Origin of the sequence: Amycolatopsis sp. cmx-4-83 (genome assembly GCF_046548815.1) — a bacterium.
Taxonomy (GTDB): domain Bacteria; phylum Actinomycetota; class Actinomycetes; order Mycobacteriales; family Pseudonocardiaceae; genus Amycolatopsis; species Amycolatopsis pretoriensis_A.
On record NZ_JAEBEF010000011.1, the window covers coordinates 336717 to 392167 of the forward strand.

A 55451-nucleotide genomic window follows, 5' to 3' on the forward strand; every position below is an offset into this window, starting at 1 on the left:
CGCTCGCGCCAAGCGTCGAGCAGCGCGGCCAGTCCCGCCGCGCCGCTGTCGCCCGGCACCGGGGTCAGGTCCCAGATCTCCGACGGGCCCCACAGCGTCGGCCACGAGCCCGCCGGGTGCACGTGGTGGGCGAGCAGGCCGCCCGCCTTGCGGCCGCCGGTGGTCACCAGCAGCGGCTCGCTCACCGCGGGCGGGGCGGCGATCGGCGGCAGCAGCGGGTCGAGCGCGGCGAACCGCGCGTTCTGCTGCTCCTCCAGGGAGCTCACGAGCGGCGCGTGCGGAAGATCGCCGTGCCGGGGAAGAGCTTCCCGCGCAGGGGGCTCCACTGGCCCCACTCCCGCGTGTGCCCGGCCGGCCACTCGGGCTCGACCAGGTCGGTCAGCGCGAACCCGGCCGCGGCCAGCGCCCGGACGTAGTCGCCGAGGGTGTGGTGGTACTCGACGTAGGTGGCGGTGCCCTCGTCGTCGACCTCGACGTACGGCGTCCGGTCGAAGTAGGGCTGGGTGGCGGTGAGCCCCAGCGGGCCCGGGTCGTCCGGGAAGATCCACCGCATCGGGTGAGTCACCGAGAACACCCACGGCGCGCCGGGCCGCAGCACCCGCTGCACCTCGGCGAAGACCGCGTCGACCGAAGCGACGAACGGGATCGCGCCGAAGGCCGAGCAGGCCGCGTCGAAGCTGCCGGTCGCCAGCGGCAGGTACTCGGCGTTGGCCTGCACGAGCGGCACGGCGAGGCCGGTGCGCTCGTTGCCTTCGCGGGCGTGGCGCAGCATGCCGGCGGAGAGGTCGGTCGCCACGGCGTGCGCGCCCTGCTCGGTCAGCCAGCGCGAGCACGCGGCCTGCCCGCAGCCGACCTCCAGCACGCGCTTGCCGCGGACGTCGCCGAGCAGCCGGGCCTCCGCCTCCCGCACGCCCTCCGGGCACCAGACGAAGTCGGCGTCGCCGAGGAAGCCGCCGTGCTCGGCCTGGTAGTCGTCGGCGTCGGCGTCCCACCAGGCGAGGTTGGCCGCCGCGGCCTCCGGCCCGCCGACCTCGCGGTAGGCGACGGCGGCGGTGCCCAGGTGGTGCTCGGCCGCGTCGTGGCGCCCCGGCGCGGGCGGCTCCTCCGGTGGCATGATGGTGGTCTCCGGTCCCTGGGGGTTTGCTTCCGCGAGGACCTTAGCGAGCGGCGGGGACCCTGATTGTGCCGCCCGGCGACCGCCGCGTAGGATAAGTGTTAGCGCAGTGGGTTCGCGCTGCCTTCCGCTCAGCTTCTGGTTGGGACTCGGGTCGCGCACCGTATGCGGGTCATGCCGCGGTCGTTCACTGGTGGACGTTTGCTCGCAGGGTCGTCGCATGCACCCATTCGCGCCGACAACTGCCAACCCTCGATTCCATCCACCGGAGCAACCCGCCTAATGACCACCGACACCGCCACCGCCCCGACCGCCCCCACCGGGGCCCCGCAGGTCGCCATCAACGACATCGGGTCGGAGGAAGACTTCCTCGCGGCTATCGACAAGACGATCAAGTACTTCAACGATGGCGACATCGTCGAAGGCACGATCGTCAAGGTCGACCGCGACGAGGTCCTGCTCGACATCGGCTACAAGACCGAGGGTGTCATCCCCTCGCGTGAGCTCTCCATCAAGCACGATGTCGACCCGGCTGAGGTTGTCACCGTCGGCGATGAGGTCGAAGCCCTGGTCCTCCAGAAGGAGGACAAGGAAGGCCGTCTGATCCTGTCCAAGAAGCGCGCGCAGTACGAGCGCGCCTGGGGCACGATCGAGGAGCTCAAGGAGAAGGACGAGCCCGTCAAGGGCACCGTCATCGAGGTCGTCAAGGGCGGCCTCATCCTGGACATCGGCCTGCGCGGCTTCCTCCCCGCGTCCCTGGTCGAGATGCGCCGCGTCCGCGACCTGCAGCCGTACGTCGGCCGCGAGCTCGAGGCGAAGATCATCGAGCTGGACAAGAACCGCAACAACGTGGTCCTGTCCCGCCGCGCCTACCTCGAGCAGACCCAGTCCGAGGTGCGCAGCGAGTTCCTCAACGCGCTCGCCAAGGGCCAGGTCCGCAAGGGCGTCGTGTCGTCCATCGTCAACTTCGGTGCCTTCGTGGACCTGGGTGGCGTCGACGGCCTGGTGCACGTTTCCGAGCTGTCCTGGAAGCACATCGACCACCCGTCCGAGGTCGTCGAGGTCGGCCAGGAGGTCACGGTCGAGGTCCTGGACGTCGACATGGACCGCGAGCGCGTCTCGCTGTCGCTGAAGGCGACCCAGGAAGACCCGTGGCGCCAGTTCGCCCGCACCCACGCGATCGGCCAGATCGTGCCGGGCAAGGTCACCAAGCTGGTTCCGTTCGGTGCGTTCGTGCGCGTCGAAGAGGGCATCGAGGGTCTGGTCCACATCTCCGAGCTGGCCGAGCGCCACGTGGAGATCCCGGAGCAGGTCGTCCAGGTCAACGGCGACGTCATGGTCAAGGTCATCGACATCGACCTCGAGCGCCGTCGCATCTCGCTGTCGCTGAAGCAGGCGAACGAGGGTGTCACGCCGGACACCGAGTTCGACCCGACCCAGTACGGCATGGCCGCCGAGTACGACGCCGAGGGCAACTACATCTACCCCGAAGGCTTCGACCCGGACACCCAGGAGTGGCAGGAAGGCTTCGACAAGCAGCGTGAGGAGTGGGAGCGCCAGTACGCCGAGGCGCACACTCGTTACGAGGCCCACATGAAGCAGGTCGTCAAGGCCGTCGAGGCCGACGCCGAGGCCGCCGCGGACGCCGCGACCGGCATCGAGGGTGGCGCGGAAAGCTACACCTCGGGTTCGGCTCCGGCCGACACGAAGAGCAGCGGTGGCACCCTCGCCTCCGACGAGCAGCTCGCGGCGCTCCGCGAGAAGCTCTCCGGCGGTGCGTGAGCACTAGCTCTCCGAGCTGAACGACGGAACCCCCGGTCCACTTCGGACCGGGGGTTCCGTCGTTTCCGGAGCCTGGGTTTCAGCGGCGCAGCGGTTCAGCGGTTCAGCGCAGGCCGAGGCCGCGCATCATCGCGGAGACGCCCTGGCGGTACACCGCTTCGTTGGCCTCTTCGGTCGGCGGGATGAACCAGTCCGTCAGCGGGGTCCGCGAAGCCAGCATCAGCTCCGAGCCCACGAGCCCGTGCATCGCGGTCCACAGCTGGTACGCGGCGGCCTGGGCGTCCGTTCCCGGCGGGGAGACCCGCTGGACGCGCTCGATGAACATCCGGAACGTCGTCCGCAGCACGGCCGAGCGCAGCGCCGGGTCCGGGTCGAAGCCGGGGACCGGGCGCTCGAACATCAGCGCGTAGCGGGCCGGGCTCTCTCGGGCGAAGTGCCGGTACTCGAGCGCCAGGTGCAGCAGGTCCGCCAGACCGTCCGAGCTCGACGGCGGCAGGGTTTCGAGCATCTCCCGCAGCGAGTCGAAAGTGCGCTCGTACAGGGCGTCGAGCAGACCCGAGCGGCCGCCGAAGCGGGCGTACACGGAGATCGTCGACGCGCCGGCGGCCTCGGCGACCCCGCGCACGGTCAGGCTCGGGACACCCCGGTTCACCAGCACCGAGAGCGCCGCGTCGAGAAAGCGCTCTCGGCTGCCCTGGTCGGCCGGGCGCATCGGCAAGTGCCTGGTGGCCATCGGCGCACCCCCTTCACGGCAGCCCGGCGCGGACGGCGTCCGGGCGGCCCACCCGCAGCAGAAGATACGATATCCGGCGCGTCTTGGGAATGCGTCCGATGTCCGGAATTGCGGTATTCCCGTCCGCTGGACGCAGGTCCGAGCACCGCGCGGGCAGGCATCGTCGGTGTCATGACCCTTGAAGTCCCTGACACTGCCCTCGCCCGCGAAGCCGCCGAGTACGTCCGCGACACCGCCGGACCGCTGCTGTACGACCACTCGGCTCGCGTCTACCTCTTCGGCGCCCTGCAAGGCCGGCGGCGCGGCATCGAGTTCGACGACGAGCTGCTCTACGTCGCCGCGCTGTTCCACGACCTCGGCCTCGTCGACGGCCACCGCACCGACCGCCGCTTCGAGCTCGACGGCGCCGACGAGGCCCGCGGCTTCCTGCTCACCCACGGCGCCGACCCCGACCGCGCGCGGATCGCGTGGACGGCCATCGCCCTGCACACCACCCCGGGCATCCCGGAGCACATGGAACCCGAGATCGCCCTGGTGACGGCGGGCGTCGAGTACGACGTCCTCGGCATCGGCTACCACGACCTGCCCGCCGCGGACCGGGCCGCCATCGTGGCGGCGCACCCGCGCCCGGACTTCAAGCGGCGCATCCTCGCGGCGTTCACCGAAGGCATCCGTGACCGGCCCGACACGACCTTCGGCAACGTCAAAGCCGATGTTCTCGCCCGCTTCGTGCCAGGCTTCGTCCGGCAGGACTTCGTGACCACGATCGAAGAATCACCCTGGGAGGACTGACCCGATGCCCGACCCCGGCACGGTAGTCGTCACCGCAACCGGCGACGGCACGTACACACAGCAGATCACCACGGCGACCCACACCCTGCTGGCCGACGAACCGATCGCGGCCGGCGGCGCCGACGCGGGCCCGAACCCGTACGAGCTGCTGCTGGCGTCCCTGGGTTCGTGCACGGCGATCACGCTGCGGATGTACGCCGACCGCAAGGGCATCCCGCTGACCAGGGCGACGATCCGCCTCCGCCACGACCGCATCCACGCCCGCGACTGCGAGCACTGCGAGACCGAGATCGGGTTGCTCAGCCGGATCACGCGGGAGATCGAGCTGGAGGGTGAGCTCGACGACGAGCAGCGCGCGAAGCTGATGGTGATCGCGGACAAGTGCCCGGTGCACCGCACGCTGTCGTCGGAGATCGTGATCGAGACGCACGAAACCGCCCACTGACCGCGCTCGTCCAGGCACGCGGACGGTTTCACCGGTTGCTGCGCGCGGGCCAGTCGGCGAGGTCGGCGGCTGCACGCGGGGTCGGCGGGGACGGTTTCGCCGGTGGCCGCGCGGGGGCGGGGAGCGGCGTGGGCGGGTCGCGGTGGTTGCGCGCGGGCTGGCCGGCGAGGCCGGCGGCTGCACGCGGGGTCGGCGGGGACGGTTTCGCCGGTGGCCGTGCGCGGGCGGGGAGCGGCGTGGGCGGTCGCGGTGGCTCCGCGCGGGCTGGCCGGCGAGGCCGGCGGCTGCACGCGGGGCCGGGCAGCGCGGCCAGTTCGCCGGTGGCCGCGTGGGTCAGGCGGCGCAGGCCGCTGTGGTGGCGGCATGCCGGATCGGGCGATGCCAGCGGACGCGTGCCGATCGGGTGGTCATGGCGGCCGCGTGCGGCGCGGGTGGTCGCGGCGGCCGTGCGTGGGTCCCGTGGTGCGAGCGGTCGCGCGTGGGTCAGGCGGCGAGGCCGGCGGCTGCGTGCGGGGTCGGGCGGCGCGGACGGTTTCGCCGGCGGGTGCCCGCGAGGTCAGGCGGCGCGGACGGTCGCCGTAGCCGCGCGTGGCACGACGGCGGGGACCCAGATGCGCTCCAAGGCGGCGGCGCGGGCCTTGCGGCGGAGGCCGGCAAAGCTGTGCTTGGCCGGGACCATCAGGGCGCTCAACCAGGTGCGCCGGTAGTCGGCCAGGGCGTCGGCGACCGGGTGGTGGCGAACGCAGTGCACCAGCCCCGGCGTGCCGAGCCGGTGCTTCCCGACGTGCTTGCTGTTCGCCATCGTTCCTCCGCCGTGGGCGACCCTTGTCGCGCGGACGGTACGCACCGGTGCCGGGCGGGGTGGGTAAGCAACACGGCGTGTCCGGATATCGGTTGAGTCACGCGTCACGATCGGCTTGCGGATCGCCCGTCCGTCCGGATGGGCTCCGCCGCTCGGCCGGGCACCCAGCTTGAGCAGGCCGGGCTTGGCTAGGGTGATCGGCATGTTGCGTGTGGGGTTGACGGGTGGGATCGGGGCCGGCAAGTCGACCGTGGCGAATCGGCTCGCCGAGCACGGGGCCGTTCTCGTGGACTCGGATCGGATCGCTCGGGAGGTCGTCGAGCCCGGGACCGAGGGGCTGGCGCGGCTGGTCGAGGAGTTCGGGACCGAAATCCTCGCCGCCGACGGGTCGCTCGACCGGCCCGTGCTGGCCGCGAAGGCGTTCGCCGACGACGAGTCGCGGCGGCGGCTGAACGCGATCGTGCACCCCCTCGTCGGCGCGCGCACCGGCGAACTGATGGCGGCCGCGCGGCCGGACTCGATCATCGTCCACGACATCCCGCTGCTCGTCGAAAACGGTCTCGCGACGGCATACCACCTGGTCGTCGTGGTCGACGCGCCGGTCGAGGTGCGGGTGCGGCGGCTCGTCTCGGCACGCGGGATGCCCGAAGACGACGCCCGGGCGCGGATCCGCGCGCAGGCGAGCACCGAGCAGCGCCGCGCCGTCGCCGACGTCTGGCTCGACAACGGCGGCGCCGAAGACGCCGTGCTCGCCGAGGTCGACGCGCTGTGGGCGGACCGGCTGGTGCCGTTCGAGGCCAACGTGCGCCTGCGCCGCCCGCGGCCGCCGATGTCGCCCAAGATCGCCGAGTACGACCTGACCTGGCCGGCGCAGGCCGAGCGCGTGCTCGCCCGCGTTCGCGCCGCGGCGGGGGAGCTCGCCCGCCGCGCCGACCACATCGGCTCGACCGCCGTCCCCGGCCTGCCCGCCAAGGACATCCTCGACCTGCAGCTGACCGTGGCCACCCTGGACGACGCGAACACGCTCCTGGAGTTGCTCTCCGACGCCGGGTTCCCCCGCCTGACCGGCGACTGGTGCGACGACGCCCAGGACGGCACCGGGACGTGGCCCAAGCGCCTGCACGTCGGCGCGGACCCGAAGCGGCCGGTGAACCTGCACGTCCGGTCCACCGAGACCCCCGCGTGGCGGCTCGCGCTGCTCTTCCGCGACTTCCTGCGCGCGAACCCGGACGAGCGCGACGACTACCGCGACGTGAAGCTCCGCCTGGCCGCGGCGCACGCCTCGGACGGCACGGTCGAGGCCTACGCCGACGAGAAACAGGAGTGGGTCAACGGCGTGTTCGCCCGCGCCGAGAAGTGGGCGGCGACCACCGGCTGGACGCCCTAAGCGCGCATGTCCTTGAGCTGCGGCCAGATCTCGGCCCAGCTCGCGGCCCGGCCGGTGAGCAGCCAGACCGGCATGTGCTCGCTCGCGTTGCGCACGCCGAGGCGGTTGCCGGCCTGCCCGACGATCCGCGCGTAGCCGAAGTGCTTCGCGATCTTCGACGGGTCGTAGCCGACGAAGAGCACGTTGCCCGCGCTGTCGTCCGGACGGCCGAAGTACCAGAAGCCCCGGCTCGGGCTGTACGCCTCGGGCAGGCCCTGCTCGGGCCCGTACCGCCCGAGCGCTCCCGCCTGCCAGTAGCCACCGGTGACGACGGCCGTGCCCGGCGGCGCTGTCCGGTACAGCGCGGCGACGTCGTGGGCCAGGTCCGGCCAGCCGATCTCCTCGGCGGCGTACGCGGGCCGCGGCGCGCCCGGGTGGTCGACGAGCCAGTGCGCCGGCCACAGCGGCAGCGTGAACGGCAGGCTGAACAGGGCGGACAGCACGAACACCGGCCAGGTCGGCACCCACCGCCACCACCGCGACGGCGGCCGTGCCTCGAGGTGGACGGCGGCGGCCGCCCACAGCACGCCGAACGTCCCGGCCGCGTAGTAGTACCGCCCGTTCGCGACCAGGAACACCGCGACGACGCCCAGCGCCGTCCAGCCCAGGAACCGGTAGGGCCGCAGCTCCCGGCTCCCGACCAGCACGATGACGCCGTAGAACACGCCCAGCGCGCCGATCACCCAGCCGGCGCCGGCCAGCAGGTTCGGGAGGAAGGTCTCGCGGCCGCCCGCGGCGTCGACCTCCGCGCCGACCGCGTCGCCCATGCCGAGCTGCGGCCAGCCGTTCGCGCGCTGCCACAGCAGGGTCGGCACCAGCGAGACGGCGGCGATCAGCGCCCCCAGCCAGAGCTTCGGGCGGCGCAGCAGCTCGCGCGGCCCGAACACGAGCACCGCCAGCCCCGCCACCAGCCAGAACGCGCCGATGAGCAGCTTGCCGTTGAGCGCCACCGCCGTGACCACGCCGAGCCGGACGAGCAGCGCGTCGTTCCGGGTGCGGACCCAGCGGACCAGCAGCCACAGCACGAGCGTCCACAGCAGCGGGTCGATCGTCGACGTCGCCAGGTAGTGCCCGCTGCCGACGAACTGGCCGCAGATCGCGTACGCCGCCGCGGCGCGGGCCTGCGCCTTGCGCTGCCCGCCGAGCTCGCGCGCGATCAGCGCGGTGACGACGACCCCGGCGGCGGTCGCCAGGATCGCCGGGATGCGGAACACCACCAGTGAACCCGGCGCCAGCGTGTTCATCACCCAGGCCAGGGCGGGCACGAGCGGCGGCTGGTCGGCGTAGCCCCAGGCCAGGTGCTTCGCGGCGGCGAGGAAGTACAGCTCGTCCCCGAAGTAGCCGTAGCGGCCGGCGGTGAGCAGCAGCGCCGTCGCCGTCCCCGCCGCGAGCAGGAGCACCGGGAGCCGGGCGAACGGCGCGAGCTCGGCTTTCGCCTGGTCGGGGGCCGTGGCTACGGCGTCCATCGTGCTCCTGTTCCTCGCGGGCGCCCGGTCTCCCGCACCCTACGTGCGCCGGCCGCGGACCACCGCGCAGGCGCCGCCGCCAGGGACGCGGCTCACAGCCGGACGCCCGCTCCTCGCCGATGACCACCACGTCGCTGCCCCCTTCCGGCCCGGTGCCGATGGGTCAAGGGTCGCGCGGCGGGGCGGACCGGCGCGTCATCACAACGGTCGGGATCGCGTCATCACTTCGGAGGAGGCGGGCTACGGATGCCGTCGCCAGGTCAGCGAGACGTCCTTTGTGGACAGCCAGGCCGAGAGGTCGTAGCCGTGCGCGGCGAGTCCTTCCACCGCCGCGTAGGTCGTCGTGAGGGCGTACTCGGCGTCTTCGGCGGTGACCAGGCCGGCCGCGTGGGCCTCGAGGAGCTCGTCGGAGTCGATCACCCGCAGCGACAGCTTGTCCTTCAGCACGATGTCGACGTAGAGGTCGGTGGCGACCCAGCGCGGGCCGACGCGGCGGACGCGGACGACGTCGAGGTAGAAGTCCTGGTCGCGTTCGTGGCCGGGGGAGAACCAGAAGTCGGTGAAGCGGAGGCCGAGCCCGGGCACCAGCCACGACTCGAGGTAGTGGAACTGCGCGCGGCCCGGCGCCGGGCGCGCGAGGTACAGGCCGAACGGCTCCTCGCGGTACTCGTCGACCTCCCGGCGGATGCCCTTCGGGTCGATGTTCTCGCGCGCGGCGGGGTCGAAGACCTCGACCTTCGGGGGGTGCAGTGCGGCCATGCGGTCATCCTGCCGGGCCGGTCACGAATCGCGCACTCCCGCCGCGCGCGCCACACGTTCGGGCTAAGGTGCGCCGACCGTCCGGAATCGAGGGGGAACTGGGGATGTTCGGGATCATCAGGCCGTGCCGCCACCGGCTGTCCGCCGGCCTGCACGCGGACTGGATGGCGCACCTGTGCGGTCTGTGTCTCACGCTGCGTGACGAACACGGCCAGTTGGCCCGGGTCGTCACCAACTACGACGGGCTGATCATCTCGGCGCTCGTCGAGGCCCAGACCCCGCAGGCGGACCGCCGCCGGGAAGCGGGCCCGTGCCCCCTGCGCGGCATGCGGACGGCTTCGGTGGCCCGCGGCGAAGGCGCCCAGCTCGCGGCGGCGGTGTCCCTCGTCTTGGCGGCGGCGAAGGTCGGCGACCACGTCGAGGACCGTGATGGTGCGTTCGGCAGGCGTCCGGTGGCGTTCGCGGCCCGCCGGGTCGCGGCTCGTTGGGCGGACCAGGGCGGACGGACGGGTGGCCGGGTCGGTTTCGACACTTCGGTGCTGACGGAGGCGGTCGAACGCCAGGGTTCGATCGAGCGGTCTCTCGGGGCCGGCGATTCGCCCCTTCTCGCGACGGAGCCGGCCGAGCTGGCGACGTCGGCGGCGTTCGCCAGGACGGCTGAACTGGCCGGCCGTCCGGGCAACGCGGCCCCGCTGGCGGAGGCGGGGCGGTTGTTCGGGCGAGTGGCGCACCTGCTGGACGCGGTGGAGGACCACGCGACCGACGCGGCGGCGGGAGCGTGGAACCCGTTGCTGGCAACGGGAACCGGGGTGGCTGAGGCGCGGCGGTTGTGCGATGACGCGGTGGTGGGCGTCGAACTGGCGCTGCGGGAGGTGGAGTTCGCCGAGCCGGGGCTCGTGCACGCTTTGCTGGTCCATGAGCTGAGGCAGGCGGTCCGGCGGGCTTTCGGTCATGGTGCCGGACATGGGCACGGCAGCGGTCATGCCGGGACGCCGGAAGGCCGCCGGCTGCCGGGGATCCAGGAACAGCCGGGCGGGCTCGGGTCTGGGGAGGGCTCGGCCGACGGGTGGCTGCTTGCCGGGGAGCCGGGCTCGGCCGAGGGGTGGCGGGGTGCCTGGGGGCCCGGTTCGGCTGAAGGGGCGCAGGTCGCTAGGGAGCCGGGTTCGGACGAGGGGCGGTCGGTCGCTTGGGAGCTGGGCTCGGACGAGGGGCGGTCGGTCGCTTGGGAGCTGGGCTCGGACGAGGGGCGGCCGGTCGCTTGGGAGCCGGATTCGGCCGGGCAGCAGCCGCCGCCCGGGTGGATCGGGCCGGGGCCCACTCCGCAGCAGCATCCGTACCAGCAGCCGCCGACCGGTCCCGCTCCGCACCAGGCTCCGCCGGGGTGGGGCGGTTCCCCGCGGCCGCAAGGGTTTCCGCCGCCGGGGCCGGTGCCTCCGCCGGGTGCTCCCGGTGGCCGCGGGCCGGGTGGTCCAGGAGGCCCTGGCGGTGGTGGTCCGGGTGGGCCTGGCGGTCCCGGTGGCCGCGGCCCAGGAGGTCCCGGTGGGCCTGGAGGTCCTGGTGGGCCAGGAGGCCCGGGTGGGCCAGGAGGCCCGGGTGGACCTGGAGGCCCGGGCGGCCCGGGTGGTCCCGGAGGACCGGACGGCCCCGGCAACCCCGAATCCCTCAACGGCAAGGGCGGCGGCCTCTGGTACCCGAAGTTCGCCGTCCCCCCGAAGAAGCGCAACTTCTTCGTCGGCTGCGCCCTCACGCCCTACATGTGCTGCACCTGCCAATTCTGCTGCCGCGATCCCTTCCCCGGCCCGTGGAGCGGAAAACCGCACACGAGCGGCGGGTGCGACTGTGGCGGTTGTGACGGGTGTTGCGACTGTTGCTCCTGCTGCGACTGCAGCTGAGAGCTTTCGGCGAACTGGCCTCCGGGCCGCCGCTGAGCGTGCACCTGCGTACGGGTCCGGCGGAGGTGTGCGAAGTCGTCGTCCGAACCGCCGGGGTCGGCGCGCCGTTTCCGCCGCTGACCAGCTGAACCGCCTCTTCGAAGGGCACGGCCTGTCGATCCCGCCGCCGCCCTCCCTTCGAGAGGTGGTCCTCGCGCACCGGTCGGGCCCGGCCGCGTCCTCGTCTCCTGCTTCGGCGACGACCCGGCGCGATCCCGCACAGCGCCGTCGCGGGAGGCGAAGTCACCTCCGTGACGGTGTTCCGACCCTCCTGACCAGGGCCGACGGAAATTGTCGGTGGTGCGTCGTACTCTGGTCGACGTGGCTTTCGCAACCGAACACCCCGTGCTCGCCCAGTCCGACTTCCGGCCCGTCTCGGAGATCCCGCGGACCGGCGGCCGGTTCGAGGTGATCAGTGACTACCAGCCCGCCGGTGACCAGCCGGCGGCCATCGACGAGCTCGAACGGCGGGTCAACGCCGGCGAGAAGGACGTCGTGCTCCTGGGTGCCACCGGCACCGGCAAGTCGGCGACGACGGCGTGGCTGATCGAGCGCGTCCAGCGGCCGACGCTGGTCATGGCGCCGAACAAGACCCTCGCCGCCCAGCTGGCGAACGAGCTGCGCGAACTGTTCCCGAACAACGCGGTCGAATACTTCGTCAGCTACTACGACTACTACCAGCCCGAGGCGTACATCGCGCAGACGGACACCTACATCGAAAAAGACTCCTCGATCAACGACGACGTCGAGCGGCTGCGGCACTCCGCGACGATGAACCTGCTGTCGCGGCGGGACGTCATCGTGGTCGCGAGTGTCTCCTGCATCTACGGCCTCGGCACGCCGCAGTCGTACCTCGACCGGTCGTCGAAGCTCGCGATCGGCATGCAGCTGGACCGGGACGTCTTCCTCCGGGCGCTGGTCGACGTCCAGTACACGCGCAACGACATCGCGTTCGCGCGCGGTACGTTCCGCGCCCGGGGCGACACGGTCGAGATCATCCCGGCCTACGAAGAGCTGGCCATCCGCGTCGAGTTCTTCGGTGACGAGGTCGAGAAGCTCTACTACCTGCACCCGCTGACCGGCGACATCGTCAAGGAGGTCGACGAGGTCCGCATCTTCCCGGCCACGCACTACGTCGCCGGGCCGGAGCGGATGGAAAAGGCGATCGCGGGCATCGAGAAGGAGCTCGAGGAGCGCCTCGCGGACCTGGAACGCCAGGGCAAGCTGCTGGAAGCGCAGCGGCTGCGGATGCGCACGACCTACGACATCGAGATGATGCGCCAGGTCGGCTTCTGCTCCGGCATCGAGAACTACTCGCGCCACATCGACGGCCGCGGGGCCGGCACCGCGCCGGCGACGCTGATCGACTACTTCCCGGACGACTTCCTGCTGGTGATCGACGAGTCGCACCAGACGGTCCCGCAGATCGGCGGCATGTACGAAGGCGACATGTCCCGGAAGCGGAACCTGGTCGAGTACGGCTTCCGCCTGCCGAGCGCGGTCGACAACCGGCCGCTGACCTGGGAGGAGTTCTCCGACCGGATCGGGCAGACGGTGTACCTGTCGGCGACGCCGGGGCCGTACGAGATGGGCCAGGCCGGCGGCGAGTTCGTCGAGCAGGTGATCCGGCCGACCGGCCTGGTCGACCCGAAGGTGGTCGTGAAGCCGACCGAGGGCCAGATCGACGACCTGGTGCACGAGATCCGCGAGCGGGCGGAGAAGGACGAGCGCGTCCTGGTCACCACGCTGACGAAGAAGATGTCCGAAGACCTCACCGACTACCTGCTGGAGCTGGGCATCCGGGTGCGCTACCTGCACTCGGAGGTCGACACGCTGCGCCGCGTCGAGCTGCTGCGGCAGCTGCGGGCGGGCGACTTCGACGTGCTGGTCGGCATCAACCTGCTGCGCGAGGGTCTCGACCTGCCCGAGGTGTCGCTGGTGGCGATCCTCGACGCGGACAAGGAAGGCTTCCTCCGGAGCGGGACGTCGCTGATCCAGACGATCGGCCGTGCGGCGCGAAACGTCTCGGGTGAAGTCCACATGTACGCGGACAAGATCACCGACTCGATGCAGCACGCGATCGAGGAGACCGACCGCCGCCGGGCGAAGCAGGTCGCCTACAACGAGGAGCGGGGCGTCGACCCGCAACCGCTGCGGAAGAAGATCGCGGACATCCTCGACCGCGTGTACAGCGAGGCCGAAGACAGCGAACAGGTCTCGGTGGGCGGCTCGGGCCGCAACTCCTCGCGCGGCAAGAAGCCGGAACAGGGCGACCGGGTGCGCAGCTCGGGGATGCTGGTCGACAAGAACGTCTCGGCCATGCCGCGCGCCCAGCTCGCCGACCTGATCCAGCAGATGACGGACCAGATGATGCAGGCGGCCCGCGACCTCCAGTTCGAACTGGCGGCCCGGCTGCGCGACGAGATCTCCGACCTGAAGAAGGAGCTGAGGGGCATGGACGCGGCCGGCATCAAGTAGCCGCGTCGGCCTGAGGGGGGCACCTGGCGATGAACATCAAGGCGGCGGAGCGGCCGGCGGCGGAGGTCGCCCGCCGCCGCTCGGCCCGGTCGGCGTTCGTGCGGTTCTCGCAGACCGGCCTCGAACGGGTGAGGCGGAAACCGTGAACATCGAAGCCGTCGTCGCGTACTGCCTCGCCAAGGCCGGTGCGCAGGAGTCCTACCCCTTCGGTGATCACGTGCTCGTCGCCAAGGTCGGCGGCAAGGGCTTCGCGTTCATCGGGCAGGACGAACCCGGCAGCGTCGCCGTGAAATGCGGTGCCACCCAGGAAGAAGCGGCCGAGATCCGCGCCCGCCACCCGGGCGCGGTGACCGTGATGGACTACCTCGGCCGCTACGGCTGGAACCGCGTCGAGCTCGGTGCCGGGGTGCCGGATGCCGAGCTCGAGGAGCTGATCGACACTTCCTACGACTCCGTCGTCGCGCGGTTGCCGAAGGCGAAACGCCCTTAGGGCGCCGGGGCGTTCTCGTCCGGCTGCAGCAGGCCGAAGACGTTGCCCTCGGTGTCCTTGCAGTAGGCCAGCCACCCGACCCCGGGAACGGGGTTCTTCGGCAGGGCCAGCGACCCGCCGGCGTCGTTGACGTCCCCGAGCGAGGCATCGAGGTCGGTCACGGCGATGGTGTTCACGAACCCGTGAACCGGCGCGGACGCCTCGGGCGCGGGACCTTGGCGGGGGAGGAGCCCGCCGTCGATGCCGTTGCCCTCGCCGGTCGAGATCACCCAGTACGGGGCATCGCCCCACCGTTCGAACTTCCAGCCGAACACGCTGGTGTAGAACGCCACCGCGCGTTCGGGATCACCCGCGTGGATTTCGAAGTGGACGGGACGAGGCATGCCGCCTCCTCGGGCCGGGCCGTCAGGTGCCGTGAGACTACGCCCGGCCCGGCGAATGTCACAGCGGTGGCCGCTCCGTCAGGGTGAGGTCCGCGTCGAACGTCGGGAAGCCCGCCGGGGCGCTGCGTGCCGTCAACGCCGACGTCGGCGGCAGGCCCGCCCAGCGGCGGATCGTCGCCGTCGCCTGCGCGGCCTCGGCCGCGGGCAGCTGGGCGATCTTCGAGCCGTGGTTGCCGCCCTGGACGTAGTAGCGGTACGAGTCCCGGCTGCCCCGGCCCAGCTCGAACGGCTCCGCGCCCCACGGGTCGTTCGAGCCGTACACGAAAAGCAGGCGCGAGCCGTGGGTCTTCACCCAGAAGTCGATGTCCGGCATGGCCAGGTAGTCGAAGCGCGGCAGGCGGATCGACGCCGGGACGAACGTCTTCGGCTGGTCGGCGCCCGGGTAGCGGAGCAGGTCGCGCAGGTAGCTGTCGTACGCCTCGGGGGAGCCGAGCTGGACCGCGGCCTGGTAGTAGTACGGGATGTAGGGCGCCAGGTCCTGGTCGGAGTACGTGTTGAGGCTTTCCACCTTCTCGTACCAGGCGTAGACGTCCGCCGCGGGGGCGCCGGCCGCCGGGATCGTCGCGCAGTCCGCCTGGGTCTGGTACTGCCAGAAGGCGAAGTACGAGTCGATCACCGAGATCTCGAGGGACTTGTCGGCCGAGCCGACGATCGAGAACGTCAACCCGCGCTGCGCCGCGTCCGCCGCGGCGATCGCCCCCAGTTCGTCACGTCGCTTCAGCGCGTCGCGCTGGATCGCCTTCAACGCGTCGCGGCAGCCCGGGTCGTTGCCGGCGCGCGAGAGGAACCGGTTGTAGACGTCGATCGGGTCGATGACGTCGTTGGGTGCGACGTAGGGGACCGTGCCGTCGACGTCGTCGGGGAAGAAGCGCCGGAAGTACGTCGCTGTCATGCCGCCCTTGCTGCCGCCGGTCGCCAGCCACTTGCCCGGGTAGATCGCCTTGAACGCCTGGACCGCGCGGTGCTCGTCCGCGGCGGCCTGCCAGATCGTCAGCTGCTTCGCCCAGTTCTCCGGCTCCGGCCGCGAAGGCGTGAAGTAGCGGTACTCCATCGACAGCTGGTTGCCGTCGACGATCTGCGTCGGCTCGGACCGGTTGGCGGAGCCGCTGACGTTGTAGCCGCTCGTGAAGGCGACCGTCGGGGCGGCGAAGTCGCGGTGCAGCAGCGTGAACCGCTGCTGGAACGTGCCCGCGCCCGGGTGGCGGTGGTCGGCGGGCTGCGTGTACGTCAGCTTGAAGAACCGGAAGCCGGCCGGGGCCGGGTCCTCCGAAGTGATCGTCAGGCCGGGGATCTTCTGCAGCTCGGCCTTGATGTCGGGAGCCGCCGCGGCCGCCGGGGCCAGGCCCGCCAGCGCGAGCAGGACCGCACCTGCGGTGAACAGTCTGCGCATCGAGCACCCTCCCGGCTCACGAACTCTCCGTGGGACCCTCACAGAACCGGCGGAGGTCGGCAATCGGCTGTCCGGGCGCAGATTCGGTCAGGACCCGACTTTCGGCGGGTGCGGCCGGCGCCGGGTCGGCGTCCTCGGCCGTGCGCAGCCGCGGGCACCGTGCGAGTTGTCGGCGTGATCGGCGCCACGTTACCGTCCGAAGCCGTAGGCACCGGCATCGAGCGAGGGGTCCGCCATGAAGGTTTCCGACTGTCCTACGACGCAGGTCGAAGTCCGCATCGAAGCCGCACCGGACGAGGTCTGGTCCTGGCTGCTGGACGTCGACCTGCCGGCCCGGTTCTCCACCGAGTTCCAGGGCGGCGGCTGGGTCGGCGGCTCCGAGCCCGGCCTCGGCGCGCAGTTCCGCGGCCGCAACTCCCACCCGGTCGCCGGGGAGTGGGAGACGGTCTCGACGGTGACCGGTTACGAGCCCGGGCGGCTGTTCGCGTGGGCCGTCATGGACGTGACCAACCCCGCCGCGTCGTGGAAGTTCGAGCTCGTCCCGGACGGCGACGGCACGCTCCTGCGCCAGTGGGCCCAGATCGGCCCCGGCCCGTCCAACCTGACGACCATCATCGGCTCGATGCCCGAGCACGAAGAAGAGATCGTCGCCATGCGGCTGGGCGAGTTGCAGGCCAACATGCAGAAGACCGTCGAGGGCATCAAGGCCCTGGCCGAAACCGGCGTGCGCGCCTAACGCAGCACCCTGTCCACATAGGACTTGACGGCGGCGAGCGCGGCGGGCGACTGCCACAGCCGTTCGACCTCGGGGTCGTCGGAGTGGCGGTACTCGGCGATGCGCTCGTGGAAGGGCTGCCGGATCTGGGCCTTGGTGTGCGCGAACGCCCCGGCCGGCAGCTCACCGAGCCGGCTCGCGACGGCCAGCGCCCGCTCGAGCACCTCGTCCGGCGGCGCCAGCTCGTCGACCAGGCCGGCGGCCAGTGCGTCCCCGCCGCCGCGGGTTTCGCCCGAGTAGGCGAGCGAGGGCAACGGCGCCGTGCCGTAGGCGCAGCGCAGGATTTCCAGCGCGGCCAGCGGGAACGGCACCCCGACCAGCAGCTCGGTCACGCCGATCGTGCCGGAGCCGAGCACGCGGTGGTCGCACGCGGCGGCGAGCACGGCACCGCCGGCGACGGCGTGCCCGTTGAGCGCGGCCACGACCGGCCGCGGGCAGCCGAACACCGCCAGCAGCGCGTCCGACAGCAGCGGCAGGAACTGCGTCACGTACGACGCGCCGCCGTCGTCGATGCGCTTGAGGTCGACGCCCGCGGAGAAGACGCGCCCGGTGCCGGTGAGCACGACCGCGCGGGCCTGTTCGACCTCCTCCAGCCGCAGCACGAGGTCGCGGCACGAGTCCGTGTCGAGGGTGTTGCCGCCGCCGTGGTCGATCCGCAGCACGGCGATGTCGTGGTGGCTCTCCAGCTTGATCGGCACGCGCCCGACCGTACCGGCTTCAGCTCGTGATGTCCTTCCGGGCGAACCGCCGTCCGGCGTAGAGGAAGAACACCGTTCCGTAGATGACCGCCGAGAGCAGGCCGCTCGCCAGGTTCGTCCAGTCGACGTCGGTGGAGATCAGGTCCATCCACGAGAACGCGTAGTGCGTCGGCAGGTAGTTGCGCAGGCCCTCCAGCGCCGTGATCTGGTCCAGGATCTGCGACAGGATCGCCACCAGCACCGCGCCGCCGACCGCGCCCAGTGGGGCGTCCGTCGACACGCTCAGCGCGAGCGCCAGGCCGGCCACCCAGGCCAGCTGCAGGATGATGTACACAGTGGACAGTGCGATGGCCAGCAGGCTGTCGCCGAACGAAACCGCGTCGCCGGTGGGGCTGATCGCGTCGCCCGCGCCGTACCAGAGCACGCCGACGCCCAGTGCCACCAAGGGCAGCAGCACCAGCGCGGACGCCGAGAGCAGCCCGGACACGATCGCCTTCTGCCGCAGCACGCGCTGCCGCGGCACCGGCACCGACAGCAGGTACTTCAGGCTCGACCACGACGCCTCGCTCGCGATCGTGTCGCCGAAGAACAGCGCCACGATCATCGGCAGCAGGAACGTCCCCGACACGAACAGCGCCAGCACCACGAAGTTCGGTGCGGACGCGGTGGCCAGGTCGACGAACCCGCCGCTGCGCCGGTTCGGGTTCGACTGCCCGGCCTCGAACGCGAGGACCAGGATGAACGGCAGGATCGCGACGAACCCGAGCAGGAACTGCGTGCGCCGCCGCTTGAGCTGGCGCCGCAGCTCGACGCCGAGCCGCAGCGTCCGCCGGGCGCTGTAGCCCTCGACGGCGCCGTCCGGCCCGACGCCGGCGTGTTCGGCCGAAGCGACGTCGCTCAGTTCGTCCAGCGCGTGCGGGTCGGTGTGCACCCCGGAATCACTCACGACTCTTCTCCGACCAGTTGCAGGAACGCGTCTTCCAGCCGGCGCCGGGGCCCGGCCTGCTCCACCGCGACGCCGGCGCGCACCAGCGCGGCGACGCCTTCGGCCCGCGGCAGCACGCCGAGGTTCGCGTGCACCAGCTCGCCCTCGACGTCGACGTCGGTGACGCCGCTGAGCGCCTTGAGCGCGGCCGCGGCGGCCGCCGGGTCGTCGACCCGGAACGTCGCCTCGCCACCGGCCGCGGCCAGCTCGCCGACCTCGCCCGAGGCCACCAGCGAACCGCGGTGCATGACCACGACGTGCGTGCAGGTCTGCTCGACCTCGGCCAGCAGGTGGCTGGACACCACCACCGTGCGGCCGGTCGCGGCGTACCGCTTCAGCACCTCGCGCATCTGGTGGATCTGGGGCGGGTCGAGCCCGTTGGTCGGTTCGTCGAGCACCATCAGCTCCGGCAGGCCGAGCATGGCCTGCGCGATCGCGAGCCGCTGCCGCATGCCCTGGCTGTAGGTCCGCACCCGGCGGTCGACGGCCGAGCCGAGCCCGGCGATCTCCAGCGCCTCCGCGAAGTGCGCCTTGTCGGCAGGCCGCCCGGTCGACGCCCAGTACAGCGCCAGGTTCTCCCGGCCGGACAGGTGCGGCAGGAAGCCGGAGCCCTCGACGAACGAGCCGATCCGCGAGAGCACCGGCGCGCCGCCGGTGATCTTGTGGCCGAAGACGCGGATGCTGCCCTCGGTCGGCGTGATCAGGCCCATCAGCATCCGCAGCGTGGTCGTCTTGCCCGCGCCGTTCGGCCCGAGCAGGCCGAGCACCTGGCCCGGTTCGACGCGGAAGGAGAGGTCCTTCACCGCGACGAACCCGCCCGGGTACTGCTTGCGCAGCCCTTCGATGACCAGCGGTGTCGTGGCCAGCTCGGGGTCGACGTCGGTGGCCCGGCGCCGGCGCAGCGCCGCGAAGAGCACCGCGGCCAGGCCGATCGCCAGTGTCACGCCGATGCCTGCCAGCTGCCCGACCGGGGCCGGCGAGCCGACCGACGTCCCGGGCACCACCGGCACGGCCAGCGCGGTGCCGCTCGCCAGCGCGATCCGGAACACCGCGGGCGAGGCCGGGGCCGCGAACGCCTGGTCCGTCGTGCCGACGACGAGCCGCAGCGAGTGGCCGCCTTCGATCGGGCGGACGACGCCCGGCAGCGTCACGGTGACGTCGACCGGCGTGCCGTCGGCGGGCAGCCCGCTCACCCGGAACGGGGCGATCGCGTTGGCGGGCAGCACCCGCGAACCGTCCTGCCCGACGTCGTAGAGCTTCGCGAACAGCACCGCGTCCGGCTGCGGGTGGGCCGGGTCCGCGGCGACCCGCAGCCGCACGGTGGACGAGCCGCTGACGACGACCTGGCTGTCGACCGGGGCCGTGGTGAACTGCGCGGCCTGGCCCGGCGGGTCGTTGCTGAAGAGCGCGCCGAGCCGGGCGGAGCTGCTCGCGACGCCGTTGAGGCCGGGGATGCCGCTCACCGCCGCCGGGTTCGCGCCGGCCGGGCGCACCACCGGCTGCGCGGGACCGGACATCGCCAGCAGCCGCCGCTCGGTCGCGGGGCCGGTCAGGCCGGGGTAGGTGCCGGCGTTGACCGTGCGGACCGACGGCGTCCCGTTGGCGCGCAACGTGCCCTGGACGTCGTAGCTGAAGCCGGTGCCCGGGTCGCCGCCGTTCACCGCGGTCCACAGGAAGTCGCCGATCTTGGCGCGCAGCTGCGGGCCGGGCTTGCCGCCGTCGTGGCCGCCGGTGTACCAGACCGTCTTGACCTTGCCGCCCGCCGCGGTGATCTGCCGGGCGCTGGCGTCGGACTGGTCGAGGCCGAACAGCGTGTCGCTTTCGCCCTGCACCAGCAGCGTCGGCACGGTGATCTTGTCCGTCACGGACGCGGGGGACACGCGGCGCAGCAGGTCGACGCTCGCCTGGCTCGCCTGCCCGGTGGTGCCGAGTTCGGTGTAGGCGCGGCAGACGGCGGCGGTGAAGCGGCCGCACGGGTCGGCCGGGCCGCCGCGGGGACCGCCGCCCGCACCCGGGGGCGCCGCGGGGACGGCGGCTGCGGCTCCGGCGGCGCCGGCGGTGCTCGTGTCGGTCTCCTGCCCGGCTTCCGGCGCTTCGGCCGACGGCGACCCGCTCGACGCGGCGCCCGAGCCCGCCGAGAAGAAGATCCCGGTCCAGCTCTTCTTGAACACGCCGTCGGTGGCGAACGCACCGGCCGCCGGGGTGCCCGAAGCCGCCGGCCCCGGCGTGGCCGCGTTCGGGACCAGGCCCTGCGCTAGGTCGTTGTAGGTGATCACCGGGGCGATCGCGTCGACGCGCTTGTCCGTGCCGGCCAGCAGCAGCGAGAGCGCGCCGCCGTAGGAGGCGCCGGTGACCGCGACCTTCGGGTCGCCGTTCGGATCGGTCGTCACCTGGTGCTGCGCGACGAGCCGGTCGATCAGGTGGCTCGCGTCGGCGACCTCGCCGTCCGGGTCGTTGAGCCCGATCTTGCCGGTGCTCTTGCCGAACCCGCGCGCGGACCACGTCAGCACGACGAAGCCCTTCCGTGCGAGTTCGCGGGCGTCGTCGGCGACGCTGTTCTTGTCCCCGCCGAAGCCGTGCGCCAGCAGCACCGCGGGCGCGGGCACGGTGGCGGGGAGGTAGGTGGTCGTGTCGATCTTGACCTGCTCCGCCGAGCCGGGGGCGGCGGGCAGGTCGATCAGCGCGTCCTGCGTGGGCACCGGCGCGGGTGCCGCGGGCCGCGTGATCCAGAAGACCGCGCCGGCGGCCAGGACCACGACGACGGCGGCGAGCGCGGTGAGGCGGGCTCCGCGGGTGCGCGGGAGCGGGATTCGGGGCACGAAGAGAAACCTATTTGAGGTTTGCTGAGAGTGCTCCGCGTGGTTCACAGCGATCACACGCTCGGAGACCACCTGGTGGACTGAAGTGACCGAAATTACAGGACCAACCCGGTGACGTGCGGCGTTCCGGCTGGCGTTCGGGTGGGGGTAACCGGCAGACTGGAACGGCTGTGAGGGGAGTATTCCTTCGCGGCGGTGTCGTCAGCACGGTGGCCCTGCGCCCCCGGCACCGTCGGCCGGTGTTTTCACCGGCGGGAGAGACCTCCGGTTAGTTGCTCATGCGCACTATCCGGAGGTTCTGGTTCCATGACTGTCCCCCTGTGGCTGTGGATCGCCACGATCGGTGGCCTGCTCGCGCTCATCGCGCTCGACCTGGTCATCGTCGATCGCAAGCCGCACGAAGTGACCACGGGGGAAGCCGCTCGCTGGGTCATCTTCTACGTCTCGTGCGCCGTGCTCTTCGGTGCGGGCGTGTGGATCTTCGCCGGGCACGACCCGGGCGTCGAGTTCTTCACCGGGTACATCACCGAGTACTCGCTGAGCGTCGACAACCTGTTCATCTTCATGATCATCATGGCGTCGTTCAAGGTGCCCGCCATCCACCAGCACCGCGTGCTGCTGGTCGGCATCCTGCTCGCGCTGGGCTTCCGCAGCATCTTCATCGCCATCGGCGCCGCGCTCATCGAGCAGTTCGTCTGGGTCTTCTTCCTCTTCGGCGCGGTGCTGGTCTGGACCGCGGTCAGCATGCTGCGCGGCAAGGGTGAGGACGAGGAGTACCACGAGAACGCCGTCACCCGGCAGGTCCGCAAGATCGCGCCGGTGACCGACGACTACCACGGCCACCACTACACGGTGAAGCTCAACGGCAAGCGGATGATCACGCCGATGCTGCTGGTGATCGTGGCGATCGGCTCCGCGGACCTGCTGTTCGCGGTCGACTCGATCCCGGCGATCTTCGGCATCACCCAGGAGGCGTTCCTCGTCTTCACCGCCAACGCGTTCGCGCTGATGGGGCTGCGGCAGCTGTACTTCCTGCTCGGCGGCCTGGTGACGAAGCTGGTCTACCTGACCTACGGCCTCGCGGTGATCCTCGCGTTCATCGGCGCGAAGCTGTTCCTGCACGCCCTGCACGAGTACCACGTCGTGCCGGACTGGCTGGACATCAACAACTGGATCTCCCTCGGCGTCATCATCGTGGTGCTGACGGTGACCACGGTGGCCAGCCTGGCCAAGGCCCGGCGCGACGAGCGCAAACAGGTCGCCGCCTAAGTCGTTCGCAGCGCTAAAGATTTCCGGTACGGTCGGGGGCGTGCGCCCTGCCGACATCGAAGACCTCGTCGTCCCCGGCCGTCCCGCCCTGCGCGGAAACCTGCTGCTCACCGCGCTGAGTCAGCCCGACCTGAAGGCGAACGCCGCCCGCGGCGCGCTGCGGCGGGTGTCGCTCGACGGCGGCGAGTCCGCGTGGACGCACGGGCCGCGCGACTCCGCCCCGGCGATTTCGCCGGACGGGCGCTGGGTGGCTTTCCTCCGCGCGGGGGAGGGCAAGGGCGCCGACGGCAGCCCGCAGCTGCACGTGATGCCGTCCGACGGCGGGGAGGCGCGGCGGCTGACGTCGCTGCACCTCGGGGCCGGTGAGCCGGTGTGGGCGCCGGACTCGCGGCGGATCGCGTTCACCGCGCGCGTGCCCGAGGCCGGCCGCTACGGGACCGAGGACGCCGACGGCGAGACCCCGGAGCCGGCCGCCGAAGCCCCGCGCCGGATCACGCGCATGGACTACCGGCTCGACGACGTCGGCTTCGTGCGCGATCGCCCGCAGCGCCTGTTCGTCGTCGACGCGGCCGAGCCCGCCGAGGAGCCCGAGCCGCTGACCGGCGCCGGGTTCGACGCGAGCAACCCGGTCTGGACGCCCGACGGCACGCGCGTCGTCTTCGTCGCGCCGCCGGAGTGGGGCGCGGCCGAAAGCGACGTCCGCGACGTCTGCGCGATCTCCGCCGAGGGTGGCGAGCCCGAGGTCCTCGTGCGCGGCGACGGCTACTCCGAGCGCCCGGCGTTCGGCCCCGACGGCACGTTGTTCTACTTCGGGCAGTCCTTTGCGGAGCACCGCGAAGCCGCGATGACCGGGCTCTACGCGGCGACGCCCGAGTTCGGCGCCGGCCCGGTGAAGTCCCGCCGGCTCACCGACCGGGAGACGGTGGACTGCGAATCGTCGGCGGGTGCCCCCACCCCGCGCGGCGCCGACGTGCTCGTGGCCGTCCGCAACCGCGGTGCGGTGGAGCTGCGCGCGGTCGCCGTCGACGCCGTCGACGCGCCGCTGGCCGACCTGGCGGTGGTCTACGCCGACCGGACGGCGCTGCGGTCGTTCGCGCTCGACGGCTCGGTGCTGGCCGCGGTGATCGCGACGCCGTCGACCTCCGGTGAGGTCGTGCTCCTCGGCGACGGCGGGCCGCGGGTGCTGACCGACTACTCGAAGCCGTTGCGGGACAAGGGCATCCGGCCGATGATCGAGCTGGAGACGACCGCGCCGGACGGCTACCCGGTGCACGGCTGGCTGGTGCTGCCCGAAGGCGAGGGTCCGCACCCGGTGCTGCGCGTGGTGCACGGCGGCCCCTTCACCCAGCAGGAGTGGGCGGTGTTCGACGAGGCCCAGGTGTACGCGGCGGCGGGCTACGCCGTGGTCGTCGGCAACCCCCGCGGTTCGGCGGGCTACGGCCAGACCCACGGCCACGCGATCACCCACGGCTTCGGCACGGTCGACGTCGACGACGTCCTGGCCCTGCTCGACAAGGCGCTGGAGCGCCCGGACCTGGACGCCTCCCGCGTCGGCGTGATGGGCGGGTCGTACGGCGGTTTCATGACGAGCTGGCTGGCCGCCCACCACGGCGAGCGGTTCAAGGCGGCGTGGAGCGAGCGCGCGGTCAACGCGTGGGACTCGATGGTCGGCAGTTCCGACATCGGCTACTTCTTCGTCGACGCGTACATCGGGTCCGATCCCGAGGTGCAGCGCGACCGGTCGCCGCTGCAGCACGCGGCGAAGATCGAGATCCCGTTCGCGGTGGTGCATTCGGAGCACGACTGGCGCTGCCCGCTGGAGCAGGCGGAGCGGATGTTCGTGGCGCTGCGGCGCGCGGGCGCCCCGGCGGAGATGCTGCTGTTCCCGGGCGAAGGCCACGAGCTGACCCGGTCGGGCCGTCCGCGGCACCGGGTGCAGCGCTTCGAAGCGGTCCTGGAGTGGTGGGCGCGGCACCTGTAGTGCGCGGCCTGGTCTGCTTCGACGTCGACGGCACCCTCGTGCCCGGCACGACTTCGTGCGCGTGGGTGGCCGCGGTGCTCGGGCACGAAGCCGAGCTCCGCGCGGCCGAAGCGGCGTACGACGCGGGCCGGATGAGCAACCAGGAGGCGTCGGTGATCGACGCCCGCGGCTGGGCGGGGCACACCGAAGCCGAGGTCCTGGCTCGGCTCGAAACGCTGCCGCTGGTCGCCGGGATCGGCGAGACGGTGGCGTGGTGCCACGACCACGACCTCCGCCCGATCCTCACCACGCTCGCGTGGACGCCGGTGGGCCGGATACCGGCCCGGCGGTTCGGGTTCGACGCGTACTGCGGCCCGGTGCCCGAAGCGGTCGGCGGCCGCTACACCGGCGAGGTCGCCGAGCACCTGGACGAGTACGGCAAGCGGGACTTCGCGCTGGCCCAGGGCTTCGCGCCGGAGCTGTGCGCCGCCGTCGGGGACAGCCGGTCCGACCTGCCGCTGTTCGCCGCCGCCGGGCTGAGCATTGCCTTCAACGCGGCACCCGCGGCCCGGGCCGTCGCGACCCACGCCGTGGACTCCGGCGATCTGCGGGCGGTCGTGCCGCTGCTGGAGCGTCAGTTCAGCAGCGTGTAGTTCAGCTCTTCGCAGACCCGGCCCAGCGGGACGTCGAGACCCGGGTGGTCCAGCGGGAGCAGCACGTCCGGCGCGATCGGCAGGGCCGCGCCCGCCGGCGGGTCCCACAGGCAGATCGCCGGGTCTCCCGAGTCCATCGAGGAGCGGTACCAGAGGCCGTCGAGGTCGCTGAACGCGCCGCGGATCGCGCGGGCCCACGCCTGCGTGAGCTTCTTCGGGCCGCTCGAGATCTCCTGGGACGCGCCCACCCGCGTGGGCCAGAGGCCGGTCAGGTCGAGCAGGCGCAGCGTGCGCGTCGGGCGGACGACGACCAGGCGGGGGCCGCGCGTGCGGCGGTCCACCGTCGAGCTGGTCTGGAAGACCTCGGCGATCGACGTGCGGACCGTGAGGCCGAAGTAGAGGACCCCGTTCGCGGGGTCGGTGACCGGCGCGCCGCCGCGGCCGGGCGGCTGCTGGTCGAACCGGCCGTGCGGGAGCGGGCCGGTGTAGCGGAACGAATTCCACTGCTGGGGGTGGTTGCCGTGCGCCGTGAAGATCCGCACCAGCCTGGTCGCGGGCTGGACCGTCACCACGTCGTCGGCGCGGTTCAGCTGCCGGACCAGGACGGATCGGGCGGGCGGCAGCGGTAGCCGGGCCATGGGTCGGGGGTGGTCCGTCCTTGTCGGTGATCTTGCTCGGGGAGGTCCAGCCTAGAGTGGCGAGCCGAGCGTGGCGATGAGGCGGGCGACGTGGTCCGGATCACCCCCGGACAGAAGCCACTGGCGAGGGGTCGCCGCGTGGTCGTTGATCACCAGGTCGGGTTGCGGTGTGCTCATGAAAGCGGCGACGACGAGCGCGGGCTGGTCCTCGGGCAGCGCCTTCAGCACGACCTCGAGGCCGGGGAGCACACCGGAGCCGGCGAACTGCCAGGCCGGGAGCTTCCAGCCGCCGTCCTTCCAGCCGGTCAGCCTGCCTTCCTTGAGGCGGTGCCGGATCCGGCTGTCGTCGACGCCGAGGGCCCTCGCGGCCTCGTTGACGCTCATCGCCCCTTCGGCGAGCACGGCGTGGGCGGCGACGGTGCGGGCCCGGAAGTCCGGTTCGTCCTCCCGCCGCGGCGAAAGGTCGAGGCCGACGTCGGCGAGCGCCGCGCGCTGGTCGGCCGAGAAGTAGTGCGAGGGATCCGGATTCGGCGGGGACAGTCTGCGCGCCGCGTCTTCGACGAGCGTCAGGAACTCGTTCGCGTCGACCTTCAGGCCCGCCTTGGCGAGGATGTTTTCCAGCGCTACAGACATGGGGTTCAGCCTAACCCGAAACAGCGCGCGTGTGCGGGTTCGTGCGGTTTCTTGCCCTGTCTGTGGGTGAATTCACCAGAGATCGACACTTACCGCACATCACTCAACACGTTGAGTAGGCAACTTCCGGCTAGTCTGACCGCATCGGGCGAGCTTGTCCAGACCCGTGACGTCTTGACACTCCGGGCCCCGCGGTCCTACGTTCCCTGTCAGTAAACGATTTCCGCTCCGTGCTCACAGGATCCGGCGGATTCCGCGCCGGTCATGGGGGACACAGGGGGTGGGGCGTGCCTGGGGGGCCCGGCACGAGCCGGCCCCCGGGCACGTCGCTCTCTGGTGTTCGGGTGCCGCCGGTCAGCGGCGGGAGCTCTTCCGTTCGATCAGCCGGGCTTCGAGCGTCGTCGTGGTCGCTTCGCGGCCGCTGTCGGCGATCCGGGCCAGCAGGAGCTGCGCGGCCACCCGTCCGACCTCGTACGCCGGCTGCGCGACGACCGTGAGCGGCGGGTCGATCAACGTCGTCCAGGGCGCGTCGTCGAACGAGACGATGCCGACGTCCCGCCCGGGCCGCAGCCCCCGCGACGAGAGGGCTTCGAGCACGCCGATCGCCATGGTGCTGTTCGCGACCAGCAGCGCGTCCGGCGGCGACGGTTCGTCGAGCAGCTCGAGCGCGGCCAGCCGGGCGCCCTCGGCGCGGTACTCCGCCCGCCGGGACAGGACGTTCGCTTCGCCGACGACGTCGCCGTACCCGGCCAGGCGGTCGTCGGCCGTGCGGACCCCGGCGGGGCCGGTCAGGCACCCGACGCGCCGGTACCCGCCGGCGAGCAGGTGCCTCGTGGCCTCGGCGGCGGCGTGCCGGGTGTCGACGAGCACCTGGTCACCCGCGTCGGCGGGCAGCGGCCGGTCCACCGCCACCAGCGGAGTCCCTTGGCGGCGCAGGCCTTCGACGTTCGTCGACCGCCCGGTGGGGGACAGCACCACCCCGGCGACGCGCTCCTGCAGCGCGACCTCGATGTAGCGCCGCTCCTTGTCTTCGTTTTCGTCGGAGTTGCACAGCACGACCGAGTAGCCGGACCGCTGCGCGAGGTCTTCGACGCCGCGCGCGATGGCGGTGAAGAAGGGGTTCTCGACGTCGGAGATGATCAGCGCGAGGACGGCGGTCTCCTGCCGCCGCAGGTTCCGCGCCAGCCCGTTCGGGTGGTACCCGAGCTCGGCGGCCGCCTCCTGCACCCGCGCGGCCAGCGTGGGGTCCACAGTGGACTTCCCGTTGAGCGCGCGCGACACGGTCGCGGTGGAGACGCCGGCCCGCGCGGCGACGTCGCTGATGGTGGCCACACGCCCTCCCTGATCACTCGTCGAGGGGGAGGATAGCGCTCCTGGTAGTCGTTTACCGTCCGCTTACCTTGCCGGGTGAAGCGCCACTTCCGGTTGACCGCGCGGGTTACGCCGAATGGCGCCGATCACGCCCCGTGGTGTCCACAGTGGAGGTAGGCGCGCGGGGTGAGCCCGGTGAGCGCCCGGCAGTCCCGGCTGAGGTGAGCTTGATCGGAGTACCCGGCGGCGACGGCGAGCGCGGCGAGGTTCGGCGCGTGCGGAGCGAGGGCGATGGCGCGCTGGAGGCGGGCGACGCGGAGGTAGGTGGCGGGCCCGTAGCCGACGGCTTGGACGAACCGGCGGCGCAGGCGCCGCTCGCCGACGGTGGCGGGCTCGGCGGGATCTTCGACAGACGCACCTCGCGGCGCGGGAGTGGTGGGGAGTGTTGGTGGGGCGCCGGCTTGCGCCGCGTGGGTAGCGGGCAGTGCTGCTGGGTTGCCGGCTTGCGCCGCGTGGGTGGGGAGTGCCGCTGGGGCGCCGGCTTGCGCCGCGTGGGTGGTGGGGCGTGCCGCTGGGGCGCCGGCTTGCGCCGCGTGGGTGGTGGGGCGTGCCGCTGGGGCGCCGGCTTGCGCCGAGCGGGTGGCGGTGAGTGCCGCTGGGTTGCCGGTTCGCGCCAACCGCGCCTCTTGCGCCGCGCGGGTATCGGGGAGCGCCACCGCGTCGCCGGCTTGCGCCGCGTGGGTAGCGGGCAGTGCTGCTGGGTTGCCGGCTTGCGCCGCGCGGGTGGTGGGGCGTGCCGCTGGGGCGTCGGCTTGCGCCGCGCGGGTGGTGGGGAGTGCGGTCGGGTCGCCGGCTCGCGCCATCCGCGCCCCTTGCGCCGCGCGGGTATCGGGGAACGCCACCGGGTCGCCGGTTCGCGCCATCCACGCCTCTCGGTCCGCGCGGGTGCTGGGGAATGCCGCCAGGTTGCCGGTTCGCGCCATCCACACCTCTTGTGCCGCGCGGGTGCTGGGGAGACCCATCGCCGCGCCGGGCCGCGTCAGCCGTGTGTCTCGTGCCGTGCCGGTGCTGGGGCGCGCCACCGCGTCGGCGACCCGGGCCACTCCCGCTTCCAGCCGGGCCACCAGCTCCGCCACCGCCGGGTCCACCGGTGGCGCCTCCGTCAGCCGGGACGCCACCACCGCCGCCGGTGTCACCTCGCCCGCCAGCAAGCGCTCCGCCAGCAGCTCCCCTTCCCGTCCCCAAAGGTCGCCGAGCGGTACCCGGCTGTCGCGCAGCTCGTCCGCCGCCACCCCGAGCACCGCGGCCGCCCGGCCGGGCACGAACCGCACCCCGTGCAATTCCGCTCCCGGGTGGGTCACCGACGACCAAGCCGTCGTGTCCGGGCCCGCCACGAACACCGAGCCGTCGCCCACCACCAGGTCGAGGCAGCCGTCGGGGACGATCCGCTTCGGGCCCGCCGATGCCGAGCGCCACACGCAGCGCGCCACGTCTGCCAGCCGCGCCGGTGGTGGCGCCTCTTCGTACACACCCCGATGATGCACCCGGGGACCGGCAAAACCCGAGCCGCACCCGTTTGGGTGAAAGTTGGACATCTTGGCCACGGCGGCTAACGCGGAGTTAGGTCACGGCGAGATATAGGCGACGCACTCGACGGAAGTGCGCGCGACGAGAGAAGACCTCTCCATGGGTGTTCCCACCGCGACCCACGAGCACCGCGCCCGCACTGCCGGGAGCGTCGTCGTGGTCCTGGGTGTGCTCGCCGCGGCCTTCGCGGTGACGTCGTTCATCGTGCCGCGGTCCGCGCGCGGACCCGCCAAGGAAGCGCCCGTGGCCGCGACGGTCGCGCCGGCCGCCGTGCGGACGGTCAGCCGGACCGTCGTCTACGAACTGCTCGGCCCGGACGGCGCCCGCAACGTCACCTACGCCGCCGCGGGCTCGGCGCTCGCGCAGCGGGCACAGGTGACGACGCCGTGGTCGGTCACCTTCACCCGGACCGGCCCCGCCGACCGCACCGAGTTCTACAGCGTCGCCGCGCAGAACCCCGGGCCCGGCGAACTTCGCTGCCGGATCGTCGTCGACGGCGTCGTGGTCGCCGAGAAGGCCGTCGCCGAGGCGGGACGCCTCTTCAGCTGCGCCGTCTGAGCCCGGCCACCCGAGCTCCCGAAAAGAGGGAAGATCGGCGGCGTGCACGACGCCGCGATCACCTTCGGGCCCGCCTTGGTGGCGGTGCTGGTCCTGCTCGCCGTCGCCGGCGCCGCCGTCGTCCGCTGGGGTGAGCTCGGGCAGGGCCGCGCGGTGCTGGTCGCCGCCGCCCGGGCGGTCGCCCAGCTGGCGCTGGTGTCGCTGATCATCACCGCGGTCCTCCGCTCGGCCCCGCTCACCGGCCTGTTCGTGCTGCTGATGTTCACCATCGCCGCGGTGACGTCGGCGCGGCGCGTCGGGACCTGGGCGAACCTGCCGTGGACCGCCGCGGCGATCGCCGCCGGGGTCGTGCCCGTGCTGGCGCTGGTCCTCGGCGCCGGCGTCGTCCCCCCGAAGCCGATCGCCCTCGTGCCGATCGCCGGCATCGTGATCGGCGGCGCGATGACCGCGACGTCGCAAGCCGCGCGCCGGGCGCTCGACGAGCTCAAGTCCCGCCACGGGGAGTACGAAGCCGCGCTCGCCCTCGGCTTCCTGCCCCGCCCGGCCGCCCTCGAGATCTGCCGCCCGTCGGCCGGGCACGCGCTGATCCCGGCGCTCGACCAGACCCGCACGGTCGGCCTGGTGACGCTGCCGGGCGCCTACGTCGGCGTCCTGCTGGGCGGCGCCGGGCCGATCGAAGCGGGGTTGACGCAGGTGCTGGTGCTGATCGGGCTCCTCGCGGCCGAAGCCGTCTCGATCCTGGTGACCGTGCAGCTCGTCGCGGCCGGGAAGCTCAGCCGAGCGGCGTAGCCAGGTGCCCGGTGTCGTTGAAGCGCCGGATGATCCAGGTGTCGCCGTGCAGCACCAGGTGCGAGATCGAGCCGTTGTCCGCGCCGAGGAACGCGAACCGCTCGACCGAGCGGCCGGCCTGCGCGAACACCTCGCCGATCACGCCGCCGTGGGTGAACACGGCGACGCGCTGGTCCGGGTGCGCGGCCGCGATCCGCGTCAGCGCGCCGCGCAGGCGGGCGCCGAACCGCTCGTCGGACTCCGCGCCCGGGATGACGTCCCAGCGCTGCTCGCTCCACAGCCGCTCGACGATCGGGTGGCCTTCGGCGGTGTACTTCCGGAAGAGCCCGTTTTCCCAGTCGCCGAGGTGGATCTCGCGCAGGTCCGGCTCGACGACCGGGGTGATCCCGAGCTTCTCCGCCAGCGGCGCGGCGGTCTCGGCGGTGCGGCGCAGCGTCGTCACGTAGATCGCGTCGATCCGCTCGCCGGCCAGCCGGTCGCCGACGCGCCGGGCGTGGTCGCGGCCGTCGGGGGCGAGCTCCGGGTCGGCCTGGCCGTCGACCAGCTCGAACGGGTTTTCGCCTCGGGCGGGAGCCGATTCGCCGTGCCGCACCAGGAAGATCTCCGTCGCGCCCGGCGGCGGGCTGAAGCGGTGCTGGCGGTACTCGATCTCCTGCTCAGGGGTGCTCATGGCCCCGACATTATCCGAGTTGCTTGTCCACGAAACACCACCGCCAGGTCTCGCCCGGCTCGAAGCTCCGCATGACCGGGTGCCGGCTTTCGTGGAAGTGCCGGGTGGCGTGCCGGCGCGGCGAGGAGTCGCAGCAGGCGACGTTGCCGCACTTCAGGCACATCCGCAGGTGCACCCAGGTGGTGCCCTCCTCGACGCAGGCCGCGCAGGTGTCCGGCGAGCTGGGCTCGCGCTCGACCCACTCGTGGGCCAGGTGCTTGCACGAGCCGGCCGTCGCGGCCGGTGTGCGCAGCTCGCGGCCTTCGACTTCGGGCTCTTCCTCGTCGCGGTCCAGCATGGACTCTTCGATGTCGAGCCGCTCCAGGACCTTCCGCAGGACGTCGTCGTCGGCGCTGCCGGCGTCACGGGCCTTCAGGAACTGCTCGCGTTCCACCTCGAGGAGCTGGATCCGCAGGCGGCGGTAGGCGTCGCTCGGCGTCTCGGCGAGCACGCTTTGGCGGCCGAGCTGCTCCCACGCGGAGTCGGAGCGGTTCTGCAGCCGGTCGCGGATGCGCTGGATGATCTCCGGCGGGTCGTCCGGCCGCTGGATCTCCTCGAGCTTCGCCAGCGCCGCCGTGGTCATGTCGTGCAGCACGGACGCTTCCTGCAGCGCGTCCTCCGCCGGGTCGGGCCGCGGCAGGCGCAGCCGCCGGATCAGCGGCGGCAGCGTCATGCCCTGCACAGCGAGCGTGCCGGCCACGACGACGAACGCGGCGAGCACCAGCACGGCCCGTTGCGGGGTGTCCGCCGGCAGTACGAAGGCCGCGGCGAGCGTGACGACCCCGCGCATGCCCGCCCAGGAGATCACCGCCGAGTAGCGCCACGGCCAGATCTTCGACCGGGTCTTGCCGGGCAGGAACCGCCGTTCCAGCCGTTTCACGGTGCCGATCCCGACCAGCCACAGCATCCGCGTGAAGATCGTCGCGGCGAGCACCGCCACGCAGATCCACGTCAGCATGCCCAGCGACAGCCCGGATTCGCCCACTTCGGACAGGATCCGCCGCAGCTGCAGGCCGATCAGCAGGAAGACCATGTTCTCCAGCAGGAACGCGATGGTCTGCCAGTTCAGCCTGCTGGCCAGCCGGGCCGAGCCGGAGAGGATCTTCGGTGCCTTGTGCCCCAGGATGAGCCCGGCGACGACCACGGCGAGCACGCCGGACCCGTGGATCGCCTCGGTCGGGATGTAGGCGATGAACGGCACCGCGAACGACAGCGCGGTGTCCAGCACCGGCTCGTTCAGCCGGGCGCGGATGAACGCGGCCACGAACCCGACGACCAGCCCGAGCACGATCCCGCCGATGGCCGCGCGCAGGAAGTCGGCGCCGACCTGCCAGAAGCTGACCGAGCCGGCCAGCGCGGCGATGGCCGTGCGCAGGGCGACCAGCGCGGCCGCGTCGTTGAAGAGGCTCTCGCCTTCGAGAAGCCGGATCAGCTTGCGGGGCATGCCGACCCGGCGGGCCACGACGCTGGCCGCGACCGCGTCCGGCGGCGCCACGATCGCCCCGAGCGCGATGCCGCCGGCCAGCGGGAGGCCGGGGATCACCGCCCAGGCGACCAGCCCGACCCCGAACGCGGTGAACACGACCAGCCCGACCGACATCAGCCCGATCGCGCCGCGGTTCTTCCGGAAGTCGACCAGCGACGTCTGGATGGCCGCCGAGTACAGCAGCGGGGGGAGCAGGCCGAGCAGCACGACCTCGGGGTCGAGGTGGTACTCGGGCACGCCGGGGACGTACGACGCCGCGACGCCGACGACGATCAGGCACAGCGGGGCGGACCAGTCCAGCCGCCGCGCCACGGCGCTGACGACGAGGACCGTCACGACCAGCGCCACTATCTCTGCCGCTATGTGCACGGGGTAATCATTACCCGCCCGCCGCGGCGGGTGTCACCTGGCCAGCTCGGGGAGCACTTCGGCGACCAGCTGGGTGTCCATGTACTCGGTGATCTCGCGGATCCGGCCGCCCTCGAGCCGGAAGACGAAGCAGTACTGGTTGTCGTAGCGCTGCCCGGCCTTGGTAGCGACGCTGCCCCGCGTCTCGACCACGACGACGTCGTCCTCGGCCACGAACCGGCTCGCGGTGCTCGTGTAGACGCCGTCGAACTGCTCGCCGAGCGGCCCGAGCAGGTCCCGGCGGACGGAGTCCTTGCCGGCGAAGCTGCCGGACCAGCTGTTGTGCCCGCCGACGGTCCAGGTGACGTCGTCGGCCATGGCGGCGACCAGCGGCCGGATGTCGCCGGTGGCCCAGGCGGCGAAGGCGGTTCTCAGGAGTTCCTTGTTTTCGGCTGCGCTCATGGCTGGTAGTCAACACGCTGGAGCGCGCTCCAGGGCAAGTTCGTAGGCTGGGTCCGTGACGACGGTGGAGACCGCGGCCGGCGCACTGCGCGGGTCCGAGCGGGACGGGGTCAGGACCTTCCTCGGCGTGCCCTACGCCGAGCCGCCGGTGGGGGAGCTGCGGTTCCGCGCGCCCCGGCCGGCGCCGCCCTGGTCCGGTCTCCGTGACGCCGTCGAGTGGGCACCCCAGGCACCGCAGCCGGAGCTGACCGGGCGCGGCTTCACCGGCGACGAGGACTGCCTCTACCTGAACGTCTACGTGCCGGCGGCGCCCGGCTCGTACCCCGTGCTCGTCTGGATCCACGGTGGCGGCGGCGTGATGGGCGCGCCGCACCAGTTCGACGCCTCCGCGTACGCCCGCGCCGGCGTGGTGGTCGTGACCGTCGCCTACCGGCTCGGCGTGCTCGGGATGCTGCACCTGCCCGGCGTCGCCGACTCGAACCTGTCCCTGCGCGACCAGGTCGCGGCGCTCGAGTGGGTGCGCGACAACGTCGGTGCGTTCGGCGGCGATCCGGGCCGGGTCACGCTCGCCGGGCAGTCCAACGGTGGCCGCACGGTCGGGACGCTGCTCGCCGTACCCGCCACGCGCGGGCTGGTCCACCAGGCGATCGTGCAGAGCGGCACCGGCGTCGGCTCGGTCGTGCACACCCCGGCCGAGGGCGCGGCGATCGCTTCGGCGGTCCTCGCCGAGCTGGACGTCTCGCCGGAGGACCTCGCGACTCTGCCCGTGACGCGGATTCTCGCGGCGCAGCAACGGGTTTCGGCGGTGTCCGGCACGAAGGTGACCTACCGCGTGGTCGTCGGGGACGAGCTGCTGCCGGAACGCCCGCTGGACGCCGTCCGCGAGGTCCCGCTGCTCATCGGGACGACGGCCGACGAGGAGGACCTGTTCAGCTGGCTGCAGTCGGGTGGCGCGAAGCTCCTGGGCGTCGGGTCGACGATGCTGGACGCCACCGAGGTCGAGAAGGCCGTCTCGGCGTACGGCGAGTTGCTCGGCTGGCCCGAGGAGCAGATCCGCAACCGCGCGCTGACCGCGGGGGACTGGTGGATCCCGGCGATCCGGTTCGCCGAGAAGCAGCCGGCCGCCTGGATGTACCGGCTGGACTGGCGGATCGCCCCGCGGGGCAAGGGCCTCGGCGCGCCGCACGGGCTGGACCTGCCGTTGACGTTCGACGACATCCGCAACAAGAACTGGCGGTTCCTCTTCGCCGGCCGGACGTTCCCGGCGGAGCGCATGCAGGCGATGGCGACGGAGATGTTCGGCTCGTGGGTCCGGTTCATCGCGACCGGCGACCCGGGCTGGCCGCGCTACACGGGCGACGACCGCGTGACGCGCCTCTTCGACGACGTCTCGACGACGGTCTCGGACCCGGACCGCGCCCAGCGCCTCCTCTGGGAATGACCGAGGCGGCCGGCGGCGTGCATCGGCCCGCGTGTAGCAGAAGGGCGAGTGGCTGCGACCTAGTACTCGTCCCCGATGCCCACGCGAACCGGAGGCAGCTGGATGAGCTCAGGGCGAGACAAAGGGCCGAGCAACTCGTCGCGTCTCACCGGGAAACGGCAGCTTGCGCGTCGCCGACGGCGACGACCGGCTCCGGCCGACGGAGGCGACAGATCGGAGCAGCCGCAAGCCGAACGAACGCGGGGGACGGTCGCCGTGCAGCGGGCGCTGCAGCTGCGGGTCGAAAGCCACCTCAAGGGCGACGCCGAGGCCGCAGGCATCGCGGCAGCGCCGACTTACACCGGCCCTCCGGTTCAGCTCCCGATTCCCGTCCGGATCTGGCTCGAGGGCGAATCCGGCAGCGTCGAGGTTCAAGACGCCGTCAAGAACCTGTTGAATTCGCAGGGGTTCACGGTCGTTCGCGCGTACCCGGCGCAGCAGGGATCCTGGCGTCGCTCATTCGTCTTCCGACTGCGCCGGGCCAGTTCATCGGAAGAGATGCGTCGGCGCCTCGAGAAGGTCGAACGCGGGATCGAGCTCCAGCTCCTCACCAAGAACCAGGCGCACGTCGACCAGGCTCAGGGAGATGCGGTCGCGAAACTGCTCGTCGCTCTCGAGGCTTCACCGACAGCCATGGTTCAGATCGGCTCGGTCCTGATCGTCAAGATCGACGGCGTTCCGCTCGTTCGCAACCTCACGCAGACGGAAATCGCCATGCTCGACCGCGACCCGTCTCTGCTCGACAACCCTCGTTCGGTCCTGCGCGCGCTCGGTGACGCGGCCATGGCAGCTCCTGATCCGGAAGCAGGACGCCTGGCCGCGGTGAAGAGCCGGGACCATCGGCCGGGAGCCGGTTGACAGCGCCTCCCCCGGACCTGACCGAGGGCGGCACTTTCACGGGAAAGTGCCGCCCTCGGTCAGGTGCTAGACGGTGATCTTGTCGACGTTCGGGCCGCCGTTGGCGGTCGTCGCGGTCGCCTTGATCTTGTTCGTCCCCGCGGTCAGCGTGACCGGGATCGTGACCGTCTGCCACGTGTCCCAGTTGCCCGTGCCGCCGAACGCCACCGCGGACGCCACCTTCGTACCGTTCACCGTGAGGTCCATCGGCCGGTTCACCGTGGTGCCGTTGGCGTACCGCAGGACGACGTTCGCGGCGCCGGCCGACGCCGCGTTCACGGTGAACTCCACCGCGCTGCCCGTCGCGTTGTCGTAGTTGACGAAGCCGGTGCCGGTGAAGCCGGCGTGGTTCGACTCCGCGACGCCGTTGGTGATCGTGGCGTTCTCGGCCTGGTAGTCGGCGGGGTTGCCGGGGGTGACCGTGCCGTCCGCCGGGATCGTCTTCGTCCCGGTGTTCCAGCCCGCGACCCGCACGGACGGCTTGGCGCCCTTGAGGTCCGCGGTCCGGTACGTCGCCGTCAGCGTCGTCGACTCGCCGGGCCAAAGGGTGACCTGGTTGTCGGTCCACCGCACCGGCAGCACCGGCGCGCCCGCCGCGCCGACCACGTGCGCGTCGACGAAGAACGCCGGCACCTTGCCGGCCGCCGGGTTCGTCAGCGTCACCTTGGTCGTCGTGGTGCCGTCGCCGTTCGTCGTCGTGCTGGCCGTCGAGCCCAGCGGAACCTGGGCCAGGCCGTTCAGGCCGGACAGGTCCGCGTAGGCCGACTGAGGCGTGTAGTACCAGTCGCTGTTGCCCCAGTCGAGCGTGTCGGCCTTGGTGGACAGCCAGTACACGTTCCGGCTGACCTCCTTGCCCGACGAGTCGGTGAGCACCAGCTTCGCCAGGTACGTCGTCGACAGCCCGCTCACCGAGCCGATGGTCAGCGCGGTCGTCTTCGCGCCGTCACCGCCCACCGAAACGGCCTTGGACTGGTCGTACTTCGCCGTCCCGTCCAGGTTGAACAGCTGCACGCGCGCGGTGAGGCCCGACGCCGCGTCGTGGTTGTGGTTCACCACGACCACCGACTTGGTGTCGTACGAGTACTGGATGTGCAGCGGTTCGTTCGCCTTCTTGGCCCCGAAGTAGGAGCCGTTCTGGTCGAGGTAGGCGTCGAACAGCTGCCAGTGCAGCGACGTCCAGCCGCTGTTGAGCATCCAGTAGATGATCCCGGTGGCCGGGTTCGAGCCGTCGCTGAAGTTGCGCGAGTGCGACTCGAACTCTGCGCGGACGTTCTCGTACTGCGCCAGCTGCGCCTTCCGGACGTAGTCGTCGAGGTTCGCCGGCTTGCCGTAGCGGCCGGCCAGCGCGTCGCCGAACAGCTTCAGGTTGCCGAACGTCGAGGACGAGGACCGGTGGTACTGCGTGGCCGACGGGTTCTTCCATAGCGTGTCGAGCTCGCTCGAGGACATCATCCGCTTGAGCGTGTCCATGGTCGGGATGTCCGGCCCGGCACTGGTTTCGGAGTTGAAGCTCCACGCGCCGCCGAGGTCGGTGTGCGCCTTGTCGTACCAGTAGTTCGGCGGCACGTAGTCGTACGGCCCGTTCATCTTCATGCCGGACGACCCGAGCTGCGGCGACGACTTCGCCGACGCGGCCGGGACCACCGGGGTGGGCCAGTCCGCGGCGCTCAGCGCGTCGAGGTAGTTCTTCTCGATGGTCGCGTCCGGCGCGAAGTCGCTGCCGATCAGGAACGAGATGACGCTCGGGTGGTCGCGCAGGCGCTCGGCCTCCGCGGTCATCGACGCCTTCGCGACCGGGTAGTCCGCGGCGGTCCACGGGTCACCCTTCTCGTCGCCGTTTACCTGGCCTTCCCACTTGTCGCAGCATTCCCAGCCGGGCAGCGTCAGCACGCCCATCCGGTCGGCGAGGTCGAAGAACTCGTCCGGCTCGATGTGCCCTTCCAGGCGCACGGTGTTGAGCCCGAGGTCCTTGACGTAGGCGAGCTTGTCCGCCGCGTACTGCTCGTTCCAGCGCAGGAACAGGTCCGGCGAGTAGCCGCCGCCCTTGATCAGCAGCGGGCGCCCGTTGATCGTGTACGCCCGGCCGCCGCTCGCGTTCTTGTTCGCCGTCACCTGGCGGACGCCGAAGCTCGAGTGCGAGGTGTCCGACGCGGTTCCGCCGACGGCCGCGGTCAGGTCGAGGTCGTAGAGCGGCTGCCCGCCCATCCCGGCCGGCCACCAGACCTGCGGGTTGTCGATCCCGACCACGCCGAACGTGACGGTCTTCTTCTCCTTGGCGGCCAGGGAAACGGTCTGGGTGACCGGTTTGCCGGCGACCGTGCCGGACACCGTCGCCGAGACCGCGGCCGCGGAGTCGTTGCGGACGTCGGCCTTCACCGTGAGGTCGGCGTGGCTCAGCCCGGTCAGCTTGGTCACGACGTGGCCGCCGCGCAGCGCCACCGGGCCGCTGCGCCGGACGAGGACGTCCCGCACGATGCCCATGTTCTGGTCCGGCGGGGTCTGGGCCCAGTCGATCCAGCCCATCGACAGGTCCTTGTTCGGGTCGTTCGGGTAGACCTTGAACGCGATGCTGTTCGCGCCTGCCTTCACCTGCGCGGTGATGTCCAGGTCGTGGCGGGTGTAGGCGCCGTTGACCTGGGACTTGTCCGCGATCCGCGTCCCGTTGACCCAGACGTCGGCCTTGGACAGCACGCCGCTGAAGTCGAGGTACGTCCGCTGCGTGGTGTCGGTGACGGTGAGGTCGGTGCGGTACCACCAAGGGATCTGAAAGTCCGCGGTCGGCACGTTCTTCATGTTGGTGGAGTAGAACGGGTCGGCGTACTTGCCGTTGGCCAGCAGGCCGGCGTAGACCGTCGAGCGCGGGCCGACCGGGTACCAGCCCGAGGTGTTGTACCCCGGCTTGGACACCGCCGAGTCGTCGCTCACCTGCGCCGACGTCTGGATCAGGAAGCCGGGGACGGCGGTGGCCGGGGCCGCGGCCGCGACGACCGCTCGCACCGGGACCTGCCCGGTGGCCGACGCGACGGTGGCTCCGCTCACCGCGACGGCCAGCGAGGCCGCCACGAGGAGAGTCCGGGTTCTTTTCTGCCGATAGCTCACTAGCGCGCCTCCTAGGCACCCACGGCGGCGGGGGACTGCGGACTTTCGTTAGGGAACTTTCCTAACAATTGCGGACGATGGTAGCGGTCCGATCACGCGGAGAACAGGGGCGTTCCCGTCAAACCCGGGCGGTCCGCCACGCCGCGGCGGCGCGCAGGGCCAGCAGGAGCGGCAGGGAACCGTCTTCCCAGAGCCGTTGCGGCAGTGCCTCGCTGAGCGGTACACCGGCGGCCAGCGCGGCGCCGATCGCGGCGAGGTCGACGTCGAAGAGCGTCAGGCCGGCGCTGTAGAGCCGTTCGCCGCTGACCGGGCGGCGCCGGGCGACCTCCGCGCTGTCGGCCGCGAGCTCGGTCAGCCCGAAGAACTCCGGCTTGGCGCCGCGGTCCATCCAGCGCGCGAAGCCCGTCACCTTCGTCGAGCGGATGTCGGCGGGGGTGAGGCCGCTTTCCTCGCACAGCTCGCGTTCCATCCCGGCGCGGACCGCGGTGTGCAGGGCCTGCCGCGCGCCGCCGTCCGGCGTGCGCAGGTCGCGGGGTTCGAGCGAGCCGCTGCCCGACGGCGCGAGCAGCAGCCCGCTCACGGCGTTGAGCGCCGACTGCCGGACGGTGACGAGCTTGCCGTCGGTGGTGAAGGCGACCGTGGAGACGCCGACGTGGTCGGCCAGCGCGCTGCCGCTCAGCTCGCGCAACGCGCCCGCGGAGTCGGTGAGCTCGGCCTTGCGCAGGTCGTACTCCTCGCCGGTGTCGGTGCGCGTGATGCGGAGCGTGCCGAGTTCGTTCGAGCAGACGGCGTCGAAGAACCGCGCCCGGTGCAGCCGGATCGGCGCGGGCCGCGCCCCGGTGGCGGGCAGCGGGTCGCCGCGCATGCCGACGACGGGACCGTTGAACAGCAGGCGGCCACGGGCCCGCAGCGGGAGGACGTGCGGCGCGGTCGCCTTGAGGGACGGCGGCAGCCGGTAGGGTTCCTCGGCCACGTCGATCGTGTGCCGCTCTTCCCACAGTTCGCGGTCGATCGCGGCGCTGACCAGCGCGGTTCCCCGGGCGGGCACGGCGAGGTACGCCGCTTCCGGGTACGCCGACGGCGGCGGCAGCTCGGCGGCCGGGAACGGCGCCGCGATGGCGGTGAACTCGAACCCGGCCCACCGGCGGCGCAGCAGCCGCACGTCCCGGGTGAAGGTGGTGACGCCGAGGGCGAGCGCGATGATCGAGAGCACCACGCCGATCGCGCTCGGCAGGATGGTGACGACCCCGAGCAGCACCCCGAGACCGGACGCGGCGAGCGGCCACTCGCGGGCGCCGAGGAAGCCGAGGTAGTCCGCCCTCGCCCGGGCGCGGCGCGTCAGTTTTCCCATCGCCGCACTGTTTAGCACGGCGGAGGTGGTGCGCGGGACGGGTTTCAGGCTTCGGCGTCGAGGTAGACCCAGTGGCCGTCGTCACGCCGGAAGCGGCTGTTCTCCTCTTGGAAGCCGTCGCGGCCCCGAAGCCGGTAGTGCGCCCGGAACTCGACGGTGCCTTCGGTGTGCAGCAGGCCCCCGCCGGTGCGCCCCAGGATCTCCAGCCGCGTCCACTCCTGCGCGGGGTCGAGCGCGAGCCGCCGGGGCCGGGTGCGCGGGTGCCAGGTCCGCAGCAGGTACCCCGTGTCGCCCACGGCGAACGCGCTGAACCGCGACCGCATCAGCAGTTCGGCCGTCGGCGCGGCGAGCGCGCCGTCGTGGAACCGGCCGCAGCAGGCGGCGTAGGACTCGGCGAGACCGCACGGGCACGGGACGGGAGGCATCGGGGAATTGTGCCACGACCGTCCACTCCGGACTAACCGGCGTTGACGGGTTTCCCGCTCTCGCGCGCCTCTTGCGCCCCGCGGACCGCGAGCCGGTCGGCGCGTTCGTTCTCCGGGTGGCCGGCGTGGCCCTTGACCCACAGCCATTCGACCTCGTGCCCGCCGATCGCCGCGTCGAGGCGCTGCCAGAGGTCCGCGTTCTTGACCGGTTCGCGCGCCGCCGTCTGCCAGCCGTTGTTCTTCCAGCGAGGCAGCCACTGCGTGATCCCGTTGCGCACGTAGGTGCTGTCGGTGAACACGCGCACCTGCGACGGCCGCGTCAACGTCTCCAGGGCCCGGATCGGCGCGGTCAGCTCCATCCGGTTGTTCGTCGTCGGCGTGGCTTCGCCGCCGTACAGCTCGCGCTCGTGCTTGCCGTAGCGCAGCACCGCGCCCCAGCCGCCCGGTCCGGGGTTCCCGCTGCACGCGCCGTCGGTGTAGATCTCCACGTCCACGCGGCGACCCTATCGGTTCCGGCTCTCGCCCAACGCCGCCACGCCGGGTTACGGTGGGCATCCGGAGCGGAGCGGGAGTTCGGGGCGATGAACGGGCACGAGGACACGGCCGAGGGGGCGCTCCTGGCCTACCTCGCCGACGCCGATCGCGAGTACCTGCTCTCCCGCGGCACCCGCCGCCGGTTCCGGGCGAACGACGTCGTGCTCATGGAGGGCGACCCCTCCGACCACGTCCACGTGCTGGTCGCCGGCTGGGTGCGGGTGTCCGCGATCGTCGAGGACGGCCGCGAGGTCCTCTTCGGCCTGCGCGGCCCCGGCGAGGTGCTCGGCGACCTCGCCGCCGTGACCGGGCGCCCGCGGACGGCGTCGGTCCGCGCGATCGAGCCCTGCACCGTCTTCCAGCTGACCGGGGCGCAGTTCATCGACGTGCTGCACGCCCGGCCCGAGATCGCCATCGCGACGATCAAGACCGTCGCCGCCCGGCTCCGCAACGCCGAGTCCGCCCGGGTCGACTCGGCGGCCCTCGACGTCACCCGGCGGGTCGCGGTGCACCTGCTCCGGCTCGCCGAGGAGCACGGGCGGTCGGTCCCGGAGGGCGTGGTCATCGAGGCCGCGCTCTCGCAGACCGACATCGCCGCGCAGGTCGGCGCCGCCCGGCGGACCGTCGCCCGGGCGCTGCGCGTGCTGCGCGAGCGCGAGATCGTCGAGACCGGCCGCCGCCGGATCCTCATCCGGAAGCTGCGCGTGCTCCAGGCCTTCGCCCGTTCTGAGCCAAACGGCACACAAGGGCCGTGACAGCGGGCATCTGAGGACCGCTCCGACCCGGCGATGCTGGAACCCGGCCGGTAAAGAAATGCGATGCCACCGGCTGAATTTCATTTCGAGCGAGGTCGGGGAGTGCTCGTCGTGAACGTCCACTGCAAGATTTCGACCCTGGTGAAATCGGTCTTCGCCGCGTTCGTGGCCGGTGCCGTCGCGGGTTTCCTCGCGGCGGCCGGAAACGCGGTGGAACCCGCCAGTCCGGCGTTCCACGACTCCGCGCGGCTTCCCGCCTCGGCCTGGGTGCAGCGATGAGGAGGTGTGTGTGATGGAGAGCCACTCGATCTGGGCCCTGATCTTCGGGGCCAACTGACCCGCGGAGGGAACCCGGCCGGCCGGCACGCGGGGGGCCGGCCGGCCGGGCATTCCGCGAATGCGCGTGTCCGTGATTTGTCACGTCACCGCCGCCGACGGCCGCTGGTAATGTCAACAGCTCTTTCCACCGGCGGCGCGGAAGGAGGTGGGATGACCGGGACGACATCGGAGAACTCGTTCCCGTTCGTGCGCGAACTGAACGAACTGCGCCGCGGCCGCGGCCTGGACGCGGCCGACCTGCACCAGCGGATCGGCCCCTGCCTGCGGGCCGCCTGCGAGGTCGCCGACGACGACCCGCCCGCCGCCGCGCGGCACAAGGTCGTGCTGCGGCTGACGGAACTGTGCGGGCGGCTGCCCGCGGACCTGCGGCTGGCCGCGCTGGCGGCACTGGGCCTGCACGAGGAGGCGGCGGGGGAGTTCCTCGACCGGCGCATCTCGTGGCTGGCCAGCGTCCTGGACCGCGACCCGCGCACCGCGCGCCGCCGCATAGACCTCGCGTTCCGCCGGCTCGACGAGCTGCTCGGCGCGCCGCCGCGCGAGCGTGACCTGCACCCGCTGGCGGGCTGGTACGTCGAGTCGATGAAGGCGATGCTCCGGCTCGACCGTGACCCGCCGGACCTGCAGGAGGAACGCCGGATCGTCGCGGAGGTCGACGAGCTCGACGAGCTGGTGCTCTCGTTCAGCGCACCCGCCGACCCGGGCCTCGACCCGGTGCCGGCCATCACCGCGGACGTGCTGTTCGGCGGCGAAATCGTCGAGGCGCGCCAGGTTTCGGCGAGCCACGCCCAGTTCGTCATGCGGCTGCCGAGCCCGCTGCGGCTCGGGCAGCGGCACGAATACGGCATCCGCTTCGCGCCGCAGCGCACGTCGCTGCGGCCGTACTACGTCATGACCCCGTTGCGGCGCTGCGAGAAGTTCTCGGTGCGGGTGCGGTTCGACCGCGACGGCCCGCCGTCGAAGGTGTGGCGGCTCAACGGCGTGCCCGGCCGCGTGATCGACGACGGCACCGACTCGGGCGACGCGCTGACGGTCAACAGCCTCGGCGAGGTCGGGCTCGAGTTCCACGACCTGCACCAGGGGCTGAGCTACGGCCTGCAGTGGTCGGCCGATCCCGGGGCGGGTTGAGCGGGCCGTGCGCACCGATCCGGTGACCGCGACCGTCGTCCGGCTCGGGATCGTCGCACCGAGCCGGGGGCGGACGGCGCGCGCGGTGCACCTCGGCGCCACCCTCGACGGGGTGCTGGACGAGGTGTTCGAGGGCGTCCCGGTGCCCCACCGCACGCCGACGTGGTTCCGGCGGGCCGAGGGCGACGCCACGACGGTGATCATCCCGCCGACGGTGCCGCACAGCTGGGTCGCGACGGAGCTCGTCGCGCTGCTGGCCGGGGCGCTGGGCCGCCGCAACCGCCACCTCAACGAGTTCGGCAGGCTCCGGCTGCGGGTGGCGGCCGACCACGGCGACGTCGTGCTGCGCCCGCCCCACTTCGGCGGCGCGGCGGTGGCGCTGGCGACGTGGCTGTGCGCGGCCGAGGAGCTGAAGGCGGCGATCGCGGCGGCGCCGGAGCTGGATCTGCTGCTGGTCGTCTCGGACCGGTTCCACACCGCCCTCGCCGGCGACGAGGGCTACCGGCGGATCGTCGTCCCGGCGGGCGGCGAGCGCGAAATCGCGTGGCTGCGGACGGGTCCGGATACTGGGACGCGGAATACCGGCGAGGGCGGCGGGTTGGCACCGTCGTAGCCGATGGGAAGGGGCTCGCGATGAGCACGTTCACGCAGGAGTGGCAGGACTGGAAGACGCAGCGCGAGGAGGATCTCGCCGCTCCGCACGGCTGGCTGGCGCTGGTGTCGCTGGACTGGCTGACCGAGTCCCCGCGCGAGTACCCCGGCATCCCGGGCCGCTGGTGGCAGGACGCCGACGCGGCCTACGTCGACCCGGCCGGCGCTTCGCTGACGTACGAGGGCGCGCCGATCACGGACGTACAGCGTTTCGAGCTGGTCAACAGCGGCGCGGGCACGCGGGTGCTGGCGGGCGACGTCGAGATCGAGGTGGCCCGCCGCTCCGGTTACCTGATCCGCGTGCACGACCCGAAGGCCGAGGTGCTGCGCGGGTTCCACGGCATCCCGGCGTACGAACCTTCGCCGTCCTGGGTGCTTCCGGGGCGGTTCGAGGCCTTCGACGAGCCGCGGCCGACGACCGTGGGCGCGGTCGTGGAGGGCCTCAGCCACGTGTACACGGCGCCGGGCGTGGTCCGCTTTTCCCGCGACGGGCAGTCGCACACGCTGACGGCGTTCAACGGCAAGGACGGCGGCTTCAGCATCCTGTTCACCGACGGGACGAGCGGGGTGACGACGTACGCGGCGAACCGCTCGCTGCCGGTCGGCGCGCCGGCAGCGGACGGTTCGGTGACGCTGGACTTCAACCGCGCGGTGAACCTCCCGTGCGCGTTCACGGACTTCGCGACGTGCCCCCTCCCGCCGGCGGGCAACAACCTGCCGTTCGCGGTCGAGGCGGGGGAGAAGATCCCGTACGAGCGCGGTTGACGCGCTCAGTGCGCGACGTCGATGACGACGCGGTTGGGCGCGGTGAGCGTGAAGACGTTCACCGCGCTCCGCGCCCGCACCCCGACCCCGACGGTGAGGTGCGCCTCGAAGTCCCCGGTGACGGCGACGGCCATGACGTTGGCGAGGTTCCGTGTCCGGAACTTCTGCGGCCCGGCGTAGGTGGGCTGCCCAGCGGCGTTGTGCGCGGCGGCGGGCGTGGCGGAGACGTTGATGAAGTATTCGCCGGTGAGCCAGACGATTTCCCCGCTCGGATCGGCGGTGAGCTCGTCGACGAGCTGGTAGCTGACGGTCGGGGCGGGTCCGGAGCTGAGGTCGAGCACGATCCGGTCGAAGCCGGGGTTGAGCCCGGTCCGGATGTTCGTCATGGCGGGAACGACGGGATCGGCGGCTCGAGCGGGCGCGGCGGCGGCGATGGTGCCGGCGATCAGGACGACGACACCGGCGAACGCGCGGCGGGTGGTGGTGGACATGGTGGGCCTCCTGGCGGAGCGAACCGGTGGAAGCCCCAGCGCTGGGGTCTTGGGGGGACGTCCGATGCGTCCGGGAAGTTGCCCGGCTGTCCGCGATCGTTACCCGGCTGCTCCGAACGTGTCAGCCGCGGACCAGGGAAAAGATCGTCCCGTCGGCCGTCGTGGAGAGCACCTCGGGTGATTCGGGTGCCCGGCGCTCGCTGCCCGCCTCGAGCCGGTCGGCGAACGCTCGTTGCGCTTCCATCACCTCGCCGGCGTCCCCGTCGGTGAGCTGGTCGTCGACCGACTCGTCGATGCCGTACCGGACGGTGAGCCGTTCGCTGCCGAAGCCGAACTCGAGGCTGGTGCCGCGCGCGGTTCCGACCGGGGTCTCGAACGTCACCCGGTCTCGTGGCTGTCGTTCGATCCGGCTCCGCATCACCTGGGGTGCCCACCGCTCGATCGCGCCGAGGTTGCCGCCGAAGTCGGCGAGCACGGCCCAGGAGGCTCGGACGGCGGCATTGGCGATCTCGGCCGCCGAGACGTCCACGCGGTCGGACTCGAGGCGAAAGCTCCGGCCGCGATCGATCGATTCCCCGTCCACGCGGTAAGAAGGTTCGTCGTCGTCCCCCGGATCCACCGCCAGGTACGACGTGCGGCTTTCTCCGGTGACCACGGCGGTGGCCAGCCCCTGCGGCACCCGGCCGCCGACGGTGACCCCGTCGAGCTGGCCGACGGCGCGAGCGAGCTGGGACACCGCGTTGCCGGCGTTCTTCGTCCCCTTGCATTCGAGCACGCGCAGGACGTAACGACCGCTGTCGCGCCGGTCAGCACCGATGAGGAGGTAGTCGGCGCGCCGGGTGCCGATGTGCTGGACCGCCGAGCTCGGCCCGAAGACGAAGCGGGCGTCGAGGGCCACATCGATGTCGACCACGCTGCGCAGGGTCGCGTAGCCGGTGCTGTCGAACCAGCGCGCGGCCAGCGCGGCACCGAAGCCGATCCCCATCTCTTCGGAGGTGACGCGCCGCTGGTTGCCGGAAATGCGGCGCCCCGCCGCGCTCAGCGCGAGGTTCGGCAAGTGCGAGTGCGAGTAGTCGTGGGCGAAGAAGCCCAGGTAGCGCAGCAGGCCCCACCACAGGTACCGGTCGAGCACGTCGTCGTGGTACCGCGGCCGCGTCACGTAGGACAGCCAGTGCAGGGCTTCGATCGGACGGAGGGTTATGCCGCTCTCCAGGCCGGCCGCGGGGGAAAGAGCCTTCCGGGGCGGGCTGAACTCTTTGCGCTTCCGCAGCTGCCGGATCAGGGCGTCGTCGCTTTGCCCCGGCAGGTGCACCGCCGTATCGACGACGCTGAACGCGTCTTCGAGGTTCATTCCCGTCCTCCCCCTTCGCCGGGCGCTATCCGGCTGCGCCCACCGGCTCCCGCGTCAGGTGCTCCAGCCGCAGCGGCCAGTCCGGTCCGAGGTGCTCGTCCAGCGTTCGCACGAGCCTCGACCCGTCGACGAGCTCCACCCGCCCGCTCTTCGCCGCCAGCTCCTCGGCCGCCCGCGTGAAGGTGCTCGCCGTGACGACGACGCACCCGCCCGAAGTCGTCCCGAGCACCGACCGCACGACGTCGACGCCGACCCGCTGGTGGTGGCACTCGACCGCCTCGCCGGAACACACCGACCCGGCCAGCCGCTCGAACCCCACCGGACCCAGCGTGAAAAGCAGCTCCCGCCGCGCCTCCGCCGAAGCCGGCAAACCGAGGTACCGAGCCCGGATCAACGCTTCGGCGTCGTCAGTCGCGTGCGCCACCGCGGCCGGCATCGAGCGGGCGTGGGCCACGAAGTACGCCTCCGTCGCCTGCAACGCCGAGTGCGGGTGGTCCGGCAGGAGATCCAGCACCCACCGGATCCCGGCCCACGGCGGCTGGTCCGTGCGGTTCGCGTAGAAAGCCTCGATCCGCCTGAAGTGGGGATCGCCGTTCGTGGCGCCCGTAGCCCGTGCCACTGCCAGCCGCGAGTGGTCGTCCGGGGTCGCGCACGCAGGCATCAGCAGGTGCCTGAGCACCAGGTCGAACTCGGCGTCCGGACGCTCCTCGGCCGTCGCGACGAACTCGTCCCTCGTCGCGACGTCCGGGAAGCTCCAGGTCCGCTTCAGCACCGCGCCGGCCGGGCTGTCCGCGTACGCCGACAACTCGGCCAGCCAGCCCGCCAGCCTCGGTGAGTCACCTCTCATGGGTCACCAGCCGCGCTCGCGCCATTCCGCCAGCTTGGCCCGCTCCGCGCCCAGCGTCGAGTCGTCGCCGTGGCCCGGGTAGAACCACGTCTCGTCCGGGAGCTCGTCGAAGATCCGGGACGAGACGTCTCCGAGCAGCGACTCGAAGTCCTCCGGGGACGTCGTCCGCCCGATGCCGCCCGGGAAGAGCGAGTCTCCCGTGAACAGGTGCGGGTGGCCGGACGGGTCGCGGTACAGCAGGGCGATCGAACCCGGTGTGTGCCCCCGGAGGTGGATCACCGAAAGGGTGACCTGGCCCACCGAGAGGGTGTCGCCGTGCTCGACCAGGAAGTCCGGTGGCACCGGCAACGGCGGGGCGTCCAGCGGGTGGGCCGCCGTGTTGGCGCCGTTCGCGCCGGCCACCGCGCCCAGTGCCTGCCAGTGGTCCTGGTGCTGGTGGGTCGTCACGACCGTCTTCAGCGCCGGCCGGTCGGGGCCGTGACCGATCAGGTCGGAGATGCGCTCCGGGTCGCTCGCCGCGTCGATGAGCAGGGCTTCGTTGTCCGCCCGGCACACCAGCAGGTACGTGTTGTTGTCCATCGGGCCGACGGACAGCTTGGTGATGGTCAGCTCGTCCAGCGTGCGCCGGGTGGCGTCGCCGCCCGGCTCGACGTGCCCGGTGTAGGTGTCCACGATGTTCACCGTGCACACGGTAGTCGTTTCACTCCAACCGGTTCCACCCGCACAAGCGCGCGGCCGCCCCGCCACGTAGGCTCACGGCGACCCCCAGCCAGCCCGACCTCAGGACGACCGTGCCCACCTCCCCGACGCCGCGCCGGATCAGCTGGGACCTCCTCCGCGTCGTCGCCGTTCTCGCGGTCATCCTCGGGCACGTCACCCACCAGGGCGCCCTGCTGCACCCCGAACTCACGGGGTACCCCTTCCGGGTGACAGCGCAGTTCGGCGCCGCGATCCTCCTGGTGATCTCCGCCTTCTTCGTTTGCGCCAGCCTCCGCAAGGGCAATCCGCGCCGGTGGCTGTGGAACCGCGTCGCGCGCCTCGTACCCGCGTACCTGGTCGCCGTCCTCGTGACCTACGTCGTGACGCGGTGGGCGGCCATCTCCTTCAGCGGCCTGCCCTACCCGCCCGGCGTGACCGGCTTCCTGTTCGGCGTGCCGCAGGGCCCGCCGTCGAACCCGTCGCCCTGGTACATCCCGACCGGGCTGGACCTGGTCACCAACCTCGGCATGGTGCAGGAGTGGGGCATCCGCTCGGGCGCGTTCTACTACCTCGACGGCTCCTACTGGACGCTGCCGGTCCAGCTCATGGCCTTCACCGGCGCGGCCCTGCTTTGGCCGCGGTCGTGGCGCACGCACCGGGTGACCGTCGCCCTGCTCTGGGCGCTGATCCTGGTGCCGCTCGCGCTGCGCTTCGCGGTCTTCCCGCCGGGGACGGCGAGCCCGGTCGTCGAGACCTTCTTCTACGGCCTCGGCCTGCACCGGCTGCACGTCTTCGCCATCGGCGTCGCGATCTGGCTGTGGTCGCGGCGGCGGCTGAAGAACTGGCACGCCGCGCTCTTCGTCTTCGCCGCCGTCGCCGCGCAGGACCTGCAGGTCTTCCCGTTCCACGTCGCGCTGCCGCAGGACGCCCTGCGCTGGCCGTCCACGATCGGGTTCGCCGTGCTCCTGCTGCTGGTCTGCGTGGCCGCCCGCGGCCCGGACTGGCGGTTCCCCGGGCTGGCCCGGATCGCCCCGGCCGTCACCTGGCTCGCGGGCATCTCGTATGGTCTTTACCTGGTGCACCAGGAACTGGGCTACATCCTGGCCCGCGCCCTGCTCGACCTCGGGCTCCCCGGCTGGCTGCGGCTCCCCGCGGTCGTCGGCGCCGCCGTGCTGGCCGGCTGGGCGGTCACCGCAGGGGTCGAACGCCCGGCCCACCGGTGGCTCACCGCCCGCCGGAAGCCCGCAAAACCGCAGGTGGAAGACGCGGAGCCAGTTTCTGTCGGTGGTGGCTCGTAGCATGGATCGCGGCCACCCGTGCAGCCTGACACCGGGTCGGCGACCGCAACTGAGAATGACTTGAGAGGACCCTGGCGTGGCTGATCGCCTCGTTGTTCGCGGTGCCCGCGAGCACAACCTCCGCGGCGTGGATCTCGACCTGCCCCGCGACAGCCTGATCGTGTTCACCGGCCTGTCCGGGTCGGGGAAGTCGAGCCTCGCCTTCGACACCATCTTCGCCGAGGGGCAGCGCCGCTACGTCGAGTCGCTCTCGGCGTACGCCCGGCAGTTCCTCGGGCAGATGGACAAGCCGGACGTCGACTTCATCGAGGGCCTCTCGCCCGCGGTGTCCATCGACCAGAAGTCCACTTCGCGCAACCCGCGTTCGACCGTCGGCACGATCACCGAGGTCTACGACTACCTGCGGCTGCTCTACGCCCGCGCCGGCAAGGCGCACTGCCCCAAGTGCGGCGAGGCGATCAGCAAGCAGACCCCGCAGCAGATCGTCGACCAGGTGCTGGAGATGGACGAAGGCGTCCGCTTCCAGGTGCTGGCGCCGGTGGTGCGCGGGCGCAAGGGCGAGTACGTCGACCTGTTCGAGAACCTGCAGCAGCAGGGCTACGCGCGCGTGGTCGTCGACGGCACGGTCCACGCCCTCACCGACCCGCCGAAGCTGAAGAAGCAGGAAAAGCACCAGATCGGCGTGGTCATCGACCGCCTGAGCGTGAAGTCGTCTTCGCGCCAGCGGCTCACCGACTCGGTCGAGACGGCGCTGCGCCTGGCCGACGGGCTGATCGAGCTCGAGTTCGTCGACCTGCCGGAGAACGACCCGCACCGCATCCGCGGCTTCTCCGAGAACCTCGCCTGCCCCAACGGCCACCCGCTGGCCATCGAAGACCTCGAGCCCCGCTCGTTCTCCTTCAACTCGCCCTACGGCGCCTGCCCCGAGTGCACCGGCATCGGCATCCGCAAGGAGGTCGACCCGGAGCTGGTGGTCCCGGACGACGAGCTGTCGCTGGCCGAGGGCGCGATCGCGCCGTGGTCGGGCGGGCAGAGCGCGGACTACTTCATCCGCCTGCTCGAGTCGCTGTCGGAGACCATCGGCTTCCGGATGGACATGCCGTGGCGCCGGCTGCCCGCGCGGGCCCAGAAGGCGGTGCTGCACGGCGTCGACGAGCAGGTCCACGTCCGCTACAAGAACCGCTACGGCCGCCAGCGCTCGTACTACGCGGCCTTCGAGGGCGTCATCCCGTTCCTCGAGCGGCGCCAGGAGCAGACCGAGTCCGAGTACATGCGCGAGCGGTACGAGGGCTACATGCGCGAGGTGCCGTGCCCCGCGTGCCAGGGCACCCGGCTCAAGCCGGAGATCCTCGCGGTGACGCTGGCGCACAAGACCCGCGGCGACATGTCGATCGCCGAGGTCTGCGCGCTGTCCATCGCGGAGGCGTCGCAGTTCCTCGACGAGCTGGAGCTCGGGCAGCGCGAGTCGATGATCGCCGGCGCGGTGCTCAAGGAGATCCAGGCGCGGCTGCGCTTCCTGCTCGACGTCGGCCTGACGTACCTCTCGCTCGACCGCGCGTCCGCCACCCTTTCGGGTGGAGAAGCGCAGCGGATCCGGCTCGCGACGCAGATCGGTTCGGGCCTCGTCGGCGTGCTCTACGTGCTCGACGAGCCGTCGATCGGCCTGCACCAGCGCGACAACCACCGCCTGATCGAGACGCTGACCCGGCTGCGGAACCTGGGCAACACGCTGATCGTCGTGGAGCACGACGAAGACACGATCCGCTCGAGCGACTGGGTGGTCGACATCGGCCCGGGCGCGGGCGAGCACGGCGGCCACATCGTCCACAGTGGACCGTACAAGAAGCTGCTGAAGAGCAAGGAATCGCTGACCGGGCAGTACCTGTCCGGCCGCCGGAAGATCGACATCCCGGCGATCCGGCGCCCGATCGACAAGAAGCGGCAGCTGACCGTCGTCGGCGCGCGCGAACACAACCTGCGCGGGCTGGACGTCTCGTTCCCGCTCGGCTGCCTGGTCTCGGTCACCGGCGTGTCCGGCTCGGGCAAGTCGACGCTGGTCAACGACATCCTCGCGACGGTGCTGGCGAACAAGCTCAACGGCGCGCGCCAGGTGCCGGGCCGGCACACCCGCGTGAACGGCCTCGGCCACGTCGACAAGCTGGTGCGCGTCGACCAGTCGCCGATCGGGCGGACCCCGCGGTCCAACCCGGCCACCTACACCGGCGTCTGGGACCACGTCCGCAAGCTCTTCGCCGCGACCACCGAGGCGAAGGTCCGCGGCTACCAGCAGGGCCGGTTCTCCTTCAACGTCAAGGGCGGGCGCTGCGAGGCGTGCGCGGGCGACGGCACGATCAAGATCGAGATGAACTTCCTCCCGGACGTCTACGTCCCCTGCGAGGTCTGCAAGGGCGCGCGGTACAACCGGGAAACCCTCGAGGTGCACTACAAGGGCAAGACCGTCTCCGACGTGCTCGACATGCCCATCGAGGAGGCCGCGGAGTTCTTCGAGCCGATCAAGGCCATCCACCGCCACCTGCAGACCCTGGTGGACGTCGGCCTCGGCTACGTCCGGCTCGGCCAGCCCGCGCCGACGCTGTCGGGCGGTGAGGCGCAGCGCGTCAAGCTGGCCAGCGAACTGCAGAAACGCTCGACCGGCAAGACGGTGTACATCCTCGACGAGCCGACCACGGGTCTGCACTTCGAGGACATCAACAAGCTGATCGGTGTGATCAACGGGCTGGTCGACAAGGGCAACTCGGTCATCGTGATCGAGCACAACCTCGACGTGATCAAGACGTCGGACTGGATCATCGACATGGGTCCCGAGGGCGGCTCGGGCGGTGGCACGGTGATCGCCGAGGGCACGCCGGAGCACGTCGCCGGGGTCGAGGTCAGCTACACGGGCGAGTTCCTGCGGACCGTCCTCACGGCGGAGTAGCGGCTCACCGCTCCTTCCCGGTGGTCCGGTGGACCACCGGGAAGAGCGGGCCGTAGTGCAGCGCCCGGAGCCGGTAGGCCGACCGCTCCTCGCCGGGCAGCAGCGAAAGCGCGCACGTCGTCTCATCCGGGCCGGTCACCTCGACCGGGTCGAAGTCCGGCGCGCCCGGCCGCCGCACCTCCAGCAGGAAGCCGGCTTCGTCCGGCGAGTGGTCGGCCCAGGTGAACGTCACCGTGTCGCCCGACGTCACCGCCTTCAGGTCCGTCGAGACCGGGCCGGTGAACGGCTGCACCCGGTAGTAGAACGGCGTCTCCGGGATCAGGTCCGGGTGGTGGTAGCTCGTCGTGTGCGCGGGGAGGAACCGCAACGTCGTCCACGGGCCCGCCGGGTCGTTCGCGTACTCGACGCGGTGCCCGGCGCCGTCGTCCGGCCAGCTGAGCACCACGTCGGTGGGTGAAGTCAGCGACGCCGTGAAAGCGGGAGCCGGCGAGCAGCCCGCCACCAGCAAGGCGACCAGCAGGAGGGGTTTCACGCGCACGGCGGCTCCCGGGACGGCGGGGGCGGCGGCGGACCCGCTCAGCTTAGGAACCGCGCCCGCACGCCGACAAGATCGTGCCGATCACCGGGACGCACCAATCCGCCCGCGCCGCGGCGCCGAAAGGGGCGAAACCCGGCTGAACCGTTCTTCGCGACCGTCCGTGTTCCCAGGTGTCGAGGTCCGCCGGACGGCGGTGCCGCCCTCACCGAGGAGAGAACGTCATGAACCGTATCCGGCCGGTCGTCGTCAGCGCGGTCGCGCTCGTCGCCGTCGCCACGTTGTCCGCCTGCGGTGAAATGGCCGACGGTGCCCAAGGGCCGCAACACGGGGAGCCGGGGCACAAGATGCTCGCGGTCGCCACGATCAACGGTGTCGGCGCGGTCGTGACCGACGCCGACGGCAAGACGCTCTACCGGTTCGACAAGGACCTCTCGCAGCCGCCGACGTCCAACTGCGACGGGGAGTGCGCGACCTCCTGGCCGCCGCTGCTCGCCGGGGTGGCCACGCCGATGCTCAAGGGCATCCAGGACACCCAGGTCGGCACGACGACCCGCAAGGACGGCAGCAAGCAGATCACGCTCAACGGCTGGCCGCTGTACGAGTTCTCCGGCGACAAGACCGCGGGCGACCTGAACGGCCAGGGTGCCAACGGCACGTGGTTCGCGGTCGCCCCGGACGGCAGCAAGATCACCGCGGGCGGCAAGGCCGGCGGGTCCGGGTACTGACCACCGACGGGTTTTCCGGGCAGAACGAGGAAGGACGGGCAGCCGATGAACACCATGGTCGCGCTGCGCTCGACGCACGCACCGCCGGTGGAGCTGAGGGTTGCACTACTGTCCTCGACGACTCAGAACACCGTCGGGAGGACGAGGGTGGCCATAGGAGGCAGGCGGCCTAAGAAGGCCAAAGGCGAAGACCTGATTCGGCAGCTGTACACCGAACACGGGCGAAGCCTGCTGGCCTACGCGACGAGGCTGACCGGGGATCGTGCGGCGGCCGAGGACGTGGTCCAGGAGACGCTGGTCCGAGCGTGGAAACACGCGGACGACTTGCAGAACGACGGGAAGGGCTCGGTGCGCGGCTGGTTGCTGACCGTCGCGCGCAACCTGGTCACCGACCGGGCACGGGCCCGGGCGGCCCGGCCCCAAGAGGTGGCCGAACCGGCCGAAGGCGTGCCGACCCCGGCTGTCGAGCGCGATCACGCCCAGGGCGTGGTCGACTCGATGACCGTGCTCGGCGCGATGGACGGGCTGTCCAACGAGCACCGAGAGGTCCTGGTGGAGATCTACTACCGGGGACGGACGGTGGCCGAAGCGGCGAGAACACTGGGCGTCGCACCGGGTACCGTGAAGTCAAGGTCCTACTACGCACTGAGAGCACTGAGAGCAGCGATGATTTCGAGCGGAACGGAGGTGGCGCGATGAACTCGGTCGACGAGAGTCACACGCAGCTCGGCGCGTACGCCCTCGGCGCGCTCGATCCCGGGGAGGCGGCCGACTTCGAGCGGCGGCACCTGCAGACCTGCGCGCAGTGCCGGTTCGACCTGAACGAGCTCGTGGCTCTGCGCGAGTCACTCGACGAGGTACCGCCCGAGGCGTTCCTCGACGGGCCGCCCGAAGGCGGGGACCTGCTGCTGCAGAAGACCCTGCGCCGGGTGCGCGACGAGGAAGAGGCGGCGCCGGCGCGCTCGGGCCGCTCGTCGTCCCGGCGGGGCCTGGCCCTGGTGGCGGCAGCGGTGCTGGTGGTGGCCGCGCTCGGCGGCGGCGTCCTGGTCGGACGGCAGACGAGTTCCACGCCCGACCTCGCGATCCCCGCGCCGCCGACGAACGTCCCGGGCACGAAGAGCGTCGAAGGCCGGGATCCGACGACCGGCGTGCAGCTGGCCGCTTCGGTGAGCCCGTTCCAGGGCTGGGTCCGGGTGAACGTCGCCGTGAAGGGCGTCCAGGCCGGGGAGAAGTGCCTGCTGCAGGTCACCACGAAGGGCGGCCAGTCGGTGACCGCCGGCAGCTGGCAGGTGTCGGAGAAGTGGGAGAGCCAGGGCTTCTCGCTCGACGGGTCCGCGCTGGTCGCGCCCGACGACGTCAAGTCGGTCGACATCGTCACGGTGGACGGCCGGAAGCTGGTCTCGGCCCAGGTG

General features: G+C 71.9%; 53 protein-coding genes and 1 pseudogene (3 of these 54 running past the window's edge). 27 read left to right on the plus strand and 27 right to left on the minus strand.

Going from position 1 to position 55451, the window contains the following annotated elements:
• On the minus strand, window positions 1–266 hold the 5' portion of the coding sequence (locus tag ACLJQM_RS33730) for a GNAT family N-acetyltransferase (RefSeq protein ID WP_410634390.1). It extends 646 nt beyond the left edge of the window; only the first 266 of its 912 coding nucleotides appear in the window; the start codon lies at window positions 264–266; its stop codon lies beyond the left edge, outside the window.
• The gene (locus ACLJQM_RS33735; RefSeq protein ID WP_410634391.1) at window positions 263–1114 is read right to left on the minus strand and encodes a class I SAM-dependent methyltransferase; all 852 of its coding nucleotides are present in this window, start codon (window positions 1112–1114) and stop codon (window positions 263–265) included. Before ACLJQM_RS33735 ends, ACLJQM_RS33730 begins: the two co-directional genes overlap by 4 nt.
• Before the next feature lie 282 nt (window positions 1115–1396).
• Between ACLJQM_RS33735 and rpsA the strand changes: the two genes are divergently transcribed.
• Complete coding sequence (gene rpsA / locus ACLJQM_RS33740) at window positions 1397–2896, plus strand: 30S ribosomal protein S1 (protein ID WP_247021360.1); 1500 nt, start codon at window positions 1397–1399, stop codon at window positions 2894–2896.
• A gap of 103 nt (window positions 2897–2999) precedes the next feature.
• On the opposite strand, the gene ACLJQM_RS33745 is transcribed toward rpsA, so the two are convergent.
• Window positions 3000–3629, minus strand: coding sequence for a TetR/AcrR family transcriptional regulator (locus tag ACLJQM_RS33745; protein WP_247021362.1), 630 nt, complete (start codon window positions 3627–3629; stop codon window positions 3000–3002).
• A 171-nt stretch (window positions 3630–3800) separates the two neighbouring features.
• On the opposite strand from ACLJQM_RS33745, the gene ACLJQM_RS33750 reads away from it, so the two are divergent.
• Both ACLJQM_RS33750 and ACLJQM_RS33755 read left to right on the plus strand, forming a co-directional pair.
• Window positions 3801–4421, plus strand: a complete 621-nt coding sequence (locus tag ACLJQM_RS33750; RefSeq protein ID WP_410634393.1) for an HD domain-containing protein — start codon at window positions 3801–3803, stop codon at window positions 4419–4421.
• Between the two features lie 4 nt (window positions 4422–4425).
• The gene (locus tag ACLJQM_RS33755) at window positions 4426–4866 is read left to right on the plus strand and encodes an OsmC family protein (protein WP_360770180.1); all 441 of its coding nucleotides are present in this window, start codon (window positions 4426–4428) and stop codon (window positions 4864–4866) included.
• Window positions 4867–5422: 556 nt separating this feature from the next.
• Here the strand turns inward: ACLJQM_RS33755 and ACLJQM_RS33760 are convergent.
• Window positions 5423–5668, minus strand: a complete 246-nt coding sequence (locus tag ACLJQM_RS33760) for a hypothetical protein (protein WP_410634395.1) — start codon at window positions 5666–5668, stop codon at window positions 5423–5425.
• Window positions 5669–5870: 202 nt separating this feature from the next.
• On the opposite strand from ACLJQM_RS33760, the gene coaE reads away from it, so the two are divergent.
• A complete protein-coding gene (coaE, locus tag ACLJQM_RS33765; RefSeq protein WP_410634396.1) occupies window positions 5871–7055 on the plus strand; it encodes a dephospho-CoA kinase in 1185 nt (394 codons plus the stop codon).
• Here coaE and ACLJQM_RS33770 read toward each other — a convergent pair.
• Both ACLJQM_RS33770 and ACLJQM_RS33775 read right to left on the minus strand, forming a co-directional pair.
• Window positions 7052–8560, minus strand: coding sequence for an ArnT family glycosyltransferase (locus ACLJQM_RS33770; protein WP_410634397.1), 1509 nt, complete (start codon window positions 8558–8560; stop codon window positions 7052–7054). The genes coaE and ACLJQM_RS33770 overlap by 4 nt on opposite strands.
• A 240-nt stretch (window positions 8561–8800) precedes the next feature.
• On the minus strand, window positions 8801–9319 hold the full coding sequence (locus ACLJQM_RS33775) for a DUF402 domain-containing protein (RefSeq protein WP_410634398.1): 519 nt from the start codon (window positions 9317–9319) through the stop codon (window positions 8801–8803).
• 104 nt (window positions 9320–9423) lie between these two features.
• On the opposite strand from ACLJQM_RS33775, the pseudogene ACLJQM_RS33780 reads away from it, so the two are divergent.
• The 4 genes and pseudogenes from ACLJQM_RS33780 to ACLJQM_RS33795 form a co-directional block, all read left to right on the plus strand.
• Window positions 9424–10356: pseudogene (locus ACLJQM_RS33780) on the plus strand (DUF5685 family protein); the annotation flags it as partial.
• An 830-nt stretch (window positions 10357–11186) separates the two neighbouring features.
• Window positions 11187–11339 (plus strand): hypothetical protein, encoded by a 153-nt coding sequence (locus ACLJQM_RS33785; protein ID WP_410634505.1) that lies wholly within the window; start codon window positions 11187–11189, stop codon window positions 11337–11339.
• A gap of 232 nt (window positions 11340–11571) precedes the next feature.
• Window positions 11572–13728 (plus strand): excinuclease ABC subunit UvrB, encoded by a 2157-nt coding sequence (gene uvrB / locus ACLJQM_RS33790; protein WP_281506259.1) that lies wholly within the window; start codon window positions 11572–11574, stop codon window positions 13726–13728.
• A 142-nt stretch (window positions 13729–13870) separates the two neighbouring features.
• Complete coding sequence (locus ACLJQM_RS33795) at window positions 13871–14218, plus strand: MmcQ/YjbR family DNA-binding protein (protein ID WP_247021376.1); 348 nt, start codon at window positions 13871–13873, stop codon at window positions 14216–14218.
• Here the strand turns inward: ACLJQM_RS33795 and ACLJQM_RS33800 are convergent.
• Together ACLJQM_RS33800 and ACLJQM_RS33805 are read right to left on the minus strand one after the other, a co-directional pair.
• Window positions 14215–14601, minus strand: a complete 387-nt coding sequence (locus tag ACLJQM_RS33800; RefSeq protein ID WP_410634400.1) for a VOC family protein — start codon at window positions 14599–14601, stop codon at window positions 14215–14217. The genes ACLJQM_RS33795 and ACLJQM_RS33800 overlap by 4 nt on opposite strands.
• Before the next feature lie 58 nt (window positions 14602–14659).
• Window positions 14660–16051 carry a S28 family serine protease gene (locus ACLJQM_RS33805; RefSeq protein ID WP_360770195.1) on the minus strand — a complete coding sequence of 464 codons (1392 nt, stop codon included), beginning with the start codon at window positions 16049–16051 and terminating at the stop codon, window positions 14660–14662.
• Window positions 16052–16286: 235 nt separating this feature from the next.
• On the opposite strand from ACLJQM_RS33805, the gene ACLJQM_RS33810 reads away from it, so the two are divergent.
• A complete protein-coding gene (locus tag ACLJQM_RS33810) occupies window positions 16287–16787 on the plus strand; it encodes an SRPBCC family protein (RefSeq protein ID WP_360770198.1) in 501 nt (166 codons plus the stop codon).
• Here ACLJQM_RS33810 and ACLJQM_RS33815 read toward each other — a convergent pair.
• Genes ACLJQM_RS33815 through ACLJQM_RS33825 form a run of 3 tightly spaced genes read right to left on the minus strand, consistent with a single transcriptional unit; the run spans window position 16784 to window position 21328 of the window.
• The gene (locus ACLJQM_RS33815) at window positions 16784–17524 is read right to left on the minus strand and encodes an enoyl-CoA hydratase/isomerase family protein (protein ID WP_410634402.1); all 741 of its coding nucleotides are present in this window, start codon (window positions 17522–17524) and stop codon (window positions 16784–16786) included. The two genes, ACLJQM_RS33810 and ACLJQM_RS33815, sit on opposite strands and share 4 nt — an antisense overlap.
• 19 nt (window positions 17525–17543) lie before the next feature.
• Window positions 17544–18470 (minus strand): ABC transporter permease, encoded by a 927-nt coding sequence (locus ACLJQM_RS33820; RefSeq protein WP_360770204.1) that lies wholly within the window; start codon window positions 18468–18470, stop codon window positions 17544–17546.
• The gene (locus ACLJQM_RS33825) at window positions 18467–21328 is read right to left on the minus strand and encodes an alpha/beta fold hydrolase (protein WP_410634405.1); all 2862 of its coding nucleotides are present in this window, start codon (window positions 21326–21328) and stop codon (window positions 18467–18469) included. Before ACLJQM_RS33825 ends, ACLJQM_RS33820 begins: the two co-directional genes overlap by 4 nt.
• A 306-nt stretch (window positions 21329–21634) precedes the next feature.
• On the opposite strand from ACLJQM_RS33825, the gene ACLJQM_RS33830 reads away from it, so the two are divergent.
• The 3 genes from ACLJQM_RS33830 to ACLJQM_RS33840 are packed head-to-tail and all read left to right on the plus strand — an operon-like array spanning window position 21635 to window position 25210.
• Window positions 21635–22597 carry a TerC family protein gene (locus ACLJQM_RS33830; protein WP_247021391.1) on the plus strand — a complete coding sequence of 321 codons (963 nt, stop codon included), beginning with the start codon at window positions 21635–21637 and terminating at the stop codon, window positions 22595–22597.
• A 40-nt stretch (window positions 22598–22637) separates the two neighbouring features.
• Complete coding sequence (locus tag ACLJQM_RS33835) at window positions 22638–24578, plus strand: S9 family peptidase (protein WP_410634407.1); 1941 nt, start codon at window positions 22638–22640, stop codon at window positions 24576–24578.
• On the plus strand, window positions 24578–25210 hold the full coding sequence (locus ACLJQM_RS33840) for an HAD family hydrolase (RefSeq protein WP_410634409.1): 633 nt from the start codon (window positions 24578–24580) through the stop codon (window positions 25208–25210). Before ACLJQM_RS33835 ends, ACLJQM_RS33840 begins: the two co-directional genes overlap by 1 nt.
• On the opposite strand, the gene ACLJQM_RS33845 is transcribed toward ACLJQM_RS33840, so the two are convergent.
• The 4 genes from ACLJQM_RS33845 to ACLJQM_RS33860 all read right to left on the minus strand — a co-directional run bounded on the left by ACLJQM_RS33845 (window position 25192) and on the right by ACLJQM_RS33860 (window position 29321).
• Window positions 25192–25848: an RES family NAD+ phosphorylase gene (locus ACLJQM_RS33845; RefSeq protein WP_086861703.1), complete on the minus strand. Its 657-nt coding sequence runs from the start codon at window positions 25846–25848 to the stop codon at window positions 25192–25194. The genes ACLJQM_RS33840 and ACLJQM_RS33845 overlap by 19 nt on opposite strands.
• 51 nt (window positions 25849–25899) lie before the next feature.
• Window positions 25900–26481: a DNA-binding protein gene (locus ACLJQM_RS33850; protein ID WP_247021397.1), complete on the minus strand. Its 582-nt coding sequence runs from the start codon at window positions 26479–26481 to the stop codon at window positions 25900–25902.
• Window positions 26482–26835: 354 nt separating this feature from the next.
• A complete protein-coding gene (locus ACLJQM_RS33855) occupies window positions 26836–27813 on the minus strand; it encodes a LacI family DNA-binding transcriptional regulator (protein ID WP_410634412.1) in 978 nt (325 codons plus the stop codon).
• 125 nt (window positions 27814–27938) lie between these two features.
• Entirely contained in the window at window positions 27939–29321 is a 1383-nt protein-coding gene (locus ACLJQM_RS33860) for a helix-turn-helix domain-containing protein (RefSeq protein ID WP_410634413.1), read from the minus strand.
• Window positions 29322–29478: 157 nt separating this feature from the next.
• Here ACLJQM_RS33860 and ACLJQM_RS33865 point away from each other — a divergent pair, with 157 nt between their 5' ends.
• Both ACLJQM_RS33865 and ACLJQM_RS33870 read left to right on the plus strand, forming a co-directional pair.
• Window positions 29479–29937 (plus strand): MmpS family transport accessory protein, encoded by a 459-nt coding sequence (locus ACLJQM_RS33865; RefSeq protein ID WP_247021401.1) that lies wholly within the window; start codon window positions 29479–29481, stop codon window positions 29935–29937.
• 42 nt (window positions 29938–29979) lie between these two features.
• A complete protein-coding gene (locus tag ACLJQM_RS33870) occupies window positions 29980–30726 on the plus strand; it encodes an ABC transporter permease (RefSeq protein WP_410634415.1) in 747 nt (248 codons plus the stop codon).
• On the opposite strand, the gene ACLJQM_RS33875 is transcribed toward ACLJQM_RS33870, so the two are convergent.
• From ACLJQM_RS33875 to ACLJQM_RS33885, 3 genes are read right to left on the minus strand one after another with little or no spacing between them, the layout of a single operon-like run.
• A complete protein-coding gene (locus tag ACLJQM_RS33875; protein WP_360770224.1) occupies window positions 30710–31396 on the minus strand; it encodes a histidine phosphatase family protein in 687 nt (228 codons plus the stop codon). The genes ACLJQM_RS33870 and ACLJQM_RS33875 overlap by 17 nt on opposite strands.
• 10 nt (window positions 31397–31406) lie before the next feature.
• The gene (locus tag ACLJQM_RS33880; protein ID WP_247021407.1) at window positions 31407–33290 is read right to left on the minus strand and encodes a Na+/H+ antiporter; all 1884 of its coding nucleotides are present in this window, start codon (window positions 33288–33290) and stop codon (window positions 31407–31409) included.
• A 33-nt stretch (window positions 33291–33323) separates the two neighbouring features.
• The gene (locus ACLJQM_RS33885; RefSeq protein ID WP_410634416.1) at window positions 33324–33731 is read right to left on the minus strand and encodes a nuclear transport factor 2 family protein; all 408 of its coding nucleotides are present in this window, start codon (window positions 33729–33731) and stop codon (window positions 33324–33326) included.
• Window positions 33732–33786: 55 nt separating this feature from the next.
• Between ACLJQM_RS33885 and ACLJQM_RS33890 the strand changes: the two genes are divergently transcribed.
• Together ACLJQM_RS33890 and ACLJQM_RS33895 are read left to right on the plus strand one after the other, a co-directional pair.
• Complete coding sequence (locus tag ACLJQM_RS33890) at window positions 33787–35172, plus strand: carboxylesterase/lipase family protein (RefSeq protein WP_410634417.1); 1386 nt, start codon at window positions 33787–33789, stop codon at window positions 35170–35172.
• Window positions 35173–35427: 255 nt separating this feature from the next.
• Complete coding sequence (locus ACLJQM_RS33895; protein WP_410634418.1) at window positions 35428–36069, plus strand: hypothetical protein; 642 nt, start codon at window positions 35428–35430, stop codon at window positions 36067–36069.
• A 66-nt stretch (window positions 36070–36135) separates the two neighbouring features.
• Here the strand turns inward: ACLJQM_RS33895 and ACLJQM_RS33900 are convergent, their stop codons facing one another.
• The 4 genes from ACLJQM_RS33900 to rnhA form a co-directional block, all read right to left on the minus strand.
• Window positions 36136–39207: a glycosyl hydrolase 2 galactose-binding domain-containing protein gene (locus ACLJQM_RS33900; protein WP_410634420.1), complete on the minus strand. Its 3072-nt coding sequence runs from the start codon at window positions 39205–39207 to the stop codon at window positions 36136–36138.
• A gap of 118 nt (window positions 39208–39325) precedes the next feature.
• On the minus strand, window positions 39326–40558 hold the full coding sequence (locus ACLJQM_RS33905) for a hypothetical protein (protein WP_410634421.1): 1233 nt from the start codon (window positions 40556–40558) through the stop codon (window positions 39326–39328).
• Window positions 40559–40602: 44 nt separating this feature from the next.
• Window positions 40603–40983 carry a YchJ family protein gene (locus ACLJQM_RS33910; protein ID WP_247021418.1) on the minus strand — a complete coding sequence of 127 codons (381 nt, stop codon included), beginning with the start codon at window positions 40981–40983 and terminating at the stop codon, window positions 40603–40605.
• A gap of 32 nt (window positions 40984–41015) precedes the next feature.
• Window positions 41016–41477: a ribonuclease HI gene (gene rnhA, locus ACLJQM_RS33915; RefSeq protein ID WP_247021426.1), complete on the minus strand. Its 462-nt coding sequence runs from the start codon at window positions 41475–41477 to the stop codon at window positions 41016–41018.
• A gap of 87 nt (window positions 41478–41564) precedes the next feature.
• Here rnhA and ACLJQM_RS33920 point away from each other — a divergent pair, with 87 nt between their 5' ends.
• From ACLJQM_RS33920 to ACLJQM_RS33940, 5 genes are all read left to right on the plus strand, one after another.
• Complete coding sequence (locus ACLJQM_RS33920; RefSeq protein WP_410634422.1) at window positions 41565–42272, plus strand: Crp/Fnr family transcriptional regulator; 708 nt, start codon at window positions 41565–41567, stop codon at window positions 42270–42272.
• A gap of 102 nt (window positions 42273–42374) precedes the next feature.
• Entirely contained in the window at window positions 42375–42551 is a 177-nt protein-coding gene (locus ACLJQM_RS33925) for a hypothetical protein (protein WP_247021430.1), read from the plus strand.
• A gap of 210 nt (window positions 42552–42761) precedes the next feature.
• On the plus strand, window positions 42762–43736 hold the full coding sequence (locus ACLJQM_RS33930) for a hypothetical protein (RefSeq protein ID WP_360770246.1): 975 nt from the start codon (window positions 42762–42764) through the stop codon (window positions 43734–43736).
• 7 nt (window positions 43737–43743) lie between these two features.
• The gene (locus ACLJQM_RS33935) at window positions 43744–44349 is read left to right on the plus strand and encodes a hypothetical protein (RefSeq protein ID WP_410634424.1); all 606 of its coding nucleotides are present in this window, start codon (window positions 43744–43746) and stop codon (window positions 44347–44349) included.
• A gap of 20 nt (window positions 44350–44369) precedes the next feature.
• A complete protein-coding gene (locus ACLJQM_RS33940) occupies window positions 44370–45152 on the plus strand; it encodes a DUF1684 domain-containing protein (protein WP_410634425.1) in 783 nt (260 codons plus the stop codon).
• A gap of 5 nt (window positions 45153–45157) precedes the next feature.
• Here the strand turns inward: ACLJQM_RS33940 and ACLJQM_RS33945 are convergent, their stop codons facing one another.
• The 4 genes from ACLJQM_RS33945 to ACLJQM_RS33960 form a co-directional block, all read right to left on the minus strand.
• Entirely contained in the window at window positions 45158–45643 is a 486-nt protein-coding gene (locus ACLJQM_RS33945) for a hypothetical protein (protein ID WP_360770254.1), read from the minus strand.
• 121 nt (window positions 45644–45764) lie between these two features.
• The gene (locus tag ACLJQM_RS33950; RefSeq protein WP_410634427.1) at window positions 45765–46994 is read right to left on the minus strand and encodes a hypothetical protein; all 1230 of its coding nucleotides are present in this window, start codon (window positions 46992–46994) and stop codon (window positions 45765–45767) included.
• Between the two features lie 25 nt (window positions 46995–47019).
• Window positions 47020–47841 (minus strand): restriction endonuclease, encoded by an 822-nt coding sequence (locus tag ACLJQM_RS33955; RefSeq protein WP_360770259.1) that lies wholly within the window; start codon window positions 47839–47841, stop codon window positions 47020–47022.
• Between the two features lie 3 nt (window positions 47842–47844).
• The gene (locus ACLJQM_RS33960) at window positions 47845–48522 is read right to left on the minus strand and encodes an MBL fold metallo-hydrolase (RefSeq protein WP_410634429.1); all 678 of its coding nucleotides are present in this window, start codon (window positions 48520–48522) and stop codon (window positions 47845–47847) included.
• Window positions 48523–48632: 110 nt separating this feature from the next.
• Between ACLJQM_RS33960 and ACLJQM_RS33965 the strand changes: the two genes are divergently transcribed.
• Together ACLJQM_RS33965 and uvrA are read left to right on the plus strand one after the other, a co-directional pair.
• On the plus strand, window positions 48633–49838 hold the full coding sequence (locus ACLJQM_RS33965; RefSeq protein WP_410634430.1) for an acyltransferase family protein: 1206 nt from the start codon (window positions 48633–48635) through the stop codon (window positions 49836–49838).
• A 76-nt stretch (window positions 49839–49914) separates the two neighbouring features.
• On the plus strand, window positions 49915–52776 hold the full coding sequence (gene uvrA / locus ACLJQM_RS33970) for an excinuclease ABC subunit UvrA (RefSeq protein ID WP_410634431.1): 2862 nt from the start codon (window positions 49915–49917) through the stop codon (window positions 52774–52776).
• Window positions 52777–52780: 4 nt separating this feature from the next.
• On the opposite strand, the gene ACLJQM_RS33975 is transcribed toward uvrA, so the two are convergent.
• The gene (locus ACLJQM_RS33975) at window positions 52781–53314 is read right to left on the minus strand and encodes a fibronectin type III domain-containing protein (RefSeq protein ID WP_410634432.1); all 534 of its coding nucleotides are present in this window, start codon (window positions 53312–53314) and stop codon (window positions 52781–52783) included.
• A 221-nt stretch (window positions 53315–53535) separates the two neighbouring features.
• Between ACLJQM_RS33975 and ACLJQM_RS33980 the strand changes: the two genes are divergently transcribed.
• Window positions 53536–54039, plus strand: coding sequence for a hypothetical protein (locus ACLJQM_RS33980; protein WP_247021452.1), 504 nt, complete (start codon window positions 53536–53538; stop codon window positions 54037–54039).
• A gap of 147 nt (window positions 54040–54186) precedes the next feature.
• Window positions 54187–54738 (plus strand): sigma-70 family RNA polymerase sigma factor, encoded by a 552-nt coding sequence (locus tag ACLJQM_RS33985; RefSeq protein WP_247025062.1) that lies wholly within the window; start codon window positions 54187–54189, stop codon window positions 54736–54738.
• A protein-coding gene (locus ACLJQM_RS33990; RefSeq protein WP_410634434.1) for an anti-sigma factor family protein crosses the window boundary here: on the plus strand, window positions 54735–55451 show its 5' portion. The gene runs 3 nt beyond the window's last position; only the first 717 of its 720 coding nucleotides appear in the window; the start codon lies at window positions 54735–54737; its stop codon lies off the right edge, out of view. Before ACLJQM_RS33985 ends, ACLJQM_RS33990 begins: the two co-directional genes overlap by 4 nt.
• Window position 55451, plus strand: a 1-nt sliver of a protein-coding gene (locus tag ACLJQM_RS33995; RefSeq protein ID WP_360770274.1) for an SRPBCC family protein. 452 nt of this gene lie beyond the right edge of the window; only 1 of the gene's 453 nt is visible here; only part of the start codon is in view: it crosses the right edge, with 1 base visible at window position 55451; its stop codon lies beyond the right edge, outside the window. The genes ACLJQM_RS33990 and ACLJQM_RS33995 overlap by 4 nt, the downstream gene beginning before the upstream one ends.

Excerpts from the sequence above, each read along its gene's own strand:
- ACLJQM_RS33735 (WP_410634391.1), bottom strand. The coding sequence starts at position 1,114 with ATGCCACCGGAGGAGCCGCCCGCGCCGGGGCGCCACGACGCGGCCGAG.
- rpsA (WP_247021360.1), top strand. The coding sequence starts at position 1,397 with ATGACCACCGACACCGCCACCGCCCCGACCGCCCCCACCGGGGCCCCG.
- ACLJQM_RS33745 (WP_247021362.1), bottom strand. The coding sequence starts at position 3,629 with ATGGCCACCAGGCACTTGCCGATGCGCCCGGCCGACCAGGGCAGCCGA.
- ACLJQM_RS33750 (WP_410634393.1), top strand. The coding sequence starts at position 3,801 with ATGACCCTTGAAGTCCCTGACACTGCCCTCGCCCGCGAAGCCGCCGAG.
- ACLJQM_RS33755 (WP_360770180.1), top strand. The coding sequence starts at position 4,426 with ATGCCCGACCCCGGCACGGTAGTCGTCACCGCAACCGGCGACGGCACG.
- ACLJQM_RS33760 (WP_410634395.1), bottom strand. The coding sequence starts at position 5,668 with ATGGCGAACAGCAAGCACGTCGGGAAGCACCGGCTCGGCACGCCGGGG.
- coaE (WP_410634396.1), top strand. The coding sequence starts at position 5,871 with ATGTTGCGTGTGGGGTTGACGGGTGGGATCGGGGCCGGCAAGTCGACC.
- ACLJQM_RS33770 (WP_410634397.1), bottom strand. The coding sequence starts at position 8,560 with ATGGACGCCGTAGCCACGGCCCCCGACCAGGCGAAAGCCGAGCTCGCG.
- ACLJQM_RS33775 (WP_410634398.1), bottom strand. The coding sequence starts at position 9,319 with ATGGCCGCACTGCACCCCCCGAAGGTCGAGGTCTTCGACCCCGCCGCG.
- ACLJQM_RS33800 (WP_410634400.1), bottom strand. The coding sequence starts at position 14,601 with ATGCCTCGTCCCGTCCACTTCGAAATCCACGCGGGTGATCCCGAACGC.
- ACLJQM_RS33805 (WP_360770195.1), bottom strand. The coding sequence starts at position 16,051 with ATGCGCAGACTGTTCACCGCAGGTGCGGTCCTGCTCGCGCTGGCGGGC.
- ACLJQM_RS33810 (WP_360770198.1), top strand. The coding sequence starts at position 16,287 with ATGAAGGTTTCCGACTGTCCTACGACGCAGGTCGAAGTCCGCATCGAA.
- ACLJQM_RS33830 (WP_247021391.1), top strand. The coding sequence starts at position 21,635 with ATGACTGTCCCCCTGTGGCTGTGGATCGCCACGATCGGTGGCCTGCTC.
- ACLJQM_RS33845 (WP_086861703.1), bottom strand. The coding sequence starts at position 25,848 with ATGGCCCGGCTACCGCTGCCGCCCGCCCGATCCGTCCTGGTCCGGCAG.
- ACLJQM_RS33850 (WP_247021397.1), bottom strand. The coding sequence starts at position 26,481 with ATGTCTGTAGCGCTGGAAAACATCCTCGCCAAGGCGGGCCTGAAGGTC.
- ACLJQM_RS33865 (WP_247021401.1), top strand. The coding sequence starts at position 29,479 with ATGGGTGTTCCCACCGCGACCCACGAGCACCGCGCCCGCACTGCCGGG.
- ACLJQM_RS33875 (WP_360770224.1), bottom strand. The coding sequence starts at position 31,396 with ATGAGCACCCCTGAGCAGGAGATCGAGTACCGCCAGCACCGCTTCAGC.
- ACLJQM_RS33885 (WP_410634416.1), bottom strand. The coding sequence starts at position 33,731 with ATGAGCGCAGCCGAAAACAAGGAACTCCTGAGAACCGCCTTCGCCGCC.
- ACLJQM_RS33905 (WP_410634421.1), bottom strand. The coding sequence starts at position 40,558 with ATGGGAAAACTGACGCGCCGCGCCCGGGCGAGGGCGGACTACCTCGGC.
- ACLJQM_RS33910 (WP_247021418.1), bottom strand. The coding sequence starts at position 40,983 with ATGCCTCCCGTCCCGTGCCCGTGCGGTCTCGCCGAGTCCTACGCCGCC.
- ACLJQM_RS33920 (WP_410634422.1), top strand. The coding sequence starts at position 41,565 with ATGAACGGGCACGAGGACACGGCCGAGGGGGCGCTCCTGGCCTACCTC.
- ACLJQM_RS33930 (WP_360770246.1), top strand. The coding sequence starts at position 42,762 with ATGACCGGGACGACATCGGAGAACTCGTTCCCGTTCGTGCGCGAACTG.
- ACLJQM_RS33940 (WP_410634425.1), top strand. The coding sequence starts at position 44,370 with ATGAGCACGTTCACGCAGGAGTGGCAGGACTGGAAGACGCAGCGCGAG.
- ACLJQM_RS33945 (WP_360770254.1), bottom strand. The coding sequence starts at position 45,643 with ATGTCCACCACCACCCGCCGCGCGTTCGCCGGTGTCGTCGTCCTGATC.
- ACLJQM_RS33950 (WP_410634427.1), bottom strand. The coding sequence starts at position 46,994 with ATGAACCTCGAAGACGCGTTCAGCGTCGTCGATACGGCGGTGCACCTG.
- ACLJQM_RS33955 (WP_360770259.1), bottom strand. The coding sequence starts at position 47,841 with ATGAGAGGTGACTCACCGAGGCTGGCGGGCTGGCTGGCCGAGTTGTCG.
- ACLJQM_RS33980 (WP_247021452.1), top strand. The coding sequence starts at position 53,536 with ATGAACCGTATCCGGCCGGTCGTCGTCAGCGCGGTCGCGCTCGTCGCC.